This is a genomic window from Nocardia sp. NPDC006982 (genome assembly GCF_042869435.1).
In the GTDB taxonomy this organism is placed as follows: Bacteria; Actinomycetota; Actinomycetes; order Mycobacteriales; family Mycobacteriaceae; genus Nocardia.
In genome coordinates this window covers 112,429-169,225 of sequence record NZ_JBIAFV010000013.1, presented here as the reverse complement: position 1 = coordinate 169,225, position 56,797 = coordinate 112,429, and the positions used below count along the sequence as shown (strand labels likewise).

At 65.8% G+C, this 56,797-nt stretch carries 57 protein-coding genes and 1 riboswitch (2 of these 58 running past the window's edge); of the genes, 33 read left to right on the top strand and 24 right to left on the bottom strand.

Features of this window, described 5'->3' with window-relative positions; all coding sequences use genetic code 11:
* On the top strand, positions 1–1,402 hold the 3' portion of the coding sequence (locus ACFYOW_RS36665) for an NAD(+) synthase (RefSeq protein ID WP_387294638.1). Its footprint begins 656 nt before the window's first position; 1,402 of the gene's 2,058 nt are visible here — the last part of the coding sequence; its start codon lies beyond the left edge, outside the window; the stop codon is at positions 1,400–1,402.
* Between the two features lie 174 nt (positions 1,403–1,576).
* Here the strand turns inward: ACFYOW_RS36665 and ACFYOW_RS36660 are convergent, their stop codons facing one another.
* The 6 genes from ACFYOW_RS36660 to ACFYOW_RS36635 form a co-directional block, all read right to left on the bottom strand.
* On the bottom strand, positions 1,577–2,305 hold the full coding sequence (locus ACFYOW_RS36660; RefSeq protein ID WP_387294637.1) for a Clp protease N-terminal domain-containing protein: 729 nt from the start codon (positions 2,303–2,305) through the stop codon (positions 1,577–1,579).
* Positions 2,306–2,357: 52 nt separating this feature from the next.
* The gene (locus ACFYOW_RS36655) at positions 2,358–3,452 is read right to left on the bottom strand and encodes an NAD(P)/FAD-dependent oxidoreductase (protein ID WP_387294636.1); all 1,095 of its coding nucleotides are present in this window, start codon (positions 3,450–3,452) and stop codon (positions 2,358–2,360) included.
* 82 nt (positions 3,453–3,534) lie between these two features.
* Positions 3,535–4,410, bottom strand: a complete 876-nt coding sequence (locus ACFYOW_RS36650; RefSeq protein ID WP_387294738.1) for an RNA polymerase sigma-70 factor — start codon at positions 4,408–4,410, stop codon at positions 3,535–3,537.
* 228 nt (positions 4,411–4,638) lie between these two features.
* Entirely contained in the window at positions 4,639–5,538 is a 900-nt protein-coding gene (locus tag ACFYOW_RS36645; protein ID WP_387294737.1) for a CDP-alcohol phosphatidyltransferase family protein, read from the bottom strand.
* Positions 5,538–6,260, bottom strand: coding sequence for a phosphatidylserine decarboxylase (locus ACFYOW_RS36640; protein ID WP_387294635.1), 723 nt, complete (start codon positions 6,258–6,260; stop codon positions 5,538–5,540). The genes ACFYOW_RS36645 and ACFYOW_RS36640 overlap by 1 nt, the downstream gene beginning before the upstream one ends.
* 177 nt (positions 6,261–6,437) lie before the next feature.
* Complete coding sequence (locus ACFYOW_RS36635; protein ID WP_063044923.1) at positions 6,438–6,710, bottom strand: GlsB/YeaQ/YmgE family stress response membrane protein; 273 nt, start codon at positions 6,708–6,710, stop codon at positions 6,438–6,440.
* Between the two features lie 225 nt (positions 6,711–6,935).
* Between ACFYOW_RS36635 and ACFYOW_RS36630 the strand changes: the two genes are divergently transcribed.
* The gene (locus ACFYOW_RS36630; protein WP_387294634.1) at positions 6,936–7,964 is read left to right on the top strand and encodes a beta-ketoacyl-ACP synthase III; all 1,029 of its coding nucleotides are present in this window, start codon (positions 6,936–6,938) and stop codon (positions 7,962–7,964) included.
* A gap of 199 nt (positions 7,965–8,163) precedes the next feature.
* Here ACFYOW_RS36630 and ACFYOW_RS36625 read toward each other — a convergent pair whose 3' ends face one another.
* Entirely contained in the window at positions 8,164–8,619 is a 456-nt protein-coding gene (locus ACFYOW_RS36625) for an SRPBCC family protein (protein ID WP_387294633.1), read from the bottom strand.
* A gap of 207 nt (positions 8,620–8,826) precedes the next feature.
* On the opposite strand from ACFYOW_RS36625, the gene ACFYOW_RS36620 reads away from it, so the two are divergent.
* From ACFYOW_RS36620 to ACFYOW_RS36600, 5 genes are all read left to right on the top strand, one after another.
* Positions 8,827–9,018, top strand: a complete 192-nt coding sequence (locus ACFYOW_RS36620) for a hypothetical protein (RefSeq protein WP_387294632.1) — start codon at positions 8,827–8,829, stop codon at positions 9,016–9,018.
* 21 nt (positions 9,019–9,039) lie between these two features.
* Positions 9,040–10,707, top strand: coding sequence for an FAD-dependent oxidoreductase (locus ACFYOW_RS36615; RefSeq protein ID WP_387294631.1), 1,668 nt, complete (start codon positions 9,040–9,042; stop codon positions 10,705–10,707).
* A 14-nt stretch (positions 10,708–10,721) separates the two neighbouring features.
* Positions 10,722–12,224 (top strand): ATP-binding protein, encoded by a 1,503-nt coding sequence (locus ACFYOW_RS36610; RefSeq protein ID WP_387294630.1) that lies wholly within the window; start codon positions 10,722–10,724, stop codon positions 12,222–12,224.
* Positions 12,224–12,577 (top strand): UBP-type zinc finger domain-containing protein, encoded by a 354-nt coding sequence (locus ACFYOW_RS36605; protein WP_357476544.1) that lies wholly within the window; start codon positions 12,224–12,226, stop codon positions 12,575–12,577. The genes ACFYOW_RS36610 and ACFYOW_RS36605 overlap by 1 nt, the downstream gene beginning before the upstream one ends.
* 72 nt (positions 12,578–12,649) lie before the next feature.
* Positions 12,650–13,090, top strand: coding sequence for a hypothetical protein (locus ACFYOW_RS36600; RefSeq protein ID WP_387294629.1), 441 nt, complete (start codon positions 12,650–12,652; stop codon positions 13,088–13,090).
* Between the two features lie 99 nt (positions 13,091–13,189).
* Here ACFYOW_RS36600 and ACFYOW_RS36595 read toward each other — a convergent pair whose 3' ends face one another.
* The gene (locus tag ACFYOW_RS36595) at positions 13,190–13,807 is read right to left on the bottom strand and encodes a hypothetical protein (protein ID WP_387294628.1); all 618 of its coding nucleotides are present in this window, start codon (positions 13,805–13,807) and stop codon (positions 13,190–13,192) included.
* 550 nt (positions 13,808–14,357) lie between these two features.
* Between ACFYOW_RS36595 and ACFYOW_RS36590 the strand changes: the two genes are divergently transcribed.
* The 8 genes from ACFYOW_RS36590 to mnhG all read left to right on the top strand — a co-directional run bounded on the left by ACFYOW_RS36590 (position 14,358) and on the right by mnhG (position 24,156).
* Positions 14,358–16,616, top strand: a complete 2,259-nt coding sequence (locus ACFYOW_RS36590) for an AAA family ATPase (RefSeq protein WP_387294627.1) — start codon at positions 14,358–14,360, stop codon at positions 16,614–16,616.
* A 120-nt stretch (positions 16,617–16,736) separates the two neighbouring features.
* Entirely contained in the window at positions 16,737–18,044 is a 1,308-nt protein-coding gene (locus tag ACFYOW_RS36585; protein WP_387294626.1) for a hypothetical protein, read from the top strand.
* 111 nt (positions 18,045–18,155) lie between these two features.
* Positions 18,156–21,038, top strand: coding sequence for a Na+/H+ antiporter subunit A (locus ACFYOW_RS36580; protein WP_387294624.1), 2,883 nt, complete (start codon positions 18,156–18,158; stop codon positions 21,036–21,038).
* On the top strand, positions 21,035–21,406 hold the full coding sequence (locus ACFYOW_RS36575; RefSeq protein ID WP_387294623.1) for a Na(+)/H(+) antiporter subunit C: 372 nt from the start codon (positions 21,035–21,037) through the stop codon (positions 21,404–21,406). Before ACFYOW_RS36580 ends, ACFYOW_RS36575 begins: the two co-directional genes overlap by 4 nt.
* On the top strand, positions 21,403–23,007 hold the full coding sequence (locus ACFYOW_RS36570; RefSeq protein WP_387294622.1) for a Na+/H+ antiporter subunit D: 1,605 nt from the start codon (positions 21,403–21,405) through the stop codon (positions 23,005–23,007). Before ACFYOW_RS36575 ends, ACFYOW_RS36570 begins: the two co-directional genes overlap by 4 nt.
* Complete coding sequence (locus tag ACFYOW_RS36565; protein ID WP_387294621.1) at positions 23,004–23,570, top strand: Na+/H+ antiporter subunit E; 567 nt, start codon at positions 23,004–23,006, stop codon at positions 23,568–23,570. Before ACFYOW_RS36570 ends, ACFYOW_RS36565 begins: the two co-directional genes overlap by 4 nt.
* Positions 23,567–23,827, top strand: a complete 261-nt coding sequence (locus ACFYOW_RS36560) for a monovalent cation/H+ antiporter complex subunit F (RefSeq protein ID WP_062990242.1) — start codon at positions 23,567–23,569, stop codon at positions 23,825–23,827. The genes ACFYOW_RS36565 and ACFYOW_RS36560 overlap by 4 nt, the downstream gene beginning before the upstream one ends.
* A complete protein-coding gene (mnhG, locus tag ACFYOW_RS36555; protein WP_063044911.1) occupies positions 23,824–24,156 on the top strand; it encodes a monovalent cation/H(+) antiporter subunit G in 333 nt (110 codons plus the stop codon). The genes ACFYOW_RS36560 and mnhG overlap by 4 nt, the downstream gene beginning before the upstream one ends.
* 18 nt (positions 24,157–24,174) lie before the next feature.
* Here mnhG and ACFYOW_RS36550 read toward each other — a convergent pair whose 3' ends face one another.
* The 5 genes from ACFYOW_RS36550 to ACFYOW_RS36530 form a co-directional block, all read right to left on the bottom strand.
* A complete protein-coding gene (locus ACFYOW_RS36550; protein WP_387294736.1) occupies positions 24,175–25,461 on the bottom strand; it encodes a DUF5933 domain-containing protein in 1,287 nt (428 codons plus the stop codon).
* 224 nt (positions 25,462–25,685) lie between these two features.
* Complete coding sequence (locus tag ACFYOW_RS36545; RefSeq protein WP_387294620.1) at positions 25,686–26,831, bottom strand: glutamate--cysteine ligase; 1,146 nt, start codon at positions 26,829–26,831, stop codon at positions 25,686–25,688.
* A gap of 13 nt (positions 26,832–26,844) precedes the next feature.
* Positions 26,845–27,531, bottom strand: coding sequence for a superoxide dismutase family protein (locus ACFYOW_RS36540; RefSeq protein ID WP_063044908.1), 687 nt, complete (start codon positions 27,529–27,531; stop codon positions 26,845–26,847).
* 130 nt (positions 27,532–27,661) lie between these two features.
* Positions 27,662–28,222: a LytR C-terminal domain-containing protein gene (locus ACFYOW_RS36535; RefSeq protein ID WP_387294618.1), complete on the bottom strand. Its 561-nt coding sequence runs from the start codon at positions 28,220–28,222 to the stop codon at positions 27,662–27,664.
* 227 nt (positions 28,223–28,449) lie between these two features.
* Positions 28,450–28,797, bottom strand: coding sequence for a DUF3263 domain-containing protein (locus ACFYOW_RS36530; protein ID WP_387294616.1), 348 nt, complete (start codon positions 28,795–28,797; stop codon positions 28,450–28,452).
* A gap of 186 nt (positions 28,798–28,983) precedes the next feature.
* Between ACFYOW_RS36530 and ACFYOW_RS36525 the strand changes: the two genes are divergently transcribed.
* From ACFYOW_RS36525 to ACFYOW_RS36515, 3 genes are read left to right on the top strand one after another with little or no spacing between them, the layout of a single operon-like run.
* Positions 28,984–29,574: a peptide deformylase gene (locus ACFYOW_RS36525; protein ID WP_387294615.1), complete on the top strand. Its 591-nt coding sequence runs from the start codon at positions 28,984–28,986 to the stop codon at positions 29,572–29,574.
* The gene (locus ACFYOW_RS36520; protein WP_387294614.1) at positions 29,567–30,556 is read left to right on the top strand and encodes a GNAT family N-acetyltransferase; all 990 of its coding nucleotides are present in this window, start codon (positions 29,567–29,569) and stop codon (positions 30,554–30,556) included. The genes ACFYOW_RS36525 and ACFYOW_RS36520 overlap by 8 nt, the downstream gene beginning before the upstream one ends.
* Before the next feature lie 54 nt (positions 30,557–30,610).
* Positions 30,611–31,426, top strand: a complete 816-nt coding sequence (locus ACFYOW_RS36515; RefSeq protein WP_387294613.1) for an exodeoxyribonuclease III — start codon at positions 30,611–30,613, stop codon at positions 31,424–31,426.
* Between the two features lie 17 nt (positions 31,427–31,443).
* On the opposite strand, the gene ACFYOW_RS36510 is transcribed toward ACFYOW_RS36515, so the two are convergent.
* Complete coding sequence (locus ACFYOW_RS36510; RefSeq protein ID WP_387294612.1) at positions 31,444–33,366, bottom strand: acyl-CoA dehydrogenase; 1,923 nt, start codon at positions 33,364–33,366, stop codon at positions 31,444–31,446.
* A 140-nt stretch (positions 33,367–33,506) separates the two neighbouring features.
* Between ACFYOW_RS36510 and ACFYOW_RS36505 the strand changes: the two genes are divergently transcribed.
* The 3 genes from ACFYOW_RS36505 (at position 33,507) to fahA (ending at position 36,698) form a co-directional block, all read left to right on the top strand.
* Complete coding sequence (locus tag ACFYOW_RS36505; RefSeq protein WP_387294611.1) at positions 33,507–34,133, top strand: TetR/AcrR family transcriptional regulator; 627 nt, start codon at positions 33,507–33,509, stop codon at positions 34,131–34,133.
* 136 nt (positions 34,134–34,269) lie between these two features.
* Positions 34,270–35,526 carry a homogentisate 1,2-dioxygenase gene (locus tag ACFYOW_RS36500; RefSeq protein WP_387294610.1) on the top strand — a complete coding sequence of 419 codons (1,257 nt, stop codon included), beginning with the start codon at positions 34,270–34,272 and terminating at the stop codon, positions 35,524–35,526.
* Positions 35,523–36,698 carry a fumarylacetoacetase gene (fahA, locus tag ACFYOW_RS36495; RefSeq protein ID WP_387294608.1) on the top strand — a complete coding sequence of 392 codons (1,176 nt, stop codon included), beginning with the start codon at positions 35,523–35,525 and terminating at the stop codon, positions 36,696–36,698. Before ACFYOW_RS36500 ends, fahA begins: the two co-directional genes overlap by 4 nt.
* Before the next feature lie 3 nt (positions 36,699–36,701).
* Here fahA and ACFYOW_RS36490 read toward each other — a convergent pair whose 3' ends face one another.
* Positions 36,702–37,388 (bottom strand): TetR/AcrR family transcriptional regulator, encoded by a 687-nt coding sequence (locus ACFYOW_RS36490; protein WP_387294606.1) that lies wholly within the window; start codon positions 37,386–37,388, stop codon positions 36,702–36,704.
* 105 nt (positions 37,389–37,493) lie between these two features.
* On the opposite strand from ACFYOW_RS36490, the gene ACFYOW_RS36485 reads away from it, so the two are divergent.
* A complete protein-coding gene (locus ACFYOW_RS36485; protein WP_387294735.1) occupies positions 37,494–38,876 on the top strand; it encodes a lipase family protein in 1,383 nt (460 codons plus the stop codon).
* A 114-nt stretch (positions 38,877–38,990) separates the two neighbouring features.
* Here the strand turns inward: ACFYOW_RS36485 and thiC are convergent, their stop codons facing one another.
* The gene (gene thiC, locus ACFYOW_RS36480; protein ID WP_387294605.1) at positions 38,991–40,616 is read right to left on the bottom strand and encodes a phosphomethylpyrimidine synthase ThiC; all 1,626 of its coding nucleotides are present in this window, start codon (positions 40,614–40,616) and stop codon (positions 38,991–38,993) included.
* Positions 40,608–40,734: riboswitch (TPP riboswitch) on the bottom strand. Its footprint overlaps the gene before it by 9 nt.
* A gap of 108 nt (positions 40,735–40,842) precedes the next feature.
* Between thiC and ACFYOW_RS36475 the strand changes: the two genes are divergently transcribed.
* Positions 40,843–41,037: a hypothetical protein gene (locus tag ACFYOW_RS36475; RefSeq protein ID WP_387294604.1), complete on the top strand. Its 195-nt coding sequence runs from the start codon at positions 40,843–40,845 to the stop codon at positions 41,035–41,037.
* Here the strand turns inward: ACFYOW_RS36475 and ACFYOW_RS36470 are convergent.
* Both ACFYOW_RS36470 and ACFYOW_RS36465 read right to left on the bottom strand, forming a co-directional pair.
* Positions 41,030–41,512: a VOC family protein gene (locus tag ACFYOW_RS36470; protein WP_387294603.1), complete on the bottom strand. Its 483-nt coding sequence runs from the start codon at positions 41,510–41,512 to the stop codon at positions 41,030–41,032. The two genes, ACFYOW_RS36475 and ACFYOW_RS36470, sit on opposite strands and share 8 nt — an antisense overlap.
* 67 nt (positions 41,513–41,579) lie before the next feature.
* Complete coding sequence (locus tag ACFYOW_RS36465; RefSeq protein WP_387294602.1) at positions 41,580–41,987, bottom strand: hypothetical protein; 408 nt, start codon at positions 41,985–41,987, stop codon at positions 41,580–41,582.
* A 58-nt stretch (positions 41,988–42,045) separates the two neighbouring features.
* Between ACFYOW_RS36465 and ACFYOW_RS36460 the strand changes: the two genes are divergently transcribed.
* A complete protein-coding gene (locus ACFYOW_RS36460; RefSeq protein ID WP_387294601.1) occupies positions 42,046–42,507 on the top strand; it encodes a MarR family winged helix-turn-helix transcriptional regulator in 462 nt (153 codons plus the stop codon).
* A 56-nt stretch (positions 42,508–42,563) separates the two neighbouring features.
* Here ACFYOW_RS36460 and ACFYOW_RS36455 read toward each other — a convergent pair whose 3' ends face one another.
* Positions 42,564–44,039: an MDR family MFS transporter gene (locus tag ACFYOW_RS36455; protein ID WP_387294600.1), complete on the bottom strand. Its 1,476-nt coding sequence runs from the start codon at positions 44,037–44,039 to the stop codon at positions 42,564–42,566.
* Between the two features lie 121 nt (positions 44,040–44,160).
* Between ACFYOW_RS36455 and ACFYOW_RS36450 the strand changes: the two genes are divergently transcribed.
* Both ACFYOW_RS36450 and ACFYOW_RS36445 read left to right on the top strand, forming a co-directional pair.
* The gene (locus ACFYOW_RS36450; protein ID WP_387294599.1) at positions 44,161–44,730 is read left to right on the top strand and encodes a TetR/AcrR family transcriptional regulator; all 570 of its coding nucleotides are present in this window, start codon (positions 44,161–44,163) and stop codon (positions 44,728–44,730) included.
* A gap of 363 nt (positions 44,731–45,093) precedes the next feature.
* Positions 45,094–45,570: a DUF1772 domain-containing protein gene (locus ACFYOW_RS36445; protein WP_387294598.1), complete on the top strand. Its 477-nt coding sequence runs from the start codon at positions 45,094–45,096 to the stop codon at positions 45,568–45,570.
* A 128-nt stretch (positions 45,571–45,698) separates the two neighbouring features.
* On the opposite strand, the gene ACFYOW_RS36440 is transcribed toward ACFYOW_RS36445, so the two are convergent.
* Entirely contained in the window at positions 45,699–46,256 is a 558-nt protein-coding gene (locus tag ACFYOW_RS36440; protein ID WP_387294597.1) for a TetR/AcrR family transcriptional regulator, read from the bottom strand.
* Positions 46,257–46,295: 39 nt separating this feature from the next.
* Here ACFYOW_RS36440 and ACFYOW_RS36435 point away from each other — a divergent pair, with 39 nt between their 5' ends.
* From ACFYOW_RS36435 to ACFYOW_RS36425, 3 genes are all read left to right on the top strand, one after another.
* Positions 46,296–47,540: a KasA/KasB family beta-ketoacyl-ACP synthase gene (locus ACFYOW_RS36435; protein ID WP_387294596.1), complete on the top strand. Its 1,245-nt coding sequence runs from the start codon at positions 46,296–46,298 to the stop codon at positions 47,538–47,540.
* A gap of 81 nt (positions 47,541–47,621) precedes the next feature.
* Positions 47,622–48,413, top strand: coding sequence for a thioesterase family protein (locus ACFYOW_RS36430; RefSeq protein ID WP_387294595.1), 792 nt, complete (start codon positions 47,622–47,624; stop codon positions 48,411–48,413).
* A gap of 244 nt (positions 48,414–48,657) precedes the next feature.
* Positions 48,658–50,163 (top strand): SH3 domain-containing protein, encoded by a 1,506-nt coding sequence (locus ACFYOW_RS36425; protein ID WP_387294594.1) that lies wholly within the window; start codon positions 48,658–48,660, stop codon positions 50,161–50,163.
* Positions 50,164–50,191: 28 nt separating this feature from the next.
* Here the strand turns inward: ACFYOW_RS36425 and ACFYOW_RS36420 are convergent, their stop codons facing one another.
* On the bottom strand, positions 50,192–50,599 hold the full coding sequence (locus ACFYOW_RS36420; protein ID WP_387294593.1) for a VOC family protein: 408 nt from the start codon (positions 50,597–50,599) through the stop codon (positions 50,192–50,194).
* 65 nt (positions 50,600–50,664) lie between these two features.
* Positions 50,665–51,318 carry a TetR/AcrR family transcriptional regulator gene (locus ACFYOW_RS36415; RefSeq protein WP_387294592.1) on the bottom strand — a complete coding sequence of 218 codons (654 nt, stop codon included), beginning with the start codon at positions 51,316–51,318 and terminating at the stop codon, positions 50,665–50,667.
* Between the two features lie 86 nt (positions 51,319–51,404).
* On the opposite strand from ACFYOW_RS36415, the gene ACFYOW_RS36410 reads away from it, so the two are divergent.
* A complete protein-coding gene (locus tag ACFYOW_RS36410) occupies positions 51,405–52,541 on the top strand; it encodes an epoxide hydrolase family protein (protein WP_387294591.1) in 1,137 nt (378 codons plus the stop codon).
* Positions 52,542–52,788: 247 nt separating this feature from the next.
* Positions 52,789–53,412 (top strand): NAD(P)-dependent oxidoreductase, encoded by a 624-nt coding sequence (locus ACFYOW_RS36405; protein ID WP_387294590.1) that lies wholly within the window; start codon positions 52,789–52,791, stop codon positions 53,410–53,412.
* 74 nt (positions 53,413–53,486) lie between these two features.
* Here ACFYOW_RS36405 and ACFYOW_RS36400 read toward each other — a convergent pair whose 3' ends face one another.
* Positions 53,487–54,632: a GTP-binding protein gene (locus ACFYOW_RS36400; RefSeq protein ID WP_387294589.1), complete on the bottom strand. Its 1,146-nt coding sequence runs from the start codon at positions 54,630–54,632 to the stop codon at positions 53,487–53,489.
* Positions 54,633–54,842: 210 nt separating this feature from the next.
* Here ACFYOW_RS36400 and thiD point away from each other — a divergent pair, with 210 nt between their 5' ends.
* The gene (gene thiD / locus ACFYOW_RS36395) at positions 54,843–55,685 is read left to right on the top strand and encodes a bifunctional hydroxymethylpyrimidine kinase/phosphomethylpyrimidine kinase (RefSeq protein ID WP_387294734.1); all 843 of its coding nucleotides are present in this window, start codon (positions 54,843–54,845) and stop codon (positions 55,683–55,685) included.
* Between the two features lie 212 nt (positions 55,686–55,897).
* Here the strand turns inward: thiD and ACFYOW_RS36390 are convergent, their stop codons facing one another.
* The gene (locus tag ACFYOW_RS36390; RefSeq protein ID WP_387294588.1) at positions 55,898–56,542 is read right to left on the bottom strand and encodes a TetR/AcrR family transcriptional regulator; all 645 of its coding nucleotides are present in this window, start codon (positions 56,540–56,542) and stop codon (positions 55,898–55,900) included.
* Between the two features lie 228 nt (positions 56,543–56,770).
* Between ACFYOW_RS36390 and ACFYOW_RS36385 the strand changes: the two genes are divergently transcribed.
* Positions 56,771–56,797, top strand: partial view of an SAM-dependent methyltransferase gene (locus ACFYOW_RS36385; protein ID WP_387294587.1) — the 5' portion only. 612 nt of this gene lie beyond the right edge of the window; only the first 27 of its 639 coding nucleotides appear in the window; the start codon lies at positions 56,771–56,773; the stop codon falls past the right edge of the window.

The following is a 56,797-nucleotide window of genomic DNA, read 5'->3' as shown; positions in this document are numbered from 1 at the left end:
GCTGTGCACCTCGCATTCCGCGCGCTATCTGGCCGCCTATCTGTATTCGGCTGCGGGACACGGTGAATCGACCACCGATATGGCCTGGGACGGACAGGCGCTGGTTTGTGAGAACGGGGATCTACTCGCCGAGGGCGAGCGGTTCTGCGACCATCCCCAGTTGATCACCGCAGATCTCGATCTGCAGCGACTGGCCGCGGATCGCATTCGCACCACCAGTTTCGCCGACAATGTGCACGATCACCGCGACCGGCTGGTGCGGCTGCGGCGTATCGAGGTCGAGTTGCCGGTTCCGACGAGTGCCATCACCCTTGGGCGCGAAATCCAGCGCTTCCCTTACGTTCCCAGCGATCCGGCCGCGCGCAACGAACGGTGCGCAGAGGTGCATCACATCCAGGTCGAGGGCCTGAGCACCCGGTTGCGTGCGACCGGCAGTCAGCGCTTGGTCATCGGTGTATCCGGTGGATTGGACTCCACCCAGGCGCTGATCGTCGCGGCCAAAACCATGGACCGGCTCGGACTGCCGCGCGCGAATGTGCTGGCCTACACCATGCCCGGCTTCGCGACCAGCACCCGAACCCGCACCGACGCACACGCGCTGATGGACGCGCTCGGCGTGACCGCGCAGGAGATCGATATCCGCCCGTCCGCCACCCAGATGCTGCGCGACCTGAATCACCCTGCCGCCGAAGGTATTCCGCAGTACGACATCACCTACGAGAATGTGCAGGCGGGCGAGCGCACTTCGCATCTGTTCCGACTTGCCAACCAGCACAACGCACTCGTGGTCGGCACCGGCGATCTCAGCGAACTCGCCTTGGGCTGGTGCACTTTCGGCGTCGGCGACCATATGGCGCACTACAGTGTGAACGCCTCGGTCCCCAAAACACTGATCAAATATCTGATCGCCTGGGCGGTCGACACCGATCAGTTCGGCCCCGAGGCGGGCCGGGTGCTGTCATCGATCCTGCAGACCGAGATCTCGCCGGAGTTGGTGCCCAGCCACGATTCCACCGCACCGAGCCAGAGCTCCGAGGCCACCGTCGGCCCCTACGAACTGCAGGACTTCCACCTCTACTACATGCTGCGCTTCGGTTACCGCCCGAGCCGGGTCGCCTACCTGGCCCGGCACGCCTGGTCCGAGCGCGACCGCGGCAGCTGGCCGGACCTCATTCCGGCCGACCAGCGCAACACCTACGACCTGCCGATCATCAAACACTGGCTCGCCGAATTCCTGCGCCGCTTCATCCAGACCAGCCAGTTCAAACGCTCCACCCTGCCCAATGCCCCGAAAGTCGGTTCGGGCGGCTCACTTTCACCGCGCGGCGACTGGCGTGCGCCGAGCGACGCCTCGGCCGCCGCCTGGCTGGACGAACTCGCCCGCAACGTCCCGGAGAACTGAGCCACCGTCAGGCAGCGACCGGCTCACGGTATTCGAGCGGGATCCGTGAGCGCACCGACATACCCCGCGATCGGATGGCCCTGCGCTGCCGTGTCCTGGCCGCGTGCGCAGATCGAACGCCGATGACTATCCAGGCAATTCGACGTCGTCCAGCGATGAACGCGGCCCGGGTGTTCATGACTTCTCGGCGGCGATCACCGACAGCAGTTCGGACAGATCGGCTTCGGCCTTCGCCTTGTCGACGCCGAGATCGGACAGGATTCCGGAACCGTTCTCCTGTTCGAGCAAAGCGAGCAGGACATGTTCGGTGCCGATGTAGTTGTGTCCCAAGCGAAGTGCCTCACGGAAGGTCAGCTCGAGCACCTTCTTGGCCTCGGCGCCGAACGGAATGAGCGCAGGCACCTTCGCCGGATCGGCTGGCTGCCGGGCGATGGCGTCGTTTGCCGCATCCCGGACCGCGTCGAGTTGCACCCCTTGCGCGATGACCTCCCTGGCGCCGAGGCCTTCCGGTTGGGACAACAGGGCCAGCACCAGATGTCCGATGGAGATCTCCAGATGACCGGAGGTGCGAGCCGCCTCCTGCGAGGCCACCACCATCTTCCGCGCGCGCGGCGTGAACTTCGCGAAGCCCGCATTGGGATCCATGGCCGCCGGATCACCCGGCCCCTTGGGGACGAACCGCTTCTGCGCGGCCTGTTTGGTGACGCCCATGCTGGCGCCGATATCGGTCCACGAGGCGCCGGAGCGGCGGGCCTGATCCACGAAGTGGCCGATCAGATGATCGGCCACTTCGCCGAGATGCCCGGCCGCGACCACCGCATCGGAGAGTTGGTCGAGCACATTGTCCGGACGTGCCTTCTTGATGCCCTCGATCAGATCGTCGAGTCGTACGTTGATTGCCATACGTCAACCATAGGTTGACGATCCGGTACCGTCAACCGTTAGTTGACGATATTCAGGGACGCGCCGCCCCAGCCGCACCACGCACGATCTGCTCCTTGAACCAGGCCGCCGTCCGCCCGGTGAGCACGGTCCGCCCCGGCGAGTCGTCCGCGTGCAGAAACTGGATGACGCCATCGCGCCGACCAAGGCTGATGCACTGGAAGAAGTACCGGAACCGCAGCTCACGTGGTGCGCAACCGGCCAGCCGTGCGACAACGGCATCGGCCGCGTACTTGCCGGTGGGCAATGCCGTCGCACAGGCCATCCGCAGTTCCCGACCGCCCGGACCCGCGATGACGGCAGCGTCGCCCGCCGCGTAGACATCCGGATGCGATACCGACCGCAATGTCTCGTCGGTCAGCACCCGACCATGCCCGTCCACGGCGAGCCCGGCCCGCTCGGCCAGCTCCGGCACCCCGAATCCGGCGGTCCACACCGTCGCTGCGGCCTCGACGACCGACCCGTCGGCCAATCGCACGCCCTCCGGCGTCACCTCGATAACCTTTGCATCCGAACGGATCTCGACACCCAGTCGTTCCAGCACCCGTCGCACATGGTCGCGCGCCCGCGTCGACAGCCAGGAGGCGGGCTCATCCGAGCCGAGCAGCACCACCCGCGAATCCGGCCGGGCCTCGGCCAGTTCCGCGGCCAGTTCGATACCGGTGGCACCGCCACCGACCACCGCGATCCGCTCCGCCGGAATACCGGACCGCAGAAACTCCGAATCCTCCGGTGTGGAAACCGAATACGCGTATTCGGGCACACCTTGCACGCCCGCCGGATCGTTCGTACTGCCCAACGCGTAGATGAGCGAGTCGTATTCGAGATCCGGTGCGCCGTCGAGGATCACCTGCTTGTGGTCGGCGTCGATCCCCTGCGCCCACGCCAGCACGAAGTGGATTCGCTTGGGTTCGAGCAACTCTCGCAGATCCCATTCCGGAATCGACTGCCCCGCACTGTATTGGTGCAGCCGCACCCGTTCGACGAAGGTCGCGCGGGCGTCGACAACGGTGATGTGGGCGTCGCGGGCGGTGCGCGCCAACCTGCGGGCCGCCGCCAACCCCGCGTATCCGGCGCCCAGGACGACGATTCGATGCTGTCCGGTCATGATGTGGCTCCCTTTCGATCGGCCGACACCCCTTAGACTGGGCAGCCCTCCGATCCCTGACAGCCTCGAATAATGACCCGCGTCACTCCCGCCCGATATAGGAAAGCTTCTCCGGATTGACGATCAAGCGCAGCGCCGTCACCGCATCGTCGAGGGTGTCCACGCCGACGACCAGCGCAGGTTCCCCCGCCAACCGCACGACGACCCCGAGCGCGCCGTTGATCTCCTCCAGCGCCATCACCATCCCCGGCACCTCCCACCGGAACAGTCCGGCCACATACCGCGCGACCGCGGGAGCCCCGACGATCGGGCGCCGCGCCGCGGTGACCTGACCGCCGCCGTCCGCGGTCGAGACGACATCGGCCGCGAGCATCCGCTCCAGTGCCTCGATATCCCCGATGCGAGCCGCCTTCAGGAAGCGCTCGATCAGCTCGCGGGCTTGATCGGCCGGAACATCGAAGCGCGGGCGCCCCTCGCGCACCCGGATACCGGCCCGGCGGAATATCTGCTGCGAATTGGCCTCGGATACCGCGAGCATGTCCGCGATCTCCCGGTGGGCGTATCCGAATGCCTCGCGCAGCACGAAAACCGCCCGCTCGATCGGGCTCAACCGTTCCAATGCGGTCAGCAGCGCCAGCGACACCAGCTCGCGCTCCTCCACCGTCTCCAACGGCCCGAGCTCGCCGCGCGCGGTCGGCACCGGCTCGGGCAGCCACGGTCCGACATAGGTCTCGCGGCGGGCCCGGGCCGAAACCAGCCAGGTGCGGCAGAGATTCACGACCGCCGTGGTCAGCCAGGCCTCGGCCGAGCGAATCGTGCTGCGGTCGGTGCCATCCCAGCGCAGGTAGGTCTCCTGTACCGCGTCCTCGGCCTCGATCGCGGAGCCGAGCATCCGATAGGCGAGCGCGAACAGGCGCGGGCGATGCGCCTGGAATTCGCGCAATCCATCCGGTTCCACCGCCACCTTCTTCCGTGCTCGGCCGCCGAAGATGACGGTACCGGTCGGGATCCATCCGGCCTTCGACAGTTCGGTGGCCGACCCGATGGTCCGGCCACCACCGAGAACCCGACCCAGATCGAATCCCCAGAAGCCCAAACCACCAAGTGCCGCAACGCTGCTCATAGCCGCAGCATTCCCGCGCGACCTAGACGATTCCTTAAGGAATACCAGGCAAGCCCCAACAGCTCAGTGGTGCAGATCGTCCGCCCGACCCTCTTTACCCGGACTGCGCAGCCGCAGGCGGCTCGCCCCGCGGATCGCCGGACGCCGCAGTGCGGGTCGTCGCCGCTGCGCCCGCCGCTGGGCCCGGCGTTCGGATGGCTTGTGCTGCCAGGTTTCCGGACGCGCGGCCACCCAGCGCTGCGAATGCCAGGCGAACGGGATATGCCCGAGGTACAGCGCGACCAGCACCAGCAGCAGCACGATCGGATAGGTGACCAGCAGCGCCGCCGCGAGCGCAGTCAGCACCAGCAGCCCGGCAGCCGCCTGCGGCGCCACCGATACCGACTTCATGGCCAGCGTCGGAATCGTGCTGACCGCCAGCGCCGCCGCGAACAAGGTCCAGGCCGCGACCTCGTAGTAGCCGACCCACCAGCCGTCACCGAACTGCACGTACAGCCCGATCGGCACCAGCGCGATCAGCGCCGCCGCCGGTGCGGGGACACCGACGAAATACTCCCGCGACCACTGCGGTCGAGTGTCGTCGTCGAGCAGAGTGTTGAACCTGGCCAGGCGCAGCACAAGGCTCACCGCGAAAACCAGCGCGATGATCCAGCCCGCGCTGTTGCTGTCCAGCAGCGCGATGTAGATCACCAGACCGGGCGCGACACCGAAGGAGATGGCGTCGGAGAGCGAATCGAGTTCCGCGCCCATCTTGGTGGTGGCGTCCAGCATCCGGGCGAGCCGGCCGTCGAGGGTGTCCAGTACGGCCGCGGCGCCGACCATCGCCAAGGAGATATCGAGCCGGTCGTCCAAGGCGAACTTCACCGCGGACAGCCCGGCGCACAGCGCCATGATCGTCACGATGCTCGGCAACAGCCGGATGGTCCGGCGCCTTCGCTGCGGTGTGGGCAGGGCCTGCTCCATCATGAGTCGGTGGAAAGTACGGCCAGCACGGTCTCGCCCCCGATCGTGCGCTGTCCGGGTTCTACGAGTAATTCGGTACCCGCCGGGAAGTACGTGTCGACCCGGGACCCGAAACGGATCAGGCCGTAGGTATCGCCGATGGTCAGTTTGTCACCGGCCTGCGCGTCGCAGACGATGCGCCGCGCCAGCAGACCCGCGATCTGCACGACCACGAGCTGCGCGCCACCTGCGGTGTCGATGACCATGCTGTTGCGCTCGTTCACCGCACTGGCCTCGGGCAGATCCGCCGAACGGAACTGACCGGACTGGTGCAACACGGTGCGCACGGTGCCGGAGATGGGGGTGCGCTGCACATGGACGTCGAGCACCGAAAGGAAGATGCTCACGCGCGGCAGCGGCGCATCGCCGAGACCAAGTTCGGCGGGCGGCGTCGCAGTATCGACCAGAGCGATCTCGCCGTCGGCCGGGGCGACGACCACGCCCGCCCGGTTCGGCGGCACCCGGTTCGGATGCCGGAAGAAGGTCGCGCAGGCCGCTGCGGCCAGCAGACCCGTGCGGCGCACCCACTTGCGCTTACCCCCGATGACCGCCACCGCAAGCGGCGCCGCGACGAACGGCAGCCCGGCGGGGTGCAGCGGGGGGATCGCGGCCCGGACCAGATCGACGACATGGCCGACTCCGGTCGTTTCGGGCGTGCCGGGCGGGGTGGGACGGCGTGCCACAGGCTCCTCTTTCGTGCTCGATGCAGACGGTTTGCGCCCTTCAACGATAGGTCCGGCGCAAGCGTTCACACCTTACGGGAACGGAGCCTGTGGCACTGCGGCGTTTGCGTCAGGCCCGAAGGAGGCAGCCTGGGTGACCACGCAGGGCCCGCAAACGTCGCAAATCCAACACAGCGGTCAGCTCATGGCTTTACGGCCGGTGAACAGCCGCACCAGGAACAGCAGAATCACCGCGCCGCCGAGGCAGGTGAAGAAGCTGAACCAGAGTCCGCCGCCTTCGACATCGACGCCGAGCAATTTGAGGAGGAATCCGCCTAGCAGGCCGCCGACCACGCCGACCACGATATTGAGGAGGATGCCTTGTTGCGCATCCGTCTTCATAATCTTGCTGGCGATCCAGCCGGCGAGACCGCCGATGATGATCCACCCGATAATCCCGAGTCCGAGCATGGTGTCCTCGAATCACTAGTTGGGGCAGCGCGCCGCACCACAGGGCGTGCTTCGGAGGTATACCCGCCAAATGTGAGAATACGCACGCCCAACACACGCGACACGGGCTAATATGAGGGGGCCTCATGTCTACGGTGACGTAGGCGGCCGGCCGATGAGGGACTCATTTCGATGCTTTCGGGGTACAACCCGGCGGCGCCGCCGCAGGTACATAGGAGACGCATTATGGCTGCTCAAATCACCCAAACCACAGGGGCTGAGCACACGGCGATCCTCGGGCTCGGCGTTTACCGCCCCGCTCGAATCGTCACCAACGAAGAGGTCGCCGGACCCATCGACTCGAGTGATGAGTGGATCCGCACCCGTTCCGGAATCAAAACGCGGCGCTTCGCCTCGAAGGAGGAGACGATTCAGAGCATGAGCGTCGCGGCCTCTCGTGGCGCGCTCGAATCCGCGGGAATCGAGGTCGAGCAGGTCGACTGCGTCATCGTCGCCACCTCCACTCACCTCTTGCTGACTCCGGCGGCCGCGCCGCAGATCGCGACCGAACTCGGCATGAACGGCACGGCGGCATTCGATATTTCGGCCGGATGCGCCGGCTTCTGTCACGCGCTCGCACTGGCCTCGGATCTGGTGCGCGCCGGAACCGCCAGCCATGTGCTGGTGATCGGCGTGGAGAAACTGACCAACACCGTCAATCCGAAGGACCGCGCGACCGCCTTCCTGTTCGCCGACGGCGCGGGCGCGGTGGTGGTCGGTCCGTCGGAGGAACAGGGCATCGGCCCCACGGTCTGGGGTTCGGACGGCACTCAGCACCATGCGATCCGCCAGGACAAGGATTGGATGGAATACTTCGCCGAAATCGAGGAGAAGGGCCTGGACGCGGTGCGGCCCTACCTCGCTATGGAGGGTACGGCGGTATTCCGGTGGGCCGCACATTCATTGGAGAAGGTCTGCCGCGACGCCATCGATCGCGCGGGCCTATCCACCGACGACCTGGACGCGATGATCCCGCACCAGGCCAATGGCCGGATCATCGAGATCATGGCCCGGGTGCTGAAGCTGCCCGAGCACTGCGCGCTGGCCAACGATATCGAGGAGACCGGAAATACCTCGGCCGCATCGATCCCGCTCGCCATGGAGGCGTTGCTGCGCAAGGGTGAGTCGAAGCCGGGCGATACGGCGCTGCTGATCGCCTTCGGTGCCGGTCTCTCCTACGCCGCGCAGGTCGTGACGCTTCCCAACTGGCAGTAACTCAGCCCAGACCCCAGGTGGTGACCTTCACCTTGAAGGTCACCGTCGGGGTGCCCGGTTCCAGCGCCTGCCTCGACAGCGAATTCGACCGCAAATAGCATTCCCCGAACCGGAAAAACGCCTGGTCCGCATCATCGGATCCAGGCCTGACTCGTGTCCGGTTGGCTGTGTTCCCATTTGACGCCGGATGCGATGGGATCTACGCGGCGGCCTCGACCGCGGACTTGATCTTGCCGAGCGTTTCGTTCATCCCTTGCTCGAGCAGTTCCTCGAACGGCGCCTCGCCGCCGAGCGCGGCATCGATGGCCCTGCGGGAGAACCAGCTGGTGCCGTTGGGCACATCACGGCGTTCGATCAGCCGCGTGCCGGTGGCGGTCGGCTCCAGCGTGTAGCTCCAGATGCTGCGGTTCTCGTTGATCCGAAATGCGAAGGCCTGGTTGGGCTGATAGCGCACGATGCGCGCGGTGGTCGGCCAGTACTTCTTGCCGTCGGTATTGAGGTTGATCGTCCAGGTGCCCGCCTTCGGTGTGCCGAGCGCGAGCATCCGGACGCACTGCGGGCTGAACTCCGGCATCCGCTTGAGATCGGCGACGACGGCCCAGACCTGTTCCGGCGGTGCGGCGATCTCGATCGTAGCTTCGATATTTTTCGGCAACGTTGCCTCCGGAGAACTGTGCGACGGACGTCCGTGTAGCACGACCTGACGATTTGGCAACAGCCTAGTCGGCGGCTGTTGGAAGACAAATGTGTCACTTTTTCGCGATTTGTTTACCCGGCCGTGTAATGGCGCGCGCACAATGGCGGATAGACGAAGCATCAGACACTGCCACAAGCTTTTCCGTCAAGCGTGAGGTGATCGGCCGTGAAACTGCGCTCGCTCTTACATCATCGGCACGGGGATCAGGTCCCGCTGCTTCCCACCATCACACCCGAGACACCCGCTACTCGAGACATCTTCGCGCCGCGTATCGCACGCCCGACATTTCCCGACGAACAACTGGAGCGCCTGCTCACGCCCACCGAACTCGACTTGGTGCGCGAGCGTCGCGTTTGACGCGCGTTCCATACTCGATAGGTGACTGCACCCGCTGCTACGAAACCGGCCATCCTCAGCGTCGACGACGATCCGGGAGTCTCCCGCGCGGTCGTTCGCGACCTGCGCCGCCGCTATGGGGCCGAGTACCGGATTCTGCGCGCGGAGTCGGGCGCGGACGCACTCGACGCACTGCGTGAGATGAAACTGCGCGGCCAACCGGTCGCGGTCCTGATCGCCGATTATCGGATGCCGGGCATGGACGGCATCGAATTCCTGGAGCAGGCCATGGACCTGCACCCGTATGCCCGTCGCGTGCTGCTGACCGCCTACGCCGATACCAGCGCCGCGATCGACGCGATCAATGTCGTCGACCTCGACCACTATCTGCTCAAGCCGTGGGATCCGCCGGAGGAGAAACTGTATCCGGTGTTGGACGGACTGCTCGAGGCCTGGCGCAGCAACGACCACAAACCCGTCACCGAGACAAAGGTTGTCGGCAACCGCTGGTCCCCGCGGTCGTCGGAGGTGCGCGAATTCCTGGCCCGCAACCAACTGCCCTACCGCTGGTACCTTGCCGAGGAACCGGAAGGCGCACGGCTGCTGGAGGCGGCGGGCGCCGATCCCAATATCTGTCCGGTGGTGATCACCCCGGGTGGGCAGGCACTGGTGCAGCCGAGCGACGGCGAGCTCGCCGAAAGTGTCGGGCTGAACACCAATCCGGCCGGTGACTTCTACGACCTCATCGTGGTCGGCGGCGGACCCGCCGGACTCGGCGCGGCGGTATACGGCGCCTCCGAGGGACTGCGCACGGTGCTCGTCGAGCGCACCGCGACCGGCGGCCAGGCCGGCCAGAGTTCGCGCATCGAGAACTATTTGGGCTTCCCGGACGGGCTATCCGGCGCGCAGCTGGCCGATCGGGCGCGACGGCAGGCCGCGAAGTTCGGCGCCGAGGTGATCACCACGCGCGAGGTGGTCGGGCTCGAGGTGAACGGGTCCGCGCGCACCGTGCGGTTCGCCGACGGCGGGCGACTGTGCGCGCACACGGTGATCATCGCGACGGGTGTGGACTACCGGCGTCATCCCGCCCCGGGTGTGGACGATTTCACCGGGCGCGGTGTCTATTACGGCTCGGCCATGACCGAGGCCTCCGAATGCGCCGACCACGATGTCTACATCGTCGGCGGAGCGAATTCGGCGGGGCAGGCGGCGGTATTCCTGTCCCGCAACGCGCGCACGGTGCATCTGGTGGTCCGGGCGGATTCGCTGGAGAAGTCCATGTCGCATTACCTGATCCAACAGATCGCGCAAATACCGAATATCCGCGTGCATACCGATACCGAGGTGATCGCCGCCGACGGCGACGATCACCTGCAGCAGATCGTGGTGCGCAACAACCGGACCGGCGCGGAAGAAAAAGCCGAGGCCGAACGGTTGTTCCTGTTCATCGGTGCCGCACCACAGACCGACTGGCTCGACGGCGTGGTCAAGCGGGACGAGGCGGGCTATGTGCTGGCCGGTCCCGATCTGCTCGTCGACGGAACCAGACCCGCGGGCTGGGAGCTACCCAGACCGCCGCATCACCTGGAGACCAGCGTCCCCGGCGTTTTCGTCGCGGGTGACGTGCACGCCGATTCGGCGAAGCGGGTCGCCTCGGCGGTCGGCGAGGGTGCGATGGCGGTCATGCTCGTGCATCGGTACCTGGCGTGATAGGAGGCTGGACCATGAATTCGAAGGAGACAGCGGATCGCAGCAGTCATCTGGTCTGCGATCCCGAGGAGCTACGCAGCCTCTTTCTGTTCGAGAAGCTTACCGACGAACAGCTGGAGTTGCTGTGCGCTCATGGCCGCATCGAGATCATCGAAACGGGACTGGTCTTCCGGGAGGGTGATCCGGCCACCTGCTTCTACGTGATGATCGAGGGCGAGGTGCAGCTCACCAAGCTGTCCGGCGGCACCGAGATCGAGATGTCGCGCACCGACTATCGCGGCGCGTACGCGGGTGCGTGGACCGCCTATCTCGGCGACAAGGTCGACCAGACCTACACCGGTTCGATGTACGTGACCCGTCGGTCCCGGTTCTTCGTACTGGATGCGGGCGCCTTCGCGCGGATGATGCACGACTGGTTCCCGATGGCCGTGCACCTGCTCGAGGGCGCATTCTTCGGTAACCGCAGCAACATCGAGCGGATCGCCCAGCGCGAACGCCTGCTCGCATTGGGCTCCTTGTCGGCGGGTCTGACCCATGAGCTGAACAATCCAGCCGCCGCCGCGGTGCGCGCCACTTCCGGCCTGCGCGATCGGGTCGCGGGCATGCGGCACAAATTGGCCATGATGGCCCAGGGCAAATTCGATACCGAATCCCTGGAAGCGCTGGTGCGCCTGCAGGAGGAGGCCGCCGCCCAGGTCGCCAAGGCGCCGGAGCTGACCACGCTGGAGGCCTCCGAGCGCGAGGACAGCCTCAGCGAATGGCTGGAGGACCACGGCATCGAGGACGCCTGGAACCTGGCCCCGAATTTCGTGCAAGCCGGTTTCGACGTGGACTGGCTGGAACGGGTTTCGGCCACCCTGGAGGACTGCCCCGACCAGGTCTTCCAGGGCGCGATCCGCTGGCTGAACTACACCATCGAGACCGAACTGCTGATGAACGAGATCGCCGATTCGACCACGCGCATCTCCACCCTGATCGGCGCGGCCAAACAGTATTCGCAGATGGACCGGGCGCCGTTCCAGGTGGTCGACATCCACGAACTGCTCGACAGCACGCTGGTGATGCTGAGTCGCAAGATCGGCGACGGCGTCAAGGTGGTCAAGGAGTACGACCGGACACTGCCCGAAGTGCCCTGCTACGCGGCGGAATTGAATCAGGTGTGGACCAACCTGATCGATAACGCGGTGTACGCGATGAACGGCGAGGGCACGCTCACCATCCGGACCAGGCACGAAAACGACTGCGCCGTGATCGAGATCGGCGATACCGGCCCCGGCGTTCCGGCCGACGTGCGCAGCCGTATCTTCGAACCGTTCTTCACCACCAAGCCGGTGGGCGAGGGAACCGGTCTCGGCCTGGACATTTCGTTCCGGATCGTGGTGAACAAGCACCACGGCGATATCCGGCTCGATTCCGAGCCGGGCAATACCCGATTCACGGTCTGGCTCCCCCTGAGCCGTCCCGAGGAAATGCCGGATTCCGGCGACCGTTCCGAAGCCGATGCAGGAGGTCAGTGATGACGCAGGAGTTGGAGGGTATCGATCCCGCGGTCGCGCCGAGCGGTCCGGGCTGTATGGAATGTGAAGCGGCCCAGGGCTGGTGGGTGCACCTGCGGCGCTGTGCGCAGTGCGGCCATATCGGCTGCTGCGACACCTCGCCGGAGCAGCACGCCTCCAAACATGCCAAGGACACCGGACATCCGTTCATCCAGAGCTATGAGCCGGGCGAGGATTGGTTCTTCGACTTCCGCTCCGACGAGATGTACAGCGGCGGACCGGAACTGGCACCGCCGACACATCATCCGGTGGACCAGCCCGCCCCGGGGCCGCGCGGCCGGGTGCCCGCCGATTGGCAGAGTCGCATCCACTGACAACGCTCCCACCCGGTACCCTGCTCCGGACGCGCCGGAGACTCCGGCGCCGCGAGTCACCGGGGAACGCACGTGATCAAGCGAGTTACCGCCATCGTCCTAGCCACCGGGGCGGTGGCCGTCGCGCTGGCCGGATGTGGCAGTTCGGACGATTCCAGCTCCGACGCGAATGGCCTGCGCAAGGGCGCGACGGGCACCAGTACGCCCGCTGGCACCACGTCCGCGACCGGCGCGGCGCCGACCACGGCCGCCGCCGCACCGACCACCACCAAGACCACGGCGAGCTACCCCTCGCTCGGCACCGCGTCGAGCACCACCTGCGGTGAGTTCAAGAAGTTGGACAGCACCGAGGAGAAGGAGTTGATCGAGAAGGTGCTCGCGGAGAATCCGGGCAGTGAGTTCGAGGGCAGCCCGAACGTCGCACTCGGCACCGCCAAACTCGTCTGCCTGGCCCCCACCTACGCCGATACCCCGGTCGCGGTGGCCGCCGGAATCGTCGCAAAGGACAAGTAGGGCCGCGCTGCTCGGTCGCGGCATCGACGGCACATAGACAGAACGCGCGTACACAGCGGGCAGGCGCTGTGTACGCGCGTTCTACTTATGGCGCGACGATCAGGGCTGACCGGTGGCGAACGCGATCACGGCGTCGAGGAACTCCTGGCCGCCCATGACGTATCCGCCGATCAGCGCACCGGCCGGGATGCTGATGATCCACAGGAAGGGGATGAAAGCCCCGATGACGGCACCGATGACGATGCCAGGCAGGTTCTTGTTGACCTGCTCCATCAGCCGGTCGTAGGAGCTGATGTCCTTCAGCCCGGCAATGTCGTTCAGCTTCGCGGTGTCCGCCGGGGTCATCGTCGAAGCCAGCGCGACGGTGCGGCCGTCCGCGCTGATCTGCTGGCTCACCGCGATCGGGAGGCCCGCGACCTCGGAGTGCAGCGGCACCTGGTCCACCGTCGCACCGTCGTCGGACTTCAGCAGCACTGCGGCACCGTCCGAGGCGAGCTCGAACCGGCCGCTGTCAACCGCCCAGGTGATGGTCTTATCAGTTGGGGAAACCGTTGTGTGGTAGTTGATTCCGTGTACAACACCAGAAGTCACGTCCCCCCGCGTCACTGCCGCCGGCTGGTCGGTCGCCACGGCGGGCTGCCCATTGGCGGTAGCCGCGGTAATCCCCACCGCGGTGACGGCCATGAAGACAGCAGTAGTGATCTTTCCGAACTTCATTTCTTGAATTCCCTCCACTTTGTTGTCCCGCCCGGACAAGGGGCGGGACCAGAACGTTAGCGCGCGGAAATCGTTGTCGCACATCGGGGTTCGTCAATCATGAAATCGTGACAATTGCCGAAGTTTAGCTGTCCGCAGTTCGGCGGTTCGATTTGAGATGCAGTCAGGCAACGTGAGTGACGTTTCACATTTGCTCGAGCCGAGCTTCTAACTCGGCAACGGTCGCCCGTCATATCGCGAGTAAGCCGTAGATACCGGCCGATCCGCGGTGGTCGGCGTGATTAACCGAGTCCAATGAGCTCAACTCGGACAGATGTACCAGTCTCCGGGGCGAAATCACTGGTCAGAACGCACTGCCGCGACTACACGTCCGATCGGGAATATCGACGACGTTTCGCGGACGTTTTCGGTTCCGTGAGTACATTCACAATTTCGGATTCAGGGCGCATTAGCGGATCGGGGCACTCGCCATCGACGATTTTCCGCATGATCTCGGATCTATCCGACGGACCGCCGACCAACCGGGGCCGGACGCGGGCAGAATGACACGGTGGCAGAACTCGCGCTCACCGCTCGACTGAATCCCTCCGCCGCAGATGCCAGGCGCGGGGTGGTCCGGTTACATCCGGAGGCGCTGACCGCGCTCGGCCTGCGGGAGTGGGACGGTATCGCGCTGATCGGCGCGCGGCGCACCGCCGCGGTGGTCGGTGTGGCCCCGTCAGGTACACCGGCCGGGGTGGCACTGCTCGACGACGTCACGCTGTCCAACGCGGGGCTGCGCGAGGACGCGAACGTAGTGGTCTCCCCCGCGACGGTGTACGGCGCCAAGCAGATCTCGGTGAGCGGTTCGGTGCATGCCACCAGGACCATTCCGGCGGCGACGCTGCGGCAGGCGCTGCTCGGCAAGGTGGTCACGGTCGGCGACGCGGTATCGCTACTGCCCCGCGATCTCGGTCCGGATATCAGTTCTTCGGCTGCCACCCAGGCACTTTCGCGCACCTTCGGCATCGCGTGGACCACCGAGCTGCTGACCGTCACCGCGACCGATCCCGGCCGTACTCCGGTGAGTGTGCAGCCGAATACAGCGGTGGTCTGGGGCGCGAGTGCGGTGGCGGCCCGGGATTCCGCCGATCGGGCGGCGGCCGGGCTGCCGGTACCGGCGGGTGAGGCCGCGCGTGGGGCCACCGAGGCCGCGGCGCTGGCCGCGACCAATGGGGCGGGCGCGGGTTGGACCGCGAGCGTCGGCGAGTCGGCCATTCCGGTCGAGGACCTGGCTGGTGCGCATGGGCAGGCGGCGAAACTCCAGGAGTGGCTCAGCCTCGCGCTCGACGAACCGGAACTGCTGAAGGCCCTGGGCGCCACACCGCATCTCGGGGTATTGATCACCGGCCCGGCCGGGGTCGGCAAGGCCACGCTGGCGCGTGCGGTGGCAGCGCCACGACGCATTGTCGAACTGGATGGTCCGACGGTCGGCGCGGCCGAAAGCGGTGCACGGTTGCGCGAGGTCGCGGCCGCGGTCGCCGAAATCGGTTCCGGGCGGGGCGGAATCCTGCTCGTCACCGATATCGACGCACTGCTGCCCGCACCGGCCGAACCGGTCGCCACGCTGATCCTGGACCAGTTGCGCGCGGCGATCGCCGAGCCCTGCGTGGCACTGCTGGCTACCACCGCGCATCCGGCCGGTGCCGATCCGCGGCTGCGCGCACCCGATCTCTGCGATCGTGAACTCGCACTCGCGCTGCCGACCGCGGCCGTACGCAAGGCACTGCTCGAGCAGCTGTTGCGCAAGGTACCGACCAAGGACCTGAAGCTGGACGAAATCGCCTCGCGCACACCCGGATTCGTGGTCTCCGATCTGGCCGCGCTGTGCCGGGAAGCGGCACTGCGCGCGGCCTCGCGGGCCAGCAAACAACAGTCGGAGCCGGAGCTGACCCAACCCGACCTGCTCGGCGCCACCGAGGTGATCCGGCCGCTATCACGTTCCGGGACCGAGGAACTCGCGATCGGCAGCCTCAGCCTGGACGACGTCGGGGACATGGTCGAAACCAAAGAAGCGCTCACCGAAACCGTGCTCTGGCCGCTGCGCCACCCGGATTCGTTCGCCCGCCTCGGTATTCGTCCGCCGCGCGGCGTACTGCTCTACGGCCCGCCGGGCTGCGGTAAGACCTTCCTGATCCGTGCACTGGCCGGGACCGGTCAGCTCAGCGTGCATGCGGTCAAGGGCGCCGAGTTGATGGACAAATGGGTCGGCGCTTCCGAGCGTGCGGTGCGCGAATTGTTCCAGCGCGCACGCGATTCCGCGCCATCGCTGATCTTCCTGGACGAGGTGGACGCACTCGCGCCGCGGCGCGGTCAGAACAGCGACTCCGGCGTCGGTGACCGCGTGGTCGCGGCACTGCTCACCGAACTCGACGGTGTGGAGCCGCTGCGCGATGTGGTGGTACTCGGCGCGACGAACCGTCCGGAACTGATCGATCCCGCACTGCTGCGCCCCGGCCGATTGGAACGGCTGATCTTCGTGCCGCCGCCGGATGGCGATGCCCGACTGGAGATCCTGCGGGCAGCCGGGAAATCGGTGCCGCTGGCCGCCGATGTCGACTTGGCCGCCCTCGCCGCCGATCTGGACGGCTATTCCGCGGCCGATTGCAGTGCGATGCTGCGCGAAGCCGCATTGGCCGCGATGCGCCGGGATGTGGACGCCGCCGATGTCACCGCCGGGGATGTCGCGGCGGCCAGGGCGGTGGTGCGTCCGTCACTCGATGCCGAGCAGGTCGAGTCGTTGCGCCGGTACGCGGACAACCGTCGATAACCGATCGGCGCAATCTCCCGGTAATCGCTTCCTTCCTGCACTTTCCGCATTTTCCGACATATTCGGGCAATATGGGCGCAATCACCGGTTCCCGCGTCGAGCGCGGGTAAGTTCGACCAGGTGCACAAGATCGGCAATGCGATCGACACGATCACGGCCTTCTTCGGGGCCGTGGTCGCGGGCGTCGCAATGTTCCTGCCGATCACCTTCAGTTGGAGCGCCGACACTTCGCCGTATCGGTTGGCCAGCCTGAACAACAGCGTCCCGCGCGGTGCCGCGATCGGGGTGATCGTCGCGGTGGCCGTCGCGGTGCTGGTGATCACCTTCCGCAAGCCGCTGGTGGCATGGGCGGCAGCACTGTTCGGCGCGATCGCCATGGACATCAATCACTTCGCCGGACGCCATGTTTCCTCGGCCGACCTGCTGACCACCCAGAACTATCTGGATTCGATTCTGGCAGGTGTGCTGCTCGGCGCATTGGGCGCGGCGGTGCTGCGCCGACCGGGTCCCGCGGCCGGCTTCGCGATCGGCGCCGCGGGGTTCTTCGTCTTCGGTGATCTCGCTGAACTGCTGGAGATCGCCGACAACAATCCATACGCGGTGCTCGAGACACCGCCACGCTGGCTCGTCAGCGTCGCGGTGGTCCTGCTGATCATCAGTACGCTGCGCAATCGGTCCCAGCCCGAGAGATCGAAGCCGCAGCGGATCGCTGTCGAGCTTCCGGTCACGCCGATCCTGGCCTCGATGGTGCTGGCACTGGTCATCCTGGCCATTACCGAATGGCTGGCGCGGCAGTATCAACATGCACCGAACGTCAGCCATGCGGTCGAAATCGGGATGGCGGTCGCCGCGACGATCATCGCCGCCACCGCCGCGGCCATGCTGCTACCCGGGCGTGACGGCACCGGGGTGTATCTGGCGGTGAGTCTGGTGGCCGCCGCCGAGGCGATCGGCGGCAATCCGCGACCCGGGTGGAGCGTCGCCGCGCTGATCGCGGCCACCGCCGTCGGACTGCTGATCGGGGTCCGCCTGCCCTCGACCTTCATCGCCATCCTGTTGATCACCGGACTCGCGGTATTCGCCCTGGTGAAATCCTCCGACGCCCATCGCTATGTGACGGCGGCGGGCAGTGCGGTCCTGGCACTGACGGCCGGTTACTGCTGTGGCACCGCGCGTCCTCGCTACGCACCGAGCGGGGTGCTCGCCATTTCCGCGCTGTATCTGCCGTCGATCATCACGGCCTTGCCGCACGACACCGCCGAATGGCCGCTGAACGGGGGCGCCGACCATCAAGCGCTGGCCGGCCGGACCGCGCTCGCGATCGCCGTCGGTTCGGCCCTCGGGTTGTTCGTGCTGCGCCGATTCCGGCCGCGCAGTCGACCAAGGCCGGGGCGATCCGTCGACGACGAAACGTTAGCGGATATATAGCCCACCCGGCAGGAGATGGCATACGCCATATTCGCTCGGCCGACGAAACCCCCAGGCTCCAAGTAGGATCATTCGGTATCACCCCGCCGCAACTACCCGACGGAGTGCAGTTTGCTCGGAATCCTGCTCGCGCTCGTGACAGCCGCACTTGCGGCACCGTTGTGCGTGCGGGCGTTGGGGCGCAACGGTTTCTACGTACTCGCGCTCGTGCCGTTCGGCTGTCTCGGCTGGGTAATCGCGAATTGGGATAGGACACAGCGGGTTCGGGTCGGTTGGGCGCCGAGCATCGAGATGAACATCGAGCTGCGCTTCGATTCGCTGGCCGCCATCATGTCCGCGCTGGTGCTCGGCATCGGCGCGGTGATTCTGGCTTATTGCGCACGATATTTCGAGGACGACGAACCGCGACTGCAGGTGTTCGCGGCCCAGTTGGTCGCCTTCGCCGGGGCCATGTTCGGCCTGGTCACCAGCGATAATATGTTGCTGCTCTTCGTCTTCTGGGAAATGACGACGGTGTTGTCGTTCCTGTTGGTCGGCCACCATGCCGAACAGGCGGTGAGCAGGCGGGCCGCGATCCAGGCACTCTTGGTGACCGGGGCGGGCGGGCTGGCGATGCTGGTCGGGATGATCATCCTCGGTCAGGTGAGCGGCAGTTATCTGCTGTCGGATCTGCTCGCCGGACCGCCCTCCGGCATCGCGGTGGATGTCGCGGTGGTGCTGCTGCTGGTCGGGGCATTGAGCAAATCGGCGATCGTGCCGCTGCACTTCTGGCTGCCGGGTGCGATGGCGGCGCCGACACCGGTTAGCGCGTATCTGCATGCGGCGGCCATGGTGAAGGCGGGCGTCTATCTGGTGGCGCGGTTGGCGCCGGCATTCGCGGAAAGCCCGGCCTGGCATCCGCTGATCCTCACCCTCGGCGTGGCGTCGATGGTGCTGGCAGGATTGCGGTCGTTGCAGGTAACGGATCTGAAGCTGGTGCTCGCCTTCGGGACGGTGAGCCAGTTGGGGTTGCTGATCATGCTGGTCGGGCTGGGGACGCCGGATGCTGCGCTGGCCGGTGCGGCCTTGATCGTGGCGCATGCGCTGTTCAAGGCGTGTTTGTTCATGGTGGTCGGGATCATCGATCACGGGGCCGGTACACGGGATCTGCGGGAGTTGTCGGGGCTGGGGCGGCGTGCGCCGGTGCTGTGCGGGGTTGCGGTGTTGGCGGCGCTCAGCATGGCCGGGATTCCGCCGCTGCTCGGGTTCGTGGGCAAGGAAAGTGCGCTGGCGGCGGTGTTGGATGCGGGTGTGCTTGCCGAACCAGCCAGGGTCGCGTTGGCCGTCGGGGTGGTGCTGGGGTCCATGCTGACCGTCGGCTACAGCATTCGGTTCATTTGGGGAGCCTTTGCAGATAGGGAGTTGCCGTCCCGCGAGCCCGAGAGTGGAGATCTGCACGGGGACGTGCGCCTTGCGGAGCAGGGTTATTCGGAAACTGGTCACTGGCATGCTCCGGGCGCGCAGTTCACAGCTGCGCCCGCCTTGCTCGCGGTTGGGAGCTTGGCAGCGGGAATCTGCGCGCCATGGATGGACGAACTGCTGAGCCCCTACGCGAAAACCCTTCCCGGCGTGCTCGATTCGCATCTCACACTCTGGCACGGCTTCAATGTGCCACTGGCACTGACGATCCTGATCATCTGCGCGGGCATCGTGGTGTTCCAGCTGCGTGGTCGCATCGGCGAATCCGCGACCATGCTCGGAAATGCCGACCGTGCCTACGACGCCACCCTGCGCGCCATGGACCGGCTGTCGCTGCGGATGACCGGTGCGGTGCAGCGTGGTTCGCTGCCACTGAGTCAGGCGGCGATCCTGGTGACCTTGATCCTGCTGCCGACGGTGCTGCTCGCGCTCGGCACGCGCACCGGAGTTCGCCTACGCCTGTGGGATTCGCCGTTCCAGGTCGCCATCGGCGCGATCATGGCCGTCATGGCGCTGGCCGCGACGGTGCTGCGCAACCGGTTGGCCGCCGTGCTCGTCGTCGGCGTCACCGGCTACGGCTGCGGTGTGATCTTCGCGCTGCACGGTGCACCCGATCTTGCGCTGACCCAATTCCTGGTCGAGACACTGACCTTGGTGATCTTCGTACTGGTGCTGCGGGCCTTCCCTGCCGAAATCGACGAAAGCCGCACGGCCGCATTCAAAGTACGTCGGGCGATCCTGTCGGCACTGGTCGGTGCGTCGGTCGCGGTGCTGGCCGCCTTCGCGGTCGCGGCCCGCTCCACCGAACCCATCTGGCGCCTGATCCCCGATGCCGCATACACATTCGGCGGCGGCAAGAACGCCGTCAATGTTCTGCTCGTCGATATCCGGGCCTGGGATACCCTCGGCGAGATCTCGGTGCTCGTCGTGGCCGCGACCGGTGTGGCATCGCTGGTGTTCCGCAGCAGACGTTTCGGCAGCGCGCCGCGCGCGGCGGACTCCCCGGACTACGATCCGGACCTGATCAGCTGGTTGCCCGCGGGGCGGCTGGTGGATCGGCGCGAACGATCGATGGTCCTGCAGGTCACCACCCGACTGGTCTTCCCCACCGTCATGGTGCTGTCGGTGTATTTCTTCTTCTCCGGCCACAATGCGCCGGGCGGCGGTTTCGCGGGCGGACTGACCGCCGGACTAGCACTGACGCTGCGCTATCTCGCGGGCGGCCGCTACGAACTCGGCGAGGCACTGCCCGTCGATGCGGGTCATCTACTCGGCGGCGGGCTTGCGCTGGCCGCGGGAACCGCGAGCACCTCACTGCTGCTCGGCGCACCGCCGCTGTCGTCGGCGATCGTGGAGGTGACGGTGCCGGTGATCGGGCACGTCAAGGTGGTCACCGCATTGTTCTTCGATCTCGGCGTCTATCTCATCGTGGTCGGGCTGGTCCTGGACGTGTTGCGCAGCCTCGGCGCGCGCCTGGACAGTGAGCTGGCCACCGACGAGGACGCATCCGCTTCGGCGCAAGGACGTTTCCAGTGAGTGCGAATCTGACCCTGCTGATCCTGATCGGGATTCTCGTCGCATGCGGTGTCTATCTGATCCTCGAACGCGCGGTCTCGAAAATGCTGCTCGGCATGATCCTGTTCGGCAATGCGGTGAATCTGCTGATCCTGACCGCAGGCGGACGGGACGGTCGGCCACCCATCCGTGGTGAGGGCGAGGACATGGCCGATCCGCTGGCCCAGGCCATGGTGCTCACCGCGATCGTGATCACCATGGGTCTGGCGGCCTTCGTGCTCGCCCTCGCCTATCGCTCCTACATCCTCACCACCACCGACACCGTGCAGAACGACCCGGAGGACGCCGAGGTCGCGGCCAGGCGCGAGGCAGAGGATCCGGAGCATTGAGTCTGCTGACCACGCTCGCGCCGCTCCCGGTCCTGGTGCCCCTGCTCGGGGCGGCGGGCACGCTGGTTTTCGGGCGGCGGCCGAGCATCCAGCGCTTCGTCATGATTTTCGTGCTGTCGGTCGTGGTGGGCATCTGCGGTGTGCTGTTGTATCTGGTCGATCGCGACGGGACCACCGCGTTGCAGGTCGGCGGTTGGGGTACGCCGATCGGCATCACGCTGGTGGTCGATCGACTATCCGCGGCCATGCTGCTCGTCTCCGCGATCGTGCTGCTCGCGGTCTCGATCTACGGTGCGGGCCAGAACATCCGCGACGGTGACGAGCGCCAGCCGACCTCGATCTATCGACCGACGTATCTCGTACTCACCGCGGGTGTTTCGGCCGCATTCGTGGCCGGTGATCTGTTCAACCTGTTCGTCGGCTTCGAAATCCTGCTCGCCGCATCGTTCGTGCTGCTCACCGTCGGCGCGACCGCGGACCGGATCCGCGCCGGTATCGCGTATGTGATGGTCTCGATGGTTTCCTCGCTCATCTTCCTGACCGGCATCGCGCTGGCCTACGCGGCCACCGGAACACTGAACCTGGCCCAGCTCGCGGTGCGAATGGGCCAGGTGCCCAACGGTATTCGAATGGCCGTCTACGCGGTGCTATTGGTTTCCTTCGGCATCAAGGCGGCGGTCTTCCCGCTCTCGAACTGGCTGCCCGACTCCTACCCCACCGCACCCGCACCGGTGACCGCCGTTTTCGCGGGCCTGCTGACGAAGGTCGGTGTGTACGCGATCATCCGGACGCACTCTCTGCTGTTCCCGGACGGCGGATTCGACGATGTGCTGCTGGTCTGCGGCCTGCTCACCATGGTGGTCGGCATTTTCGGTGCCATCGCGCAGAGCGATATCCGGCGTCTGCTGTCGTTCACCCTGGTGAGCCACATCGGCTACATGGTGTTCGGCATCGGGCTCTCCACCGTCGAAGGCCTTTCCGGCGCGGTGTTCTATGTGGCGCACCACATTCTGGTGCAGACGGCGCTGTTCCTGGTGGTCGGACTGATCGAGCGGCAGGCTGGATCGGTATCACTGCGACGACTGGGTGGTCTAGCGGCGGCGAGTCCGCTGCTGGCGATCCTGTTCCTGGTGCCCGCCTTGAATCTCGGTGGGATACCGCCGTTCTCGGGATTCATCGGCAAGGTGGCATTACTGCAGGCGGGTGCGGCGGCCGGCAGCGTACTGGCCTGGGTGCTGGTCGCGGGGTCGGTGCTGACCAGCCTGCTGACGCTGTATGCCATGGCGCGGGTGTGGAGCAAGGCATTCTGGCGACCGCGCGTCGAGGCGCCGGAGGGGCATCTCACCGCGGCGAAACCGCCGACGCTGGTGGAGGATTCGACCGATGTGCTCTATGACGAGCGCACCGATCCGGGGCGGATGCCGTTGCTGATGGTCGGCTCGACGGCGGCGCTCGTGGTGGTCGGTCTGTGCCTGACCGTATTCGCCGGTCCGATTCTGCGCATCGCGGACCGCGCCGCCGACGATCTGAGCAATCCGGCGGTGTATGTCGGTGCGGTGCTCGGCAATTCGCATGCCGAGGCGAAGGGAACGACCCGATGAGCACCGTCGGTCGCCTTGTCCCGAATCGATCGACGGTCGTGCGCATAGGCGTGCTGTTATGGCTGACGGGGGTGTGGTTGACGCTCTGGGGCGATCCCAGTGTGGGCAATCTGCTGGCCGGTCTCGTCGTCGGTGCATTGATCATGCTGACCTTGCCGCTGCCGCGCGTGCCGGTATCCGGACGCCTACATCCGCTGTCGCTGATCGAATTGATCGTCGTCAGTTCGTATTACGCACTGGAATCCAGTCTGCAGGTGGCCTGGTTCGCGATCCGTCCGGCGCCGCCGCCGGTCTCCGGTGTGCTGCGGGTGAATCTCAGTGTGCGATCCGATCTGGTGCTGGTGCTGTGCGCCGATGTGCTCAATCTGATTCCGGGCACCATGGTGCTGGAGATCGACCGGCAGCGCTGTGTCTTCTATGTGCACGTCCTGGACATGAGCAGCGAAAAGGCGGTCGATTCGTTCTACCGGATCACCCGGCGGCTGGAGCGGCTGCTCATCTCGTCGTTCGAACGCCCCACCGAATGGCGTTCGGCCCGAACAACTCCGGAGGTGGAGTCGTGAACGTTGTCGCGATTGTGGCGGGCATCATGCTGATGGCCGCCGCGGTGATCGTCAGCTACCGCATCCTGGCCGGTCCGAGCACCCTGGACCGAGTTGTCGGCATCGATTCGCTGATGGCCATCGCCGCCTCCGGCCTGGCGGTCTGGGCCGCCTACAGCGACGACACCACGGTCGTTCCCGCGATCGTCGCGCTGGCCCTGGTCGGCTTCCTCGGCTCCGCAGCGGTATCCCGATTCCGCGTTCGGGATGACGTATGAATCTGTGGCACTTGGCCTCCGGCGTCCTCATCCTGAGCGGCGCGACACTCGCGCTGACCGCGTCGATCGCCATCGTGCGCTTTCCGGACACTCTCTCGCGCATGCACGCCGCCACCAAACCCCAGGTCGTCGGCCTGATCCTGGTTCTGGAAGGGGTGGCGATCCAGTTGCGCGGGCACGGCAATATCTGGCTGCTGGCGCTGGTGGGGCTGTTCACGCTGCTCACCGCGCCGGTCATCGCGCATCTGATCGGGCGCACGGCGTATCGGGAGCAACGCTACCGCGACGGGCTGTTGCGGGTGAACGAACTGCGAGACGACACGTTGTAAGCGCGATAGCGCTCAGAGCTATCGAGCAGCGCCGACCGGAACCTCTTCCGCCTCGACCACCGGAGCCCCGGCAAACCACGTCGCATGGAATGCCGCGGCCATAGCGGCCAGCAGCGCGAGCACGACAGTCCCGGCCAGCACCGGATATTCGGCCATCGAAACCGCCAGATAGCGGAACGAGAGCAACAGCGAGCCCAGGATCACCACACCGAACAGCACCAGGCGCACCCGGAACCACCCCCAGCCACGCTCGGGATCGCGCAACGCGGATTCGACGGTCAGGCACAGCACCGCACCGGCGACCAGATCGACGCCGTAGTGGTAGCCGAATCCCAGCGTCGCGGTCAGTGTGGCGGCCAACCAGAACGCGCCGAGGCAGCGCAGCCACAGCGGAGCCTGCGAGCCGTCCGTGTCCCGGCGGGTGTGCACGAAGACCGACAGCGCCCAAGCCGTGTGCATGGAGGGCATGCAGTTGCGCGGCGTGAAGGCGTCGAAGGACAGCGGCGCCGGATCCCGATCGATCGGCGGGACGAAATCGGGCCAGAAGTTGCCCACCTGCATGCCGTGGCCATCCGCACCGTAACCGAACATCGGGCCGACCACCGGGAAGATCACATAGATGACCGGACCGAGCAGTCCGAGCACCAGGAAGGTGCGCACCAGATAGTGGGTCGGCCACACCCCGCTCGATGCCACCCGGCGCAGCTGCCACACCGCGACGACGATCGCCGCCACCGGCAGTTCGATATAGACCCAGTGCAGCACCGCATAGACCACCGGTCCGAGCGCATCCACCACGCGGCCCATCACCCAGGACGGATCACCGAGCGCATGGTCGGCCAGCGCCACATAGACGTCGTAGACCCGCGGCCGGCTGACGACCGTAATGTGCAGCCACACATCACCGACCTTGGTGGCCAGCACCAGCAATGCACCCAGCGCGGCGGCGTGCAGCGCATTGCGTCGCTCGGCTCCGCTCCAGCGGAATCCGGCGACCAGCGCCAGACCGGTGAGCACGAGCGTCGGCCCATTGCCGATGGCGAACGACTCGCCGCTCAGCAGTCGAATACTCGCCCACACCACATCGATACCCGCCGCGATGCCGACCGCGATCATCCTGCGGCGCTTGGAGATTCCGACCAGGGCCAGAATGAGTCCGGCCCACGGCACCGACATGGACTTGGGTGTGCCGACGTAGTCGTGCCACAGACTGCCGAGCGGCCCCTCGAAATCGTGCCCGATCGAACCCACCTGTAGGGCGATGAGCAGCACCGGCACCGCCGCGATCGCGGCCGCCGTCCAGATCCGCGAGCGCGGCACGCGCACCCACTCGGTATTCGATTTGCGGCGCTCCCGGATCCCTCCGTGGTTACGCTCCGCTACCGCCTCCGGGCCCGTCGCTCGCGCCGCGGAGACGCTGCCACCCTTTTGACTCGGATCTTCGACAAGCACGTCGACCATAGTAAACGGCGGATGAACGCCATCCCCCTGACCAGCTGAACGTCAGCCGACCTTTCGGCCAGGCAGAACTACTGGTCCAACTCCTTGACCAGGGCATCGACCACCGCGACCAGATCGCCCTGGGTGCTCGCGGCCACTTTGCGCTGCCGCTGATACGACGCGCCGCGCTGTGGGATCTCCGCCACCAAGGCGAGTTCGTCCGCACAACCGAGCCGCTTGGCGGTCGGCTCCAACCGCTGCAGCAGATCCATCAGATCATCGGTGACCAACCGTTCATTGCTGTCGTCGTCCACGATGACGATCGCGTCGAGGCCGTAGCGGGCCGCGCGCCATTTGTTCTCCTGGACATGCCACGGCGGGATGGTCGGCAGTGTCTCGCCGTTGTCGAGGCGCTGATCGAGATCGACGATCAGGCAGTGGATGAGCGCGGCCATGGCCGCCAGCTCCGCGCGGGTCGAGATCCCATCGCAGACGCGCACCTCGATGGTGCCCCATTTCGGCGCGGGCCGGATATCCCAGTGCATGCCGCCGAGCTGTTCGAAGACCCCGGTCTTCATCTGGTCGTGCACGAAATGCTCGAACTGGGTCCAGTTTTCGAATTGAAACGGCAGACCGGCGGTGGGCAGCTGCTGGAACATCAACGTCCGGTTGCTGGCATAGCCGGTATCGGCGCCCGCCCACATCGGGGAGGAAGCGGACAGCGAAAGCAGATGCGGATACGACAGCAGCAGCGAGTTGAGGATCGGAAAAACCTTCTCGCCGTGCGAAACTCCGACATGCACATGGACGCCCCAGATCATCATCTGGCGGCCCCACCACTGGGTGCGATCGATCAGTTCGTCGTAATGCGCTGAGCGCGTTAATTGTTGGGCCGACCACTGGGCGAACGGATGAGTGCCCGCGCAGAACAGATCGACGCCGAGCGGATCGGCGGCACGGCGCACGGTATCCATGGTGCCGCGCAGATCGTCGACCGCCTCGCCCACGGTGTTGTGCACACCGGTGACGAGCTCGACCGTATTGCGCAGTAATTCCTTGGTGACCTGCGGGGTTCCGTCGTGGGCGTGTAGGTCACCGAGCGAATCGAATACGGCCGCAGCGGTATTCGACAGATCGCGGGTCACCTTGTCGACGAGCGCGATCTCCCATTCGATACCGATGGTGGGCCGGGGCGACCCGGGGAAGGGAACCCGCGCGATTGCTGTCCCGGCCATATCGGTGACCTTGCTACTGGATTACACCGCAGGCGATGCGACCGCCAGCGTCGCCCGTCGCCAGTGTGGTGTCGTCCGGGCCGGCAACGCCGTCGGCGCGGACATAACGGTTGGGGATATTGCCGAAGTTATCGGCGTCGGCGTGGATCATCAGGGCCTTGCCCTTGATGTCGTCCAGCGTCACCGCATCGGTGGTGGTGACCAGTTTGGCCGAACCGTCGGCACGGACCTCGAGCGAGGTCAGGTCGCCGCTGGCCGGATGGGCGTTGGCGCTGCCGACCTGCAGGTGGCCGCCGGCCGACAGGAAGTCACCCGCGGGTCCGCCGGTCGGCGCGACCGAGTTGGGCTCGCACTTGCCGACCTGGTGGATGTGCAGGCCGTGGAAGCCGGGACGCAGGCCGTGCGCCTCGATGCTGACCTGGAGATGGTTGCCGTCCTTGGTGATATTCGCGACGGCGACCGAGGAACCCGCGGGGTCCTTGAGGTCGACCTTCACCCCGGTGTTGGCATTCGGGGCGCCGGTCTCGGTGCCGGATTCGCCGGCCGGTGGGGCGGACGCACCGGTCCACACGGGCGGCGTAGTTCCCTGGACGTCGCTCGACTCCTGGCTGTTCGAGCAGGCGGCGAGGCCGAAGACCGCGACAGCGAGCACCGGGGTCACAGTGCGCCAGGACGGGCGACGAGTTGTGGACGGGGCCATCGGGGGAACTCCTTTACGAGTACCGAGTTTACGAGTAAAGCTGGGTGGACACGTTCGTTACCGGACAAGATGATGCCACGCCCGCCGTGTCGCACCCGTGACCGGGCCGTGTCGCGAGCCCCCGGACTGGTCAGTTGCCCGTGACAACTACCGTCACGCCCGAACCGGACCCACCGGAGCGCGGCTCCGCGGTCGCGCCCAGTTCATCGGCTATGGCCAGTGCGGCTTCTTTCTCACCGGGGTTATTGCCGTAGTACACAGTCGTATTCGTGAGATTGGGGCCGGGATAGTTGCCGACTTCGGCGACCGTCCAGCCGTTGGCGGTGAGCTCGCCCGCGGTGCGCGAGGCCAGTCCGACAATGGTGCTGTTGTTCAGAACATGTACCGGGACAGCACGATTCGCCGTGGTTGTCGTCGGCGACGTCGTCGTGGTCGACGGCTTCGTGGTGGCCGGCGCCGAACTGCTCAGTGCCGCACTCGTGGTCTGCACCGGCGCGTTGGTCGTCGCGACCGCCGTATTGGCGGCGGCCCGACTCGTTGTGCTCGAGGGATCACCCGCCCCCGAGGTATCGGAATCCGAACTCGATAACGACATCGCGCCGAGCCCCGCGAAAACGATGGCCAGCGCGATCAACACCATCGCCAGCGCGCGCAACGGCGGCCCGCCGGAGGTGGGATTCGGGTAGCTCACGGCTGCGCCTCGCTGGCGCTCGGCTCCGCCGTGCGCCACGGCGCGCTGTGCCTTTGGTTCACTCGCTGACGCTCGCTCACGGCTGCGCCTCGCTGGCGCTCGGCTCCGCCGTGCGCCACGGCGCGCTGTGTTGACGGTTCACTCGCTGACGCTCGCTCACGCTACTGACCCTATCCGCAAACCGGCCCCTGTGGTCTCTGCGCAGGGTCCGCTTTTACGGCGGCGCGTCATACCTGGAAGCCGAGCCTCCGAGCGGCTCGCGCCTTCTGCCTGCTCGCCCGCAGTCGGCGCAACCGCTTCACCAGCATGGGATCGGCCGCAAGTGCCTCCGGCCGATCCACTACCGCATTGAGTACCTGGTAGTACCTGGTCGGCGACATGCCGAACAGTTCACGAATGGCCTCTTCTTTAGCCCCGGCGTATTTCCACCATTGTCGTTCGAAGGCCAGGATGTCGTGTTCGCGACGGCTGAGACCGTCACCGTCACCATCGACCTGCTTGGCTGCCGTGACATCTTCGCTCGCAGAAGGGCCGTCCTGGATCCCGGAAAGATTCCGAGCCGCTGCGCCGTCCATCTTGCTCCCTCGCCGAGTGACCACCAGAGGAAAATGATGCTTGTACGTCGCGGATCATTCAACCACGGGCCGCGGGATTGCCCCAGCACCATCGCGGCGTGTTCGCTACCGGTCGGTAGCGAGTCGCGACCACCCGCGATCGCGGCGGCTGCGACCCGTGCGAGCCCATCGGCAATAATTGCCCCCATGGCAATCCTCCCCATCGTGATCGTCGGTGACCCGGTTCTGCACAATCCGACCGAGCAGGTCACTCAGACGCCGGAGGAACTGGCCGAGCTGATCGCGAATATGTACGAGACGCTCGATGCCGCCAACGGCGTCGGACTGGCCGCGAACCAGGTCGGCGTGCCGCTGCGGCTGTTCGTCTACGACTGCCCCGATGTCGGTGCCAACGGTTCGGCCGTGCGGCGCAAGGGCGCGGTGATCAATCCGGTGCTGGAGACCTCCGAGATTCCGGAGACCATGCCGGATCCCGATGACAATGACGAGGGCTGCCTGTCGGTGCCCGGTGAGCAGTTCCCCACCGGTCGCGCCGAATGGGCCCGCGTCACCGGCACCGATGAGCACGGCGCACCGGTCGAGATCGAGGGCAAGGGTTTCTTCGCCCGCATGCTGCAGCACGAGGTCGGACATCTCGACGGATTCCTCTATGTGGATGTGCTGATCGGCCGCAATGCCCGTGCGGCCAAGAAGGCGATCAAGCGGAACGGTTGGGGCACACCGGGACTCAGCTGGATTCCGGGCACCGTGCCCGACCCGTTCGGACACGATGACTGATCCTGCGGGTGATTCGTCATTGCCCGATATCCAGTTGGGTCGGCGCGTGGTGCTGCGGTACCGGTTGCCTGCGGGTTATCCCCAGCCACTCACAGATGTGATCGGCGAACTGGTTTCGCTGGATCCGCCTACCGTGCGGGCCGCGGACGGGCAGGTCGTCGCGGTCGCGGTGGATCGCGTGGTCGCGATGAAAGCGTTGGGGCCGAGGCCGATTCGCACGAGGGAGATCCGGGCGCTGGAGGCCGCGGCGGCCTACGGCTGGCCAGGTATCGAACAGGGTTGGATCGACGGCTGGCTGCTGCGGGCCGGAAACGGCTATACCAATCGCGCCAATTCCGCTGTGCCGCTCGGCAGCTCGGACGGTCCGGCGGCGCTGGGCGCGGATACGCTGCAGCGAATCGGCGAGTGGTACACCGCGCACGGGCTGCCGGTGCAGCTCGCACTGCCGGATCGGCTGGCGTCGCTGCCACCGGGCTGGCGCAGTTGGCGGGAAACCCAGCTGCTGGCGATCGATATCGAGAATTTCGTACTGCCGCAAGGGCCGCGGATGGTGCGCATCGTGCCCGCACCCGATGACGCCTGGTTGTCGCTGCACCGCTACAGCGGCGAAGATCCTGCGACACAGCCTGTTTCGACGCCGCCGGTGGTGCAGGTACTCACGGCCGTACACGACGGCGAAGTGGGTTTCGCCTCACTCGGATTGCCGCAGCCCATCGCGATCGGCCGCGGCGCGCTCACCATCGCACCGGACGGCCGCCGCTGGATCGGCCTGACCTGCGTCGCGGTAGCGGCCGAACACCGCAGGCACGGATTGGGTTCGCTGATCTGCGCGGAGCTGATCCGCTGGGGCGCCGACCGCGGCGCCACCCACGCCTATCTCCAGGTCGAGGCCGAAAATACCGGGGCCATCGCGATGTATCACGAATTGGGCTTCCTCGACCACCACACCTACCGCTATGCCGTGCCGGACGGCTCTCGCTGAACCTGCGGTCCTGCGGTACAACAGACCTATAGCCCATTGCGAAGGAAGGCATCCGTGCGTCTCGCGACCTGGAACGTCAATTCGATCCGCTCCCGCCTCGACCGGGTCGCGGCCTTCCTCGACCGCCAGGACATCGATGTGCTCGCGATGCAGGAAACCAAATGCCGCGACGACCAATTCCCTTTCGAGCGCTTCGACGAACTCGGCTATGAGGTCGCCCATATCGGGTTGAACCAGTGGAACGGTGTCGCCATCGCCTCTCGCATCGGCCTCGACGATGTGGAAGCCGCATTCCCGGACCAGCCCGGCTTCGACAAGGATGCGGCCGAATCGCTGATCAGCGCCCCGATCGTGGAATCGCGCGCACTCGGTGCGACCTGCGGCGGAGTGCGAGTGTGGAGCCTGTACGTCCCCAACGGCCGCACCCTGCACGACCCGCACTACACCTACAAACTGGAATGGCTTGCCGCCCTGCGCGCCAACGGCGCCCAGTGGCTCGCCGAGAATCCGGAGGCGCAGATCGCCCTGGTCGGCGACTGGAATATCGCCCCGACCGACGACGACGTCTGGTCCGTCGAATTCTTCGCCGACAAAACCCACACCTCCCAACCCGAACGCGACGCCTTCAACGCCATCGTCGAAACCGGCTTCGCCGACGTCATGCGCCCCTACGCCCCCGGCCCCGGCGTGTACACCTACTGGGACTACACCCAACTGCGCTTCCCCCGAAAAGAAGGCATGCGCATCGATTTCATCCTCGCCTCCCCCGCCCTCGCCGCCCACACCAAGGACGCGATGGTCGACCGCGAGGAACGAAAAGGCAAGAGCCCCAGCGACCACGCCCCGGTGATCGCCGAATTCACCGACTAGGGGCGCGGCCGCAGGGGCTAGGGGTTCATCTCGTATCCGCCGGCGTGCGCTCGAGCCTGCGCGAGTACCTGATCGAAGCGCGAGCGGGAGGGGATCGGGCGGTGGACGAGGTCGAGGGCGCGGGTCTGTTGGGGCTTGGTTGCGGTGGGTTTGGTGTGCAGGGTCAGGGCGTTCTTGGAGAATTCGCGGACGAAGACGTCGAAGAGTTGGTCCAGGATATCTGTTGTGGTGCCCTCGATTTCGGCCTGTTCCAGGATGAGTTGGGCGTAGGGCACGGCGGTGAACAGTTCGCCCAGGGCGAAGAGGAAATCTACGTCGCGCTGCTGTGCTGGGGTCGGTGCGGCGGCGGCCAGCAGGGTCTGGAAGGCGAGTGCCTGCTCCAGGAAGACGGCGACGTTCGGTACGTGCGCGAACTTTTCGAAGACCGGGCGCCAGTCGCGGAAGCGGATTCGGCCGAGGCCGCTGCTCGGGCCCTGCCGGAACAGGAATTCATCGTCGGCGGCATCGCGGCGGGTCGGCACGGGATCGTAACTGGCACCTGCCAATTCGGCGCGCAGCTTGGGTACCGCCGCACCGGCGCGCGGGGTGAGCTTGCGGCTCGACCAGCTCAGCGCACCGGAAACAGCCCGGACCGTCCCCTTGGGCGCGACACCCGCACCGGGTAGGTAGCGCAGCGCGACCAATCCGGCATCGGCGGGATGGAACATGTAGTTGGCCATGAATTTCAGCGACAGCGCCATATTCACGTGGACGGTGCCTTCGAGCCGCGGCAGTCCGAAGAGCCCGAGCATCGCCATCGGGAAGTACATATCGTTTTCGAAACCGCGGGCCGCGATCACATCCGCGAGATCCTCGGTGATCCGCTGTCCCTGCCGGGTCACGGTCATTTTCTCGATCGCATTGAACAGCAGGTAGCGGCGGTCGTCCGGGGATGCGGAGCGCATGTAGTCGATGGCGCGCTCGCTGTAGAGCTTCATACCGAGCAGCCGCGCGTAGGAATCGGTCAGCAGCGATTGCACCTGCGGGAACTCGGTGACCCGGTGCCCGAACAGGATTCGGTTCTCGGCGTGGGTGATCGCCTCGTAAAAGGCGTGTTCACAGGCGCCGACCGCACCGAAACCGAGATTGAACTTGCCGACATTGACCGTATTCATCGCGGCGTGGAAAGCATCCTCGCCGCGATGCAGGATGTCTTCCTCGGCGACCGGATATTTCTCCAGATCGAAGGCCGCCACATACATCTGGCTGTCGACGACATTGCGGCGCAACTTGTAATTCTTGTGTTTGCTGTCCGCGACGAAGAACAGATACCCCTCGTAATCCTCCCGCGTCGGCTTGCTTTCCAGCGCCTTCGCGCTGTCGATGATGGGTTTGTCGGCCCGGCGACCGAATACCGACACCATCCCGGCCAGATTGCCGTTGCCGATGTAATGCTTGCTGCCGGAAGCCGTATAGCCGCCACCGAGCTCGGGTGTGAGCACCATATCCGTGGAGTAGACGTCCGCGCCGTGCTCCTTCTCCGAGAGTCCGAAGGCGAAGATCTCACCGGAATCCAGCAGTGCGGCGGCCTGCTGCTTGGCGGCCTTGTTCTCGCTCTGCCAGATCGGGCCCAGCCCCAGAATGGTGACCTGCCAGACGTACCAGTAGGACATGCCGTAGAAACCGAGAATCTTGCTCATCATTGCGATCCGGCCGGTATCCCAGCGCTTGTTCGGATCGCCATTGGCCTCGGCCGCCGGGGTGAGGAAGGTGGCGAAGACCCGCTCCCGCTTCACGAAATCGAGGAAGTCGGCGTACCAGATCCGCTCCCGATCGTCGTGCTTCAGCGCCGCTTTACCCCTGGCCTCGAACCACTGCACGGTGGCGCGCAGGAGCCTGCGGGTCTCCGCATCGAACTCGGCGAATTCGCAGGTCTTCGGGTTGAACAAGGTTTCGGTCATCGATGACTCCTCATTGATCCGGACTATGAACCGGCCACTTCATTCGCGACTGTAGCATTATTATTCGTCGGTGTAGGAATTCGACCTTCAGGCCCGGTACCAGCGCAAAACCGGCGAACAACGCTGATATCTTGGTGCCCATGGGTAGCGAGACGGCCGTGCAGCCACGGCAGCGGGCGCAGCATCTCGGCCCCGAGCGGCGTCGCCCCCAGGTGCTCGACACCGCGCTGGCGATTGCCGTCGAGCACGGCGTCGCGGCGGTCACCATGGCCGCGATCGCCGATCGGATGAATGTGACCCGACCGGTGGTCTACGCCTGCTTCCCGGATCGCGTCGAGTTGATCGAGGCGCTCATCCAGCGCGAGGAGAGCTTCCTGGTCGGCGGCGTGCTCGAGGTGCTGCCGCCCCGCGATGTCGACGCGGGCGAGACCGTTTTCGTGGACGGTTTCCGCGCACTGCTGGAGAAGGCAGCCGAGCGACCGGATGCGTGGCGGCTGCTGTACGGCAATCCCGATCCGGCCGTTGCGGATTCGTTCGGGCGCGGTCGCAGGCTCGCCATCGAGCGCTGCACCACATTGCTGCGACCGACGCTGCGCGCGTGGGGCACCGAGGACGCCGAGCGCAAGTTGCCGGTGCTCGTCGAGCTGTGGGTGTCCGCCGGTGAGGGCGCGGTGCGCACGCTGCTGGCGGGTGAGGGCGGATGGGATCCGCAGAGCCTCGGAGCCTTTGTCGGAGCGGCCGTGTACCGCGCATTGCGTCACGCCTGACAATTGTTCAGCACTTCACCCCATCGCTAGGCGAAATGCCGCAGAAGACGGCAGAGTACCGGCAAAATGTCCACCGGACCGGCCCTTCCGGCACTACGATGGAAGTAAATCCAGCGGTCCAGCCGGAGGTGCGGTCATGGCGTTCTATCGGCAGGCGGGAGCGGTGCCACCGAAGCGGCACACCCAGCATCGAGACGCCCAGGGACGGCTCTACTACGAAGAGCTGATGGGAGAAGAGGGCTTTTCCGGCGATTCCTCACTGCTGTATCACCGCGGCCTGCCGCCCGCCATTGTGGATTCGACGGTATGGGAGCTGCCGGACCAGACCCTCACCCCGAATCATCCACTGCGCCATCGCCATCTGCGCCTGCACGAACTCTTCCCCGGCGATACCCCGGCCGGAACCGATCCTATTACCGGACGTCGACTACTGCTGGGCAATGCGGATGTGCGGATCTCGTATGTGGCGGCCAAGGGTGCATCACCGCTGTACCGCAATGCGATCGGCGACGAGCTGGTGTATGTGGAATCGGGTGCGGCCGTTGTCGAAACGGTCTTCGGTACCATCCCGGCCCGGCAGGGCGACCAGGTGCTGATTCCGCGCGCGACCACGCACCGCTGGCTACCGAGCGGCCCGGAACCGCTGCGCGCGTATGTGATCGAAGCATCCAGCCACATCACGCCGCCGAAGCGCTATCTCTCGAAGTTCGGTCAGCTGCTGGAACATTCGCCGTACTGCGAGCGGGATCTGCACGGGCCGGGGGAACCGCTGGTCGCCACCGGAACCGATATCGAGGTGCTGGTGAAGCATCGACCCGGCGGTCAGGTGGTCGGCACGCGGATGATCTACGCGACGCACCCGTTCGATGTGGTCGGCTGGGACGGCTGCCTTTATCCGCTCACTTTCAATATCGCCGATTTCGAACCGCTCACCGGCCGGGTGCACCAGCCACCGCCCGCCCATCAGGCATTCGAGGGGATCAATTTCGTGGTGTGCAATTTCGTACCGCGCAAGGTCGACTACCACCCGCTATCGATTCCGGTGCCGTACTACCATTCCAATGTCGACAGCGACGAGATCATGTTCTACTGCGGCGGAAACTACGAGGCGCGCAGGGGTTCCGGCATCGGGCAGGGTTCGGTATCGGTACATCCCGGCGGTTATGCGCACGGTCCGCAGCCGGGCGCGTATGAGCGCAGTATCGGCATCGACTTCTTCGACGAACTCGCGGTCATGGTCGATACTTTCCGACCGCTCGAACTCGGCGAAGGCGCGCTGGCGTGCGAGGATCCCGGATACGCGTGGACCTGGTCCGGTCGCGGACCGCAGTCCGACGGATTCCGGCAACCGAATCAGCGCCCGCACGCGAATGAGCGCGGTGGACCAGCATGAAGACCCGCATCGAGGTTCCCGACAACACCCTCTTCGGTCCGAACAATCTTCCCTACGGCGTCTTCGCGCCGGAGGGCCGGGACTTCCGGGTCGGTGTGCGACTCGGCGAGCAAGTCATCGATCTGGCTGCGGCACTGGAGGATCCGATATTTGCCGAGCCGAGTCTCAATGCCTTCATGGCGGCGGGGCCACGTCGGTGGCGCGAGGCGCGCGAGCGGATCCACGAGCTGATCGCTGACGAAATCCCCGGGGAGGCAGTACATCTACTGCACAATGTGCGTACCAAGCTGCCAGTAGAGATCGGTGACTATGTCGATTTCTACGCCAGCATCGACCACGCGACGAACCTCGGCAGGCTGTTCCGCCCCGATGCCGAACCGCTGCTGCCCAATTGGCGGCATCTGCCGGTCGGATATCACGGCCGCGCGGGCACCGTCGTCGTCTCGGGGACCGAGGTCGTGCGGCCGCACGGCCAACTCCGAACCACCTCCGGCACACCGGATTTCGGCCCGTCGCAACGTCTCGATATAGAAGCCGAGCTCGGATTCGTGGTCGGAGTCGGATCCGAACTAGGCACACCGATCGATATCGACCAGTTCGCCGAGCACGTCTTCGGCGTCGCGCTGGTGAACGATTGGTCCGCGCGCGATATCCAGGCCTGGGAGTATCAGCCGCTCGGACCGTTCCTCGGCAAGTCCTTCGCGACCTCGCTCTCGGCGTGGATAACGCCGCTGGCCGCCTTGGAAAGCGCCCGCATTCAACTGCCGAAGCAAGAACCCGAACCACTGCCCTATCTGCGGGGCAGCCAGCGGTGGGGCCTCGATATCGACCTGGCCGTGCACTGGAACGGCCAAACCGTCTCGCATCCACCGTATTCCCGGATGTACTGGTCGCCGGCGCAGATGCTGGCGCATCTCACCGCGAACGGCGCTGCCACGCGCACCGGCGACCTCTACGCCTCCGGCACCATCTCCGGATCGCAACCGGACCAGCGCGGTTCGTTCATCGAATTGTCCTGGGGCGGAGCCGAACCCGTCACGGTGAACGGACTGCACCGGACCTTCCTGGAGGACGGCGACGAGGTAGTCATCACGGCGTCGGCCCCGGGTGCGAATGCGCGGCGCATCGGCCTCGGCGAGGTCCGCGGGCGCATCTGGCATGCGCGCGAATGAGGTTCAACGCGCGGCAGTTCGAACACCCGCATCGACAACGGCGATGAACCGCTGCAGATCCTCGATCAGCGTATCGACCATATCGGGCGCGCCACCGTCGTCATGATGGTGCAGCCAGTCCGCGACGAGTTCGAACATGCCGCCAATGGTCGCCAGCGCCAAGGCGATTCGCCTGCGCTGCTCCTCCGGATCCGATGCGGGCGCCCCCGACCACTGCTGATCGAGAAAGGACGCCGACCAGCGCCGATTACTGCGCCGCTGCTTCTCCACCGCAGGTGAGATGCCGCCCGCCTCGCCGAATGTCACCTTGGCCAGCCGCGGATCATCGGCAATGGCATGTACGAAGGCGGCGATAATGGCCTGCGCGCGCTCCGGCCATGGCAGTTCGGCGGAGGCGGTGGCCGCCTCGATGGCCCGCTGCTGAATCTGTTCGGTGATGTGGGTGAGCAGCGCGACGTAGCACGCTTCCTTGCTGTCGAAATGATCGTAGAAACCCTTGGTCCCGACGAACGCGCGCTGACAGATCTGTTCGATCGACGTACCCGAAAAGCTTTGCTCGGCAAATAGTTCGGTGGCCGCGTCGAGCAGTTGGCTGCGCCGTTGCGCGCTGCGCTGCTCGGCATCGAGACCACGGATGCGGCGCCGCGCCGGAGTCGGATCGGGCCGCGCGGCGGATTTGCTGCGGGTCATACCTCGACCATAGTCGAGGCATTTTCAGAAAGCCTTCTTGTTGGTAACAGGCAGTCGTGTTGTAATCACTGTCACGTCGATGAGGAAGGGACAGACGTGTCAGTGATGAATGGGGATCCGACCCGCATGCGTCGGCGCGGATTGCGCGCGGCGGCCGCGCTGGTATCGATGGCGATGACATTGATGGTCGGGGGTGTCACCGCCTCGCCGGCCACCGCCGTGCCTGTGCCGCAACAGGATTCGTTCTATCAACCGCCGGAGGGCTTCGAGGCGCAGGAAGTCGGCACGATTCTGCGCTCGCGCGAGGTGCAGCTGGCGGTGCTGACCGTACTGCCGCTGAGCGTGCGCTCATGGCAGCTGCTCTACCGCAGCACCGATCTGTTCGGACAGCCGACGGCCGCGGTCAGCACCGTGATCCTGCCCGCGGGCGCGGATCCGAACCGGTCGCGTCCGCTGGTCTCGCTGCAGTTCTACTACGACAGCGCCAGCATCGCCTGCGCACCGTCGTTCGTACTGCGCCAGGGCGCCGGGCTGCCGGGCGTCGAAGGCATCCACTCACAGAGCGAGCTGATCGCGATCGCCGCGCTGATCAGCCAGGGCTGGGCCATTTCGGTGCCGGACTACGAGGGCCTCAACGGACATCTCGCGGTGGCCGAGGAGCCGGGATATATGACCCTCGACGGCATTCGGGCCGCCGAGCGATTCGAACCGCTCGGCCTCGACGGCGCGAATACCCCGGTGGCGCTGTGGGGTTATTCCGGCGGCGGCATGGGCAGCGGCTGGGCCGCAGAGATGCAGCCCGGCTACGCGCCGGAGCTGAACGTGAAAGGGGCCGCGCTCGGTGCGCCGGTCTCGGATGTCGAATCCCTGCTGCACGTCAACGGATCCATGTTCTCCAGCCTCATCGGCATCGGCGTCTCCTCGCTCTACAACGCCTACCCCAAGTTTCGCGAGGTGACCGATCAGTACCTGACGCCCGAGGGCAAGGCGCTGATGAACCGGACCAACTCGCAGTGCCTGCCACGCAACGCACTGACCCAGATGTTCACCGATTACCAACGGATTCTGACGATTCCGATCGCGCAGTACCTCGCGCTACCGGAAATCCGCGAGGTCTTCGACGCGACCGTCCTCGGCAAACACACCCCGATCGCGCCGCTGTTCATCTATCAGGGTGTCCTGGACGAGGCCGTGCCGATCTGGACCACCGATCGCCTGAACCAGCAGTGGTGCGCGGACGGTGCATCGATCGTCTACAAACGCGACCACCTCAGCGAACACCTGACCCTTCCGTCGCTCGGCATGGCCGACACCTTCAACTGGTTGAAGTCCCGCCTCGCTCCGGATGCGCCGGATCAGGTCGGCTGTCGCACCGAGAACGTGGTTTCCATGCTCGCCGATTTCAATGCCATGCTCACCCAGATCGAGATCAACTTGAACGCCACCTTCGGCGCCCTCGGGTTCCCGATCGGCCCACGCGAACGCTGATCACGCAACCTCTCGGCATCGATTTGTGCGAATCCACTCCTGAGCGGCGGATTCTTCGTGTACCTTCCAGAGAGAAGCCCCGGACCACTCGTTGGTCCGGGGCTATCGCCATTTTTACGACACGACCGGCAAATACACCTGTGCGCCGTGGTCGGCGAATTCGGCGGACTTCTCCGCCATACCGGCTTCGATCGCCTCGGTATCCGAAAGCCCCTGGCGCGCGGCGTATTCCCGCACGTCGGCGGAGATGCGCATGGAGCAGAACTTCGGTCCGCACATGGAGCAGAAGTGAGCGGTCTTGGCGGGTTCGGCGGGGAGGGTTTCGTCGTGGTACTCGCGGGCGGTATCCGGATCGAGGGAGAGGGCGAACTGGTCGCGCCAGCGGAATTCGAACCGCGCCTTGGACAACTCGTTATCCCGGTCCTGGGCGTGCGGATGGCCTTTGGCGAGGTCAGCGGCGTGCGCGGCGATCTTGTAGGTGATCACGCCGACCTTCACGTCGTCGCGGTTGGGCAGGCCAAGGTGCTCCTTTGGAGTGACATAGCAGAGCATCGCGGTGCCCGCCTGGGCGATGATGGCCGCGCCGATGGCCGAGGTGATGTGGTCGTAGGCGGGTGCGATATCGGTGGCGAGCGGGCCGAGGGTGTAGAACGGCGCCTCCTCGCACAACTCCTCCTCCAACCGCACGTTCTCCACGATCTTGTGCATCGGCACGTGACCCGGGCCCTCGATCATGACCTGCACGCCATGCGATTTCGCGATCTTGGTCAGCTCACCGAGGGTGCGCAGCTCGGCGAACTGGGCCTCGTCATTGGCATCGGCGATGGAGCCGGGGCGCAGGCCGTCACCGAGGGAGAAGGTCACGTCGTAGCGCGCGAGGATCTCGCAGAGTTCGGCGAAGTTGGTGTACAGGAACGACTCCTGATGATGCGCCAGACACCATGCGGCCATGATGGATCCGCCGCGCGAGACGATGCCGGTGACCCGCTTGGCGGTCAGCGGCACGTAGCGCAGCAGCACACCGGCGTGCACGGTCATATAGTCGACGCCCTGCTCGCACTGCTCGATCACGGTGTCGCGGTAGATTTCCCAGGTGAGCGCGGTCGGATCGCCGTTAACCTTCTCCAGCGCCTGATAGATCGGCACGGTGCCGACCGGCACGGGCGAGTTGCGCATGATCCATTCGCGCGTCTCGTGAATGTTCTTGCCGGTGGACAGATCCATGATGGTGTCCGCGCCCCAGCGGGTGGCCCACACCATCTTCTCCACCTCCTCCGCGATCGAGGAGGACACGGCCGAATTGCCGATATTGGCATTGATCTTCACCAGGAACTTCTTGCCGATAATGGTCGGCTCCAGCTCCGGATGCTTGTGGTTGGCCGGGATGACCGCGCGACCGGCGGCGACCTCGTCGCGCACCAGTTCCGGCGTGACGCCCTCGCGCGCGGCGATGAAGCGCATCTCGGGGGTGATGATGCCCTGCCGCGCCCAGGCCAGCTGGGTTGGCGGACCGTCGACCTCGGGCTTGGTCCAGCTATCGCGCAGCTTGGGTAGCCCGGCCTCGAGATCGATGGACGCCGCGGCGTCGGTGTACGGGCCCGAGGTGTCGTAGACGTCGAAGTGCTCGCCATTGGTCAGATTGATCCGACGCACCGGAATGCGCAGATCATCGACCTGCTGGTAGTGCTTGACGCTGCCTTCGATCGGACCGGTGGTCACGGAATCTACAGGTGTGCCCATGAATATCCTCCCTACGCCGGCATTACCCGGTCAGGTTCATACGGTCGACGGCCCTGAACGCCCGGATTGGGCTAGCCGTCCTCTCAGCCCGCTGGTGCGAGCCCCCGTTGGTGTGTGAAATTTTCCCGCCCGACGATACCTTTCCACGTCCGCGCCCCGCCGGGCGATCGGAGGAACATACAGCGAAGCGCCCGAGGCCCGACCAGGCGCCGGTACATTCCTCAGGGTGAAATTCATCCTGGAGGTAGATCTGGATGCCCTGCCCGACGGCTTGGCCGCGCCGGCCGATCTCGCCGATGAGCTCGGTCGGATCCTGCGCTATTGGGGCGGCAATATGAAGCACTACCAGATCACCGAGGGTGACAGCTCCGCGATCTACAACTCCGGATACCGCGAGGTCGGCTCCTGGCAGATCAGCTGATCTTGCCCTCGTAGGCGTCCCGCATGCCTTGCAGGTCGATCTTCTGCATACCGAGCATCGCCTGCATGGCGCGGTTCGCGGCCGCGCGGTTGGTACTCGTCAACAGGGTGTCGGCTTCGACGGGCCAGATCTGCCAGGGAATACCGTATTTATCGTTGAGCCAACCACATTCGATCGGCTGGCCGCCGTCGGCGAGCAGTGCCGTCCAGAGTCGGTCCACCTCGTCCTGGCTGTCGCAATTCACCAGCAGCGACATGGCGTGGGTGTAGTGGTAATCGCCGCCGCCGTTGATGGCGGTGAACTTCTGTCCGTTGAGTTCGAAATCGACGAGCATCGTCAGCCCGGCTTCGCGCGGACCCACCTCGGAGTAGGGCACGACATTGGTGATCTTCGAATCCTCGAACAACGAACAGTAGAACTCGGCGGCCTCCTCGGCCTGGGTGTCGTACCAGAGGTTCGTGACGATTTTCTGCATGGTGGTCCTCCCGATCGGTGTGCCTGTATTAGTGCCGACGGTGCTGGCGGACGGAATTCATCGCCCGTCAGTAGGACTGGAGCTCGATCAGGGTACCCGCTGGGTCGCGCAGGTGGGCTGTGCGCAGGTTCGGACCCCAGTTCGGTCGATCGGTCGCGGCGGCGGCCAGGGTCGCGCCGTTGCGCAGGCACAGGTCGAGGCTCGTGTCGACGTCGGGCACTCGGCAGACGAACATCACGGCATCTTGCGCGGGTGCGGCGGTGACGGGCAGATCGGTGGTGCCGACGACTTCGGACATCGCGCCGCGATCGAAGAGCACGAGTACCGCTTGGTCGTCGACATCCCAGTTCGCATAGGGGCCCGCCGCGGTGCCTTTGATCAGCTTCGCGCCGATGAGCTCCGGGAGGACGGCGTAGTAGAAGTCGAAGCATTCGGCGAAACGGGTGACGAGCAGTCTCTGGTACAGGGCGTCCACGCTGTCTCCTTATTAGTAGGTGTAACCCTATCGTAGGTTCCACCCTATAATTTGTCCCATGGACTCCGCGCGTGCACTTCCGCCGAGCCTGCTCGGCCTCGAGACCTACCTGCTGTCGCGGGTGGGCAAGGTCGCGCGGGGCCGGTTCGCCGATCGGCTTGCGGCGCGCGGGCTTCGGCTGTGGCATATGGCGGTACTCGCCGCGCTCGCCGATTTCGGGCCGCATGTGCAGCGCGATCTGGGCATTCGGCTCGATATCCATCCGAGCGATGTGGCGAAGATCGTCGACGAATTGGCAAGTGCCGGTCAGGTCGAACGCACCCGCGATCCCGCCGATCGCCGTCGAATGTCGGTGCGGATCACCAGGACCGGCCGGACCTTGTTGCGAGCCCTCGACAAGGAGGCGGGACAAGTACGCGACGAGATCCTGGCTCCGCTGCGTCAGCAGGAGCGAATCGCACTGGCGAACATGATGATTCGACTGTTCGAACACACGCATCCGGACACCGTGGCGGATTGATTCTCGACATGGCGCCTGCCCGATGCCAGCGCGATCGGGCAGGCACGATGGCCATTTCAGGCAGCGGCTTTGCTTTCGGGTTTGTCGATGGCAACCGGCTCGGGAGCCTTGCCGCGCAACGGAACTTCTTCGATGAACCAGGCGATCACAAAGCCGAGTGCGCAGATGGCGGCGGCGGCCAGGAAGACGCGCCCGGTGCCGGTGGCGAAGGCCGCGAGGTAGCCGTGTCCCTCGGTGGGCACATGGCCCTGTAGCGCCCTGGTGAACAGGGATCCGAAAGCCGCGACACCGATTGATCCGCCGAGTGTGCGAAACAGTGTGACCGCACCGGAGGCCGCGCCGATATTCGCCATTTCCACGCTGTTCTGCGCGACGGCGGTGGACAGCTGCATGGAGAAGCCGAGTCCGGTGCCCAGCAGCGTCATGGCGAAACCCGTTGTCAGACGGCCCGTTTCGGCGTCAAGTGTAGAGAGCAGTACTGCGCCCGCGGTCAGGAACAGCCCGCCGAGAATGAAGAAGATCTTGTACTTGCCGGTCGCGGTCATCCGCTTCCCGACGATCTGGGAGACCACCAGCAGCGGCAGCATCATCGGCAGCAGGAGCAGTCCTGAGTTCGCGGCCGAGGCGCCCTGCACCGTCTGCTGGAACAGCGGCAAATACAGCACCGATCCGAACATGATCACGCCGCCGACCAGGGCGGTCAGTGCGGCCAGGGTGAGATTGCGGGCGCGGAAGATCCCAAGCGGAATCACCGGGTCGACGGCCCGGCGTTCGATGACCAGGAATGCGGCCAAGGCAGCGACCGCGAGCACGACCAAGCCGATGATCTGCGCCGAGAGCCACGCGTAGTCGACACCGCCCCAGGTCGCGATCAGCACCAGGGCGGCGATCACGGTCGTCAGCGCGAGAATGCCCGCGTAGTCGATGGTCACCTTCCTGCGCGCGACGGGCAGTTCGAGCCGCCACCACGACCAGGCGAAGGCCACCAGCCCCAGCGGAATATTGATGTAGAAGGCCCAGCGCCAGTCGAGTCCGTCGGTGATCACACCGCCGAGCAGCGGTCCGCCGATGGTGCCGACGGCCATCGTGGTCGCGGTCATGCCCTGATACTTTCCGCGTTCGCGCGGCGGGACCAGCGCGCCGATGACGGCGAATGCGGTGACCGCGATACCACCCGCGCCGAGGCCCTGCAGTGCGCGGAAACCGATCAGCGCAGGCATGGACCAGGATGCGCCCGCCAGTACCGAGCCGATCAGGAACACGCCGATGGCACTGAGGAACACGGTCTTTCGGCTGTAGAGATCGCCGAGTTTCGCCCATACCGGCGTCGAGATCGCCGACAGCAGGGTGTAGGCGGTCACCACCCAGGCGACGTGGGACAGTCCGCCCAATTCGCGCACGATCGTCGGCATCGCGGTGCCGACGATCGCGTTGTCCAACATTGCCAGCAGCATCGCCAGCAGCACCCCGGCCAGTACCAATCGGATCTGTCGCGTGGGTGCGGTCTTCGTCTCGGTCATTTCTGCGGACATGGCCGCTCACCTCCTTCTCGGCAGCTCGGGGACTGCCGACCGCTTCAGAAAATCACAGTCGATACAAAAGTACAACTGCTCCGACTTTGGTGCGGATAGCCTAATCGAGTAGAGTTACCGCATGACCGCGACGACCGGGCGCAGGGAGCGCAAGAAGGCACAGACGCGGCAGGCCCTGGCCGATGCCGCGACACAGCTGTTCACCGAACGCGGATACGACAACGTCGGCGTCCGGGAGGTCGCCGAGGCGGCGGATGTATCGCTGAGCACGCTGTTCAAGCATTTCCCCAATAAGGAATCACTGGTCTTCGATCTGGACGCGGATATCGAGGCCGACCTGGTCGCGGCCGTCCGCGACCGAACCGCCGGGCAATCGGTCATCCACGCACTGCGCGACTACCTGATGCGCACCCGCACCGCGCGCAGCGACGATCCCGGAATCGTGGCCTTTCATCACCTCGTCGACTCGACGCCCGCGCTGCGCGAGTACGCACACCAGATGCTGCTGCGGCACGAATCCGCATTGGCGGCCGCGATCGCCGAGGCGACCGGCGTACCGGCTGGTGATCTCGCGGCCGCGGGACTCGCCCACTTCGCACTGGAAGCCGCCAAAGTCGCGAGCACCAGGGAAGATCCGGCGAGCGCGTTCCGCGAGTTGTTCGACCTGCTCGAAAACGGCTGGGGTCGATAACTTCCCGGTGACCCGAAACCCCTTGGGCACCAACCACACCGCCAGTACGGTGACGGTCGCGACGATGGCCGCCGAGCCGTACGAGGTGGTCATCAGGGCTGCGTCGCCCGCGATGCCGAGGATTTGAGCGCGCGTCGAAACATCCAGATCCGTCGCTATTTCCACCGCGCACCCACTGAGCCCCGCACCTTTTCCAGATCGGCACCGCGCAGCGGAATCCCGACGTCAGCGTTTCGGGCAATTCAGTTAACGACAACCGGGCCGATCGAAGCGACGGCATGCGGAATACCGGTAACGGTTGACTAAGAGTTCTAGCGTTGCTAGATTCTCTATCAACGCTACAAGCACAGAACGGAAGAGCTCATGATCACCACACTCATCCAGGTCGTCGCCATCGTCTCGGTCCTCGCGAACGCCGTCGTCTACGGCACCGATGCCTGCTTCGCACTGATCACGCGGTCGGTGTACGACAAGCTGGACGACCGGACCGTGACCATCTCGGCGGGTTGGGGGCACTACTACGGCGACCGCCGGATGCCGATCGTCGGGATCAGCGGTGTGGTAACCGCCGTTGCGGCAACGGCTCTCGCGGCGATCGGCGGCCACGCGGCAGCCGCGATCGCGGCGGGTATCGCCGTCGTGGCGCTGGTGACCTGGCTCGGCATCTACGTTCGCGTCGCGAAGCCGGTGAACACCCAGCAGACCGCCGCGGCGCACTCCGGCGTCATTCCGACGAATGCCCGTGCGCTGCAAGACAAGTGGAACAGCGTGATCAACGGCCGAGTGGCCCTGCAGTTCACCGCCATCGCCGCGCTCTGCGCCGCGATCGCCCTCGCCTGACGCGCCTCATCGAAACCCTGTGTCGGCCGCACCCGCAAGGTGCGGCCGACACAGGGTTTTCGCTTGCTCGATGGACCGGGGTTGTATCAACGCCGTCTTCGAAAGCGGCCTGCACCGAAATATGGTGCCTAGCGGATGGTTTGGTCGATCAACCTGCGCGCCGCCCGGTCGGTGCGCTCCACGTCACCGGTTATCAACCGATCCTGAATGATGCCGCGCAGCCCCGAAACCAATAGCGTAGCAACGGCTTCCGGATCATCGATGGATTCGATTCGGCGCAGCGCATCCGCGAGCGTCCCGATGAAGGTCGCGATCGCGGCATTCGCGTATTCGCCATAGGGGCTACCCGGCGCACAGGCCGCCCCCAGCACCTGTAGCAGCACCCGCACACTCGTCGTGGCCTCCCCCGCGATATTCACCGCACAGAATTGGCCGAGCCGCTCGCGCAGCGAAGCCGCATCGGAGACCCCCGCGAAAACCGCGGCGATATCCGGGCGCTGCGTAGTCAGCGCCTGTACCAGCAGTTCTTCCTTCGTGTTGAAGTAGTGGATCAGCATGCGCGAGCTGGTGCCGAGTTCGGCGGCGAGCGGGCGCAGCGACAGGTCACCGAGGCCGTGGGCAGCGATGTATTCGACGACGCCGGCCAGCAGGTCTGCGCGTTTCGCGTGGTCGAGTGGACGGGCCATGAGTTGACTGTAGCGATTGGTACAGGTATTCATGACATCGTGACTGTAACAATCGCTTCAGAAACTCGCCCGGCCGTCGTGGTCACCGCGGTCGCCGCGACCACCTCAATCGCCGATGACATCGACGAGACCTGGTCCGGACTGCTCGCCGGGCACAGCGGTATCGGCATGCTCGCCGACGATTTCGTGGCCGAATACGATCTGCCGGTCCGCATCGGCGGCAAGTTGAAGTCACGGCCGGGTGATCAGCTCACCCGCGTCGAACAGCGCCGCCACTCCTATGTCGAGCAGATGGCACTGGTGCTGGGCCGCAAGGTCTGGCGCAACGCGGGCGCACCCGAAGTCGAGGGTGAGCGGCTCGCGGTCGTCATCGGCACCGGGCTCGGCGGCGGCGATGCGCTGATCAATGCCGTCGATTCGATGCGCGGCGGCGGCTACCGGAAGGTTTCGCCGATGTCGGTGCCGATGGTCATGCCGAATGGTCCGGCCGCGACGGTCGGGCTCGAAATCGGTGCCAAGGCAGGGGTTTTCGCGCCCGTCTCGGCCTGTTCTTCCGGTTCGGAGGCGATCGCGCATGCCTGGCGGCTGATCACCACCGGCGAGGCGGATGTGGTGGTGGCCGGTGGCGTCGAGGGGCATATCGATGCGGTGCCGATCGCGAGTTTCGCCATGATGCGGGCGATGAGCACGCGCAATGACGAACCGGAGCGGGCATCGCGACCATTCGACCGGGATCGCGACGGGTTCGTCTTCGGCGAAGCGGGAGCACTGCTGGTGCTGGAGTCCGAGCGGCATGCGCGGGCGCGCGGTGCGCGGATTCACGGCCGGGTTTTGGGCGCGGGGATCACCTCGGACGCCTATCACATCGTCGCGTCGGAGCCGGAGGGCATCGGCGCGGCGCGCGCCATGCGCAAGGCGATATGCACTGCCGGACTGGAGGTTTCGGATATTCAGCACGTCAATGCGCACGCCACCTCGACATCGATCGGCGATGCGTCGGAAGCCAATGCCATCACCGCGGTGACGCCGGAGGCATCGGTCTACGCGCCCAAGTCCGCACTCGGCCATTCGATCGGCGCGGTCGGTGCGCTCGAATCCATCCTCACCATGCTGACGCTGCGCGACCAAATCGTCCCGCCCACATTGAATCTCGACAATCGGGACCTGGAGATCGACCTCGATATCGTGGCGGGCGCGCCCCGCGAGCAGCGCATCGACTTCGCGCTCAACAATTCGTTCGGCTTCGGCGGCCACAATGTCGCCCTGGCTTTCGGCCGGGTGTAGCGGTGGCTGCTCGTTGCCGCGAGGTAGCGTCGTAGCAGAATCGTTAACCGTACGAACAATCCAGCGGAACGGGACAACGACGTGGCCGACGCCTTCTACACCCCAGATCCGGCGAACCCGAATCGGTTCGTCTCGACCGAACTGACCCGCGGTCCGTGGTCACCCGACGCCCAGCACGCCGGACCACCGTCCGCGCTACTCGGGCACGCGATCGAACGCTGTGAGCCGCGGGCCGGATTCCAGGTCGGCCGGGTAGCGGTGGAAATCCTCGGCCCGGTTCCCTTGGAGCCGCTGACGGTGCAGACGCGGGTGGCCCGCCCCGGACGCAGTGTGGAGCTGATCGAAGCGACGCTGTCCACCGACCGCGGACCCGTCATGCGGGCGAACGCCTGGCGATTCAAACTCGCCGAGCCGGAGCTCGAACTGCCCGAACAGTTCCTGCCGACCGGCGCCCGTCCCGGACCGGATCAGGCGGTGCCGTCCCACTTTCCGTCGACCCAGCCCATCGGTTTCCACACCGGCATCGACTACCGCTTCGTGTCCGGTTCTTTCGCCGATCCCGGCCCGGCGATCTGCTGGATCCGGCTGAAGTATCCGATCGTCGCCGGTACCACGCCGAGTCCGCTGGAACGCACACTCGCCGCGGCGGATTCGGGCAACGGCGTCAGCCGGGTGCTGGATTGGAACCGATACCTGTTCATCAATACCGATCTCACGGTCACGCTGCACCGACAGCCGGTCGGCGAATGGGTCTGCCTGGACGCCGCCACCTATCCGCAACCGCACGGCATCGGCTTGGCCGAGTCCGCGCTCTTCGACGAGAAGGGCCCGCTCGGCCGCAGCACCCAAACCCTGTTCCTCGGCCCGCGCTAGCTCGGCTTCAACTCCCGCAGTCGAAGATCGGCCATGCGCACACGCCTGATGCGCGCCGTCGGATCTGGTTAACCGGCAGACCGGATCGATGGCGCGAGTGGTCCGAACTTCGCAGGTCGAGACCGCCGCTCGGCCTGTTGCTGAGCAATCGCCGCATGTGAAAACATAAAAGTGATTCGGTCGACCCGAGACGCCCACCGAGCCGCCTTCGCGCGGCCGATCCGGATGCGGGAAGGAGTCGACGATGTTGATGCGTTTCCGACTGGACCCGGACCAACTCGCCGCGGCCATGTCGATCGCCGGGCTGAAGCCGGGACCGCGCTCCGCGCTGCCGCTGACGACCCCGCCGTCCGACCCGGCGGCGGCGCTGCGAGACACCGGACTGCTCGAAACGGACGACCGACTCACCGGACCGGCGACCGGAGCACTGCGGATCGCCGCCGATCCCGCCCATACCACCGCCGTCACCGCCAACCGCGTAGGGCAGGACAACCGGACAGCGGCGCTGCTGCTGCGCGGGGACGAAGAAGGCACCTTCGTCATGCAGGCCGGGAGCGACGAGGACGGCTTCGATTTCACCGTTGTGCCGACGCTCGCCCAGGCCACCATGCTGGTCGACCAACTGCTCGATCTCACCGCCTACGGCCCCGGATTCGCGTCACCCCCGATCGATCTCGATCTCATCGCATTCGCCGCACTGCTCGCCGCCGCCGATGCCGCCCAAGAGGCCCGCCTGGCCGGGGTCCTGCGCCGAAACGTGGCGGCCGGACCGCTCGAGCTGCGAGCGCTCGAGCTGGAGGAGCAACTCGCCAAGGGGCTGGCCGCGGGCGACACTCGTTGGGCCTTGTCCGCCGCCCAGGGCGCCACACCGGTCTCACTCGCGGCGGCCGCCGGCCGGATGACGGAGGGACTGGCGCGGCTGGCGTCGCTGAGCCTTGTTCGACTGGAGGCGCTCGGCAGTTACCGATTCACCGATGCCGGGACCGCGGTGGCACGGTCATTCGGTCAACTGTTGACGACCGGGAGCCTTGCCGTAATGAACGGTGCGACAACGAAACAGGACGCGCTCGCCCATTTCACGGTGTTCCGTTCGACGTTCTCGACCCGGTTCGCGTGCTGGCGCGAGCTTGCGGCGCGCAATCCGCGTGCCGAATTGTTGGAGACCACAACCGAAGTCGCGCTCCGGCTGGTGCGCGATGTGCTGGATCCCGCGGTGGTCAAGCCGTTCGCCGGTGGCATACCGGCATTCGACGCGTCTGCCGCACCCACGGAAGCGGTGCCTGCGGTCGAGCGCGGCAGCACTCCGGCATTTCATCCGACCCACCAGGTGCCCGCCAACGGCATGCCCGCATGGGCCACTCCCGACTCGACCCGGCCGCCCGTCGCCCGCATCGAACCGCGCGTCGAACTCCAGATCCTCGATCGCTCCGGCGACTGGGCGCATATCGTCTGCAACAACGGCTGGACCGCATGGGTCGACGGCCGCGCCATCGAACCCCTTGCCGCCCTTTGGTACCCGACCCACCTGGTACCCGAGGGCGGATTGGACGCATGGGCCGCGCCCGACCCGAGCCTGGGCCCCATCACCAGCATCGATCCCGGCGTCGAACTCCAGATCCTCGGCCGCGCCGGGGATTGGGCGCATATCGCCTGCAACAACGGCTGGACCGCATGGGTCGACGGCCGCGCGATCCAACCCCTCGCCCGGCCCGGTGCACCCTGGACATCCACCGGCGACGGGCACGTCTGATGCCCCGGTCACGGACCACGGGAACGAGCTAGGGGCGTGTCGAAATCTGCTGGACCGCCCAGCCATTGCCGTCCGGATCGGCGAAGAAGCAGAAGCCGACATTGTCGAGCGGGTCGGGCACCTGCCGGGGATTGGTGCCGATCACCTGGACTTCGCTGACCTCGACGCCGCGCTCGACCAACTCGGCGTGGGCCGTGCGGATATCGGGGACGACGAGTTGCAGGCCCTGTATCGAGCCCGGCTCCATCTTCGGGACCGCACCCCTGCCGATCACGATGGAGCAGCCTGAACCGGGCGGGGTCAGTTGTACGAGGCGGATGTCGTCGCCGATCTCGATGTCATGGTCGAGGACGAAACCAAGCTTGTTCGAATAGAAGTCCTTGGCTCGGTCGATATCCGAGACCGGCACGATGACGACCTCGAGTGTCCAGTTCATGGCGATTCCCTTCGCTGCTGTGGACATGTTTGCCTGAAGGTGCAGACGTCGCGTCGCGGCCGAAATCATCGCTGACTGCGCGGTTCCCACCGCCACGCGAATTCACCCGCCTCCGGCGGCGGACCGGGCAGTTCGCCTTTTCCCGAGAGCCCCGCGATCAGCATGGCGAGCACGCGTCTGCGCAGTTCAGCGGTTCGGGCCGGGTCCGGCATGGCAACGGCCGCACATGCTTCCAGGACGAGACCGAGGTCGTTGGCATTGGCATCCGCGCGCAGCCGACCGGAGGCGTGCGCCCGCCGGACCAGTTCCTCGGTGACCTCACCCGAATGCATGACGTCCGGCAGCATCGACTCGTCCGGAGTGAAAGTGCCCGCCAAATGCACGGTCAACGAGTGCACATCCGCGTCGACCACGCGTTCCAGAAATCCGACCAGACCGCGCCACCCGTCCGAATCCTCCAGTGCGGCATCGGCTTCGGCGTTGTAGCGGCGTAGGCCCTCGTGGCAGAGGGTGCGCAACAGCACGTCTTTGCTCGGGTAGCGGCGGTAGAGGGCGCTGATGCCCACTCCGGCTCGCTCGGCGACGGCGGCGATGGGGGCGTTGGCGTCGGTGAGGAAGACCGCGCGGGCCGCCTCGAGGATGAGCCCGTCGTTGCGGGCGGCCTGCGCCTTGCGGCCGGGCAGACCCTTCTGAGCTGGGGCATCGGATGACTTCGGCATGAGTTCAGATTAGCACTTGAAACGGAATGATCCGTTCTGATACTATTCAAACAGAACGAAGCATTCCGTTTCGCAAGGAGTTAGAGATGACCACCATCACCCCCTTCACCATCGACGTCCCGCAGGCAAAGCTCGACGACCTGGCCGACCGGCTGTCCCGGGCCCTCTACCCGAACGAATTGCCCGGCGTCGGCGACGCCTACGGCGTGCCGAACGAGCGGGTGCGGGATCTCGCCGAGTACTGGCTGGAACGCTTCGACTGGCGCGCGCTGGAGGCGAAGCTGAACTCCTACCCGCAGTTCACCACCGAGATCGACGGCGAAGATATCCACTTCATGCACATCAGGTCCTCCCGGCCGGATGCGCTGCCGGTGGTCCTGACCCACGGCTGGCCGGGTTCGGTGCTCGAATACCTCGATGTCATCGCGCCGCTGACCGAACCGGAATCCGCCGATGAGCCCGCCTTCCACCTGGTCATCCCGTCGCTGCCGGGATTCGGATTCTCCGGGCCGACCCGCAGCACCGGATGGGGCACCGTCCGCACCGCCGCGGCCTGGGCGGAGCTGATGGGCCGACTTGGCTACGCGCGCTACGGTGCCATCGGCAACGACGGTGGCTCGATGGTCTCACCGGAGATCGGCCGGCTGGATTCCGATCATGTCGTCGGAGTGCATGTGACGCAGCTGTTTTCGTTCCCGTCCGGTGATCCATCGGAGTTCGAGGGACTGTCCGAGGAGGATATGGCGGCGCTGCAGCACCTGCAGTGGTTCCACGAGAACAAGATGGCCTTCAACGCCTTGCACAGCCAGCAGCCGCAGACGCTGGCGTTCGCGCTGGCCGATTCGCCGGTCGGATTGCTCGGCTGGAATGCGCAACTGTTCGGCGAAAGCCTCGACGAGGAGTTCGTGATCGGCAATGTGGCCATCTACTGGCTGACCGGAACGGCCGGGTCGTCGCTGCGGTTCTACTACGAGAACGCGCACATCACGCAGCAGCCGAGTGGACCGACCACGGTGCCGACCGGATTGGCGATGTTCAAGGGTGATTTCCAGTCGATTCGCCGGTTCGCCGAGCGCGATCACAGCAACATCGTCAGCTGGAATTCTTACGACGTCGGCTCCGTCCAAGGTGGCCCGAACGACGCGGCCGGACACTACGCCGCGCATGAGGCACCGCAGGTGATCGTCGCCGATATCCGACAGTTCTTCGCCAAGCTCGGCTGAGCACACACAGCGCAACGGCCCGCATCCGTTTTCCGGACGCGGGCCGTTGCGCGTTTCCCGGCAGAGACCCTCTCGTATGTCTTCGAGACGCACGGCCATGGTTCGTCTCGTTCTCCGTTGATGTACTGGATTCACCAACAGTGCAACAGTTTTCAACACCAGCGGTGCGAGCGTCAGGCCCGGAGGCGGCAGCCTGCGTAACCACGTAGGGCCCGGGAGCACCGCAAATTCAACACAGGAGAACATCATGCGTATCGCAGTTTTTGGAGCCACCAGCACCGTCGGCCGGCTGGTCGTCGAGCAGGCGCTCGAGCAGGGGCACGAGGTCACCGCCTTCACTCGCAATGCGGCCGGTGTCGGGCAGCGGCACGAGCGGTTGCACATCGTCGAGGGCGATGTGCTGGATACGAATTCGGTGGAGCGGGCCGTTGCCGGGCAGGACGCGGTGCTGATCTCGCTGGGTGCGGGCCGTAAGGGTGTCATCCGGGCCGAAGGCACCCGCGCGGTGCTCGAGGCGATGGACCGGACCGGCGTCAAGCGCCTGATCTGCCAGACCACCCTGGGTGTCGGCGACAGCCGCGGCAACCTGAACTTCCTCTGGAAGTACGTGATGTTCGGGATGCTGCTGCGTGAGGCCTACGCCGACCACGTCAAGCAGGAAGAGTACGTCAAGGCCAGCAACCTCGACTGGACCATCGTCCGCCCGAGCGCCTTCACCGACGGCCCCCGCACCGACGCCTACCGCCAAGGCTTCCCCGCCGACACCAAAGGCCTCTCCCTCAAAATCGCCCGAGCCGACATAGCCGCCTTCATGCTCACCCAACTCACCGACCCCACCTACACCCACCAGGCCCCCGCCATCTCCAACTAGTGGCCGAGAATGCGGTGGTGGAGGGGCGCTCTCGACGTTTGCCTGCGGGGATGCATGGTGATCGGTCGTCCAGGTCAGTGCTGGTGGAGAGTGCCCCAGGTGGGGAAGGGGTCGGGGTAGGTGGTCCAGGTGGTGGGGCCCGCGCTGAGTTCGTCTTCGGTGAGGAGGGCGGTGTCGAGGAGGGCGCGGACGTGGGTGGTGTCGAGTTTTATGCCGATGAAGACGATTTCCTGGCCGGCGGGGACTTCGAGGGCGGACCACCAGGCGGCGGGTTCGAAGGTGAGGTTGGGACCGGCTTGGGACCAGATTGCGGCGAGGTCGGGGCGGCTGGCGAGCCAGCAGAAACCCTTGCTGCGCAACATGCCTCGGAGTTGAGTGAGGGCGTCGGCGAGGCGCTCGGGGTGGAAGGGGCGGTCGGCGGTGTAGGTGAGGCTGCGGATGCCGTATTCCTCGGTTTCCGGGGTGTGACCGCCCGCCAGTTCCTCGGCCCAGCCATCGGATTCCGCGGCGACAACGGGGTTGTAGCGGCCGGTCGCGAGCACCTCCGCGAGATCCACCGCTCCCTTCTCGGTGCGCAGCACATGGGCGCGTGGATTGAGCCGTCGCACAGTGGCTTCCACGGTTCCGGCGGCATTGGCGCTGACCAGGTCGGTCTTGTTGATCAGCAGGACATCGGCGAATTCGACCTGATCGACAAGCAAGTCGGCGATGGTGCGCGTATCGCCTTCGCCCGCTTCGAGATTGCGCTCGGCGAGGGCCTGCCCGCGGGCGATTTCGGCGAGGAAGGTGGCGGCGTCCACCACGGTGACCATGGTGTCCAGGCGGGCGATATCGCCGAGTTTGAAGCCGTCCTCGAATTCCCAGTCGAAGGTCGCGGCGACCGGCATCGGCTCGGAGATGCCAGTGGATTCGATGACCAGCTGATCGAAGCGGTCCGCGCGGGCGAGCCTGCCGACCGCCTCGATCAGATCCTCGCGCAGCGTGCAGCAGATGCAGCCATTGGTCAGTTCGACCAGCTTCTCCTCGGTGCGGTCCAGGTGTCCCTGCCCGGCGACGAGCGCGGCATCGATATTGACCTCGCTCATGTCATTGACGATGACCGCGACGCGGCGACCGTCGCGATTGGCCAGGATGTGGTTGAGCAGGGTCGTCTTGCCCGCGCCGAGGAAGCCGGAGAGCACGGTGACGGGCAGCAGGTCAGGGGTCGATGAAGTGGTCACACCTTAACGATAATGGTTTTCATTTAGTTGCGTTCACGCGGCTGCGGATTTCACCACCGCCGACGACATTGCGGCTGTCGCCATTGGTTGGCGGAAACCAATGGAAGGTGAGGGACATTCGTGCGATCCAACGCGGGGGCCGTTGCACTGCACAGGTATGTGATCGGGCAGATCGGAATGGTCGGGCCGACGCTGAGTAGGGTCTGGGATGTGAAATTCCTGCCGCTCGTGCCCGACGGGCAGACCCCGGTTCGCGTCCTCACTATCGCCGGGACCGATTCCGGCGGCGGCGCGGGTATTCAGGCCGATTCGCGGACCATGGCCCTGTGCGGGGTGCACGCATGTGTGGCGGTGGCCGCGGTGACGGTGCAGAACTCGGTCGGGGTGAGCGGGTTCCACGAGATTCCGCCGCAGGTCGTGGCCGATCAGGTACGCGCGGTCGTCGGGGATATCGGGGTCGCAGCGGCCAAGACCGGAATGCTGGCCTCGACCGCGATCATCGAGTCGGTCGCGGCGGTATGTCAGGAAGTCGGGATCGGGCGGGATCGGACGCCGCTGGTGGTCGATCCGGTCGCGGCATCCATGCACGGCGATCCGCTGCTGCACGAGGAGGCCCTGGACGCCGTGCGGCACACGCTGATTCCGCTGGCCACGGTGGTGACACCGAATCTCGACGAGGTGCGGCTGATCACCGGGATCGAGGTTATCGACGATGCCTCGGCGCGGAAGGCGGCGGAGGCGCTGCACAAGCTGGGAGCGCAATGGGCGATCGTCAAGGGCGGCCATCTGCGGTCCTCGACGGTGAGCACCGACCTGCTCTTCGACGGCGATCGCTTCCTCGAGTTCACCGCGCCGCGGATCACCACCGGCAACGACCACGGCGGCGGCGACACCTTGGCCGCGGCCATCGCATGCGCACTCGCCAATGGTTACTCGGTCCCGGATGCCGTCGAATTCGCCAAGGACTGGACCTACCGCTGCCTGGCCGCCTCCTACGACCTCGGCGCAGGTCACGGCCCCGTTTCCCCGTTATGGCGGCTGTCCGCCTCCTGACCCACGGCGCACCGCTGTACCAGGTGTGCCGCCGTCACTGGCCGTGGACTTCGGTGGTGCCAGTGGGTTCCGAAACTTGTCGGTGGGTGGGGTCATACTGTGGGCATCGCAGACACCGTTGGCCTCGATGATGCGGTTGACGAGAACGATGGGGTTCGAAGTGGATGCGGGAGCCGACCGCTAATGGCGCGCTCGCGGTCGGTGCGTACAAGTCAGTCGCTGGAGAACGCGAGGTGCAGCGGCTGGTCCGGGTCCATGCGGATGCCGTTCAGTCGCGCATTGGCCTCGGCCAGTGCGGAGATGATCTCGGCCAGGTAGGCGACGAACTTTTCGATCGGCATGGTGTGTGCCTGTAGCCGGTTCGCACCGAGCCACCAGTCGGTGGCCGAGGCCACCGCACCGAATACCGAATAGTTGACGAGTTCCACACTGGACACCTCGACGGATTTGTCGGCGAGCAGTCCGGTGAACAGATCCGCGGCCCGCTTGGCCGATTGCCGAGCCGACTGCAGCGCCCGCTCGGATTCATCGGCCCGCTGCGTGAAGTGGCTGTGCAGCATGAACCGGAAAACGTTGGGGTGCTCGGAAACCACGAGCACATATTCGGCCGCGCCGCGCCGAATCAACTCCCGCGCAGAATCATTCGTCAGATCGGCGCTGGAAACGATCCGCTCCCACAGCATGTCGCGAACCCGGTCGACGATCGCGTTGTACAAATCGGTCTTATCCTCGAAGTGCCGATAGAGTTTGGGCTTGGCAGCCCCGGCCTCCTTCGCGATGTCGCCCATGCTCACCTCGGGTCCGAACTTGTCCAGCGCCCGAAACGCCGCATCGACGAATTCCGCCCGAACCTTCACCCGATGCTCCCGCCACCGCTCGGTCCGAGCATCGACCCGCCTGGGCGTCCCCGCATCCACTCCCCGCCCACTGCGCATCACAAATCCGACCGTACCAATACCTGCACCCGACCTAGGTAGACGCGGTTGCCGAAACGGCAACAAAGTTGGCGCTGTCACGGACCCTGCGTACATCATGCGAACAGGGTCGATGGACCGAGATACGCGACTTCGATGGGAGAACGACGCATGACCGAGAGCACCGCTTCTGGCAAC

Coding starts and splice junctions, on each gene's coding strand:
- ACFYOW_RS36660 (WP_387294637.1), bottom strand. CDS start 2,305: ATGGCAATCAACGTACGACTCGACGATCTGATCGAGGGCATCAAGAAG.
- ACFYOW_RS36655 (WP_387294636.1), bottom strand. CDS start 3,452: ATGACCGGACAGCATCGAATCGTCGTCCTGGGCGCCGGATACGCGGGG.
- ACFYOW_RS36645 (WP_387294737.1), bottom strand. CDS start 5,538: ATGGAGCAGGCCCTGCCCACACCGCAGCGAAGGCGCCGGACCATCCGG.
- ACFYOW_RS36635 (WP_063044923.1), bottom strand. CDS start 6,710: ATGCTCGGACTCGGGATTATCGGGTGGATCATCATCGGCGGTCTCGCC.
- ACFYOW_RS36630 (WP_387294634.1), top strand. CDS start 6,936: ATGGCTGCTCAAATCACCCAAACCACAGGGGCTGAGCACACGGCGATC.
- ACFYOW_RS36610 (WP_387294630.1), top strand. CDS start 10,722: ATGAATTCGAAGGAGACAGCGGATCGCAGCAGTCATCTGGTCTGCGAT.
- ACFYOW_RS36605 (WP_357476544.1), top strand. CDS start 12,224: ATGACGCAGGAGTTGGAGGGTATCGATCCCGCGGTCGCGCCGAGCGGT.
- ACFYOW_RS36595 (WP_387294628.1), bottom strand. CDS start 13,807: ATGAAGTTCGGAAAGATCACTACTGCTGTCTTCATGGCCGTCACCGCG.
- ACFYOW_RS36565 (WP_387294621.1), top strand. CDS start 23,004: ATGAGCACCGTCGGTCGCCTTGTCCCGAATCGATCGACGGTCGTGCGC.
- mnhG (WP_063044911.1), top strand. CDS start 23,824: ATGAATCTGTGGCACTTGGCCTCCGGCGTCCTCATCCTGAGCGGCGCG.
- ACFYOW_RS36545 (WP_387294620.1), bottom strand. CDS start 26,831: ATGGCCGGGACAGCAATCGCGCGGGTTCCCTTCCCCGGGTCGCCCCGG.
- ACFYOW_RS36540 (WP_063044908.1), bottom strand. CDS start 27,531: ATGGCCCCGTCCACAACTCGTCGCCCGTCCTGGCGCACTGTGACCCCG.
- ACFYOW_RS36530 (WP_387294616.1), bottom strand. CDS start 28,797: ATGGACGGCGCAGCGGCTCGGAATCTTTCCGGGATCCAGGACGGCCCT.
- ACFYOW_RS36525 (WP_387294615.1), top strand. CDS start 28,984: ATGGCAATCCTCCCCATCGTGATCGTCGGTGACCCGGTTCTGCACAAT.
- ACFYOW_RS36520 (WP_387294614.1), top strand. CDS start 29,567: ATGACTGATCCTGCGGGTGATTCGTCATTGCCCGATATCCAGTTGGGT.
- ACFYOW_RS36510 (WP_387294612.1), bottom strand. CDS start 33,366: ATGACCGAAACCTTGTTCAACCCGAAGACCTGCGAATTCGCCGAGTTC.
- ACFYOW_RS36505 (WP_387294611.1), top strand. CDS start 33,507: ATGGGTAGCGAGACGGCCGTGCAGCCACGGCAGCGGGCGCAGCATCTC.
- ACFYOW_RS36500 (WP_387294610.1), top strand. CDS start 34,270: ATGGCGTTCTATCGGCAGGCGGGAGCGGTGCCACCGAAGCGGCACACC.
- fahA (WP_387294608.1), top strand. CDS start 35,523: ATGAAGACCCGCATCGAGGTTCCCGACAACACCCTCTTCGGTCCGAAC.
- ACFYOW_RS36490 (WP_387294606.1), bottom strand. CDS start 37,388: ATGACCCGCAGCAAATCCGCCGCGCGGCCCGATCCGACTCCGGCGCGG.
- ACFYOW_RS36485 (WP_387294735.1), top strand. CDS start 37,494: ATGAATGGGGATCCGACCCGCATGCGTCGGCGCGGATTGCGCGCGGCG.
- thiC (WP_387294605.1), bottom strand. CDS start 40,616: ATGGGCACACCTGTAGATTCCGTGACCACCGGTCCGATCGAAGGCAGC.
- ACFYOW_RS36470 (WP_387294603.1), bottom strand. CDS start 41,512: ATGCAGAAAATCGTCACGAACCTCTGGTACGACACCCAGGCCGAGGAG.
- ACFYOW_RS36460 (WP_387294601.1), top strand. CDS start 42,046: ATGGACTCCGCGCGTGCACTTCCGCCGAGCCTGCTCGGCCTCGAGACC.
- ACFYOW_RS36455 (WP_387294600.1), bottom strand. CDS start 44,039: ATGTCCGCAGAAATGACCGAGACGAAGACCGCACCCACGCGACAGATC.
- ACFYOW_RS36450 (WP_387294599.1), top strand. CDS start 44,161: ATGACCGCGACGACCGGGCGCAGGGAGCGCAAGAAGGCACAGACGCGG.
- ACFYOW_RS36445 (WP_387294598.1), top strand. CDS start 45,094: ATGATCACCACACTCATCCAGGTCGTCGCCATCGTCTCGGTCCTCGCG.
- ACFYOW_RS36440 (WP_387294597.1), bottom strand. CDS start 46,256: ATGGCCCGTCCACTCGACCACGCGAAACGCGCAGACCTGCTGGCCGGC.
- ACFYOW_RS36425 (WP_387294594.1), top strand. CDS start 48,658: ATGTTGATGCGTTTCCGACTGGACCCGGACCAACTCGCCGCGGCCATG.
- ACFYOW_RS36420 (WP_387294593.1), bottom strand. CDS start 50,599: ATGAACTGGACACTCGAGGTCGTCATCGTGCCGGTCTCGGATATCGAC.
- ACFYOW_RS36415 (WP_387294592.1), bottom strand. CDS start 51,318: ATGCCGAAGTCATCCGATGCCCCAGCTCAGAAGGGTCTGCCCGGCCGC.
- ACFYOW_RS36410 (WP_387294591.1), top strand. CDS start 51,405: ATGACCACCATCACCCCCTTCACCATCGACGTCCCGCAGGCAAAGCTC.
- ACFYOW_RS36405 (WP_387294590.1), top strand. CDS start 52,789: ATGCGTATCGCAGTTTTTGGAGCCACCAGCACCGTCGGCCGGCTGGTC.